Source organism: Providencia sp. PROV267, assembly GCF_028477825.1.
GTDB lineage: Bacteria > Pseudomonadota > Gammaproteobacteria > Enterobacterales > Enterobacteriaceae > Providencia > Providencia stuartii.
This window is the reverse complement of sequence record NZ_JAMPLX010000023.1, coordinates 1-57,154: the sequence shown is the minus strand read 5'-3', so window position 1 is coordinate 57,154 and position 57,154 is coordinate 1. Positions and strand designations below refer to the sequence as shown.

General features: G+C 42.8%; 62 protein-coding genes and 2 pseudogenes. 33 read left to right on the top strand and 31 right to left on the bottom strand.

From position 1 onward, the window contains the following. Positions 1–390: 390 nt before the first annotated feature. The 3 genes from rpsI to zapE form a co-directional block, all read right to left on the bottom strand. Entirely contained in the window at positions 391–783 is a 393-nt protein-coding gene (gene rpsI / locus PR709_RS15285; RefSeq protein ID WP_004258235.1) for a 30S ribosomal protein S9, read from the bottom strand. A gap of 15 nt (positions 784–798) precedes the next feature. Continuing rightward, on the bottom strand, positions 799–1,227 hold the full coding sequence (rplM, locus tag PR709_RS15280) for a 50S ribosomal protein L13 (protein ID WP_004925433.1): 429 nt from the start codon (positions 1,225–1,227) through the stop codon (positions 799–801). A gap of 276 nt (positions 1,228–1,503) precedes the next feature. Continuing rightward, positions 1,504–2,637: a cell division protein ZapE gene (zapE, locus tag PR709_RS15275; protein WP_036943068.1), complete on the bottom strand. Its 1,134-nt coding sequence runs from the start codon at positions 2,635–2,637 to the stop codon at positions 1,504–1,506. Between the two features lie 221 nt (positions 2,638–2,858). Between zapE and zapG the strand changes: the two genes are divergently transcribed. The 3 genes from zapG to degS all read left to right on the top strand — a co-directional run bounded on the left by zapG (position 2,859) and on the right by degS (position 6,346). Continuing rightward, complete coding sequence (zapG, locus tag PR709_RS15270) at positions 2,859–3,263, top strand: Z-ring associated protein ZapG (RefSeq protein WP_004925439.1); 405 nt, start codon at positions 2,859–2,861, stop codon at positions 3,261–3,263. 436 nt (positions 3,264–3,699) lie between these two features. After that, positions 3,700–5,094 (top strand): Do family serine endopeptidase, encoded by a 1,395-nt coding sequence (locus PR709_RS15265; RefSeq protein ID WP_164457004.1) that lies wholly within the window; start codon positions 3,700–3,702, stop codon positions 5,092–5,094. 187 nt (positions 5,095–5,281) lie between these two features. After that, positions 5,282–6,346: an outer membrane-stress sensor serine endopeptidase DegS gene (degS, locus tag PR709_RS15260; RefSeq protein ID WP_004925447.1), complete on the top strand. Its 1,065-nt coding sequence runs from the start codon at positions 5,282–5,284 to the stop codon at positions 6,344–6,346. Positions 6,347–6,439: 93 nt separating this feature from the next. Here degS and murA read toward each other — a convergent pair whose 3' ends face one another. The 7 genes from murA to mlaF all read right to left on the bottom strand — a co-directional run bounded on the left by murA (position 6,440) and on the right by mlaF (position 11,316). Next, the gene (gene murA / locus PR709_RS15255; RefSeq protein ID WP_004925449.1) at positions 6,440–7,702 is read right to left on the bottom strand and encodes a UDP-N-acetylglucosamine 1-carboxyvinyltransferase; all 1,263 of its coding nucleotides are present in this window, start codon (positions 7,700–7,702) and stop codon (positions 6,440–6,442) included. Positions 7,703–7,859: 157 nt separating this feature from the next. Continuing rightward, positions 7,860–8,114 carry a BolA family iron metabolism protein IbaG gene (gene ibaG, locus PR709_RS15250; protein WP_004925453.1) on the bottom strand — a complete coding sequence of 85 codons (255 nt, stop codon included), beginning with the start codon at positions 8,112–8,114 and terminating at the stop codon, positions 7,860–7,862. Between the two features lie 140 nt (positions 8,115–8,254). Beyond that, complete coding sequence (gene mlaB, locus PR709_RS15245) at positions 8,255–8,545, bottom strand: lipid asymmetry maintenance protein MlaB (protein ID WP_004925456.1); 291 nt, start codon at positions 8,543–8,545, stop codon at positions 8,255–8,257. Positions 8,546–8,549: 4 nt separating this feature from the next. Continuing rightward, positions 8,550–9,176, bottom strand: coding sequence for a phospholipid-binding protein MlaC (gene mlaC / locus PR709_RS15240; RefSeq protein ID WP_004925458.1), 627 nt, complete (start codon positions 9,174–9,176; stop codon positions 8,550–8,552). Between the two features lie 34 nt (positions 9,177–9,210). After that, positions 9,211–9,720 carry an outer membrane lipid asymmetry maintenance protein MlaD gene (mlaD, locus tag PR709_RS15235; protein WP_004925461.1) on the bottom strand — a complete coding sequence of 170 codons (510 nt, stop codon included), beginning with the start codon at positions 9,718–9,720 and terminating at the stop codon, positions 9,211–9,213. 3 nt (positions 9,721–9,723) lie between these two features. Further along, on the bottom strand, positions 9,724–10,506 hold the full coding sequence (gene mlaE / locus PR709_RS15230) for a lipid asymmetry maintenance ABC transporter permease subunit MlaE (RefSeq protein WP_004925463.1): 783 nt from the start codon (positions 10,504–10,506) through the stop codon (positions 9,724–9,726). 6 nt (positions 10,507–10,512) lie between these two features. Further along, positions 10,513–11,316: a phospholipid ABC transporter ATP-binding protein MlaF gene (gene mlaF / locus PR709_RS15225; RefSeq protein ID WP_004925466.1), complete on the bottom strand. Its 804-nt coding sequence runs from the start codon at positions 11,314–11,316 to the stop codon at positions 10,513–10,515. A 483-nt stretch (positions 11,317–11,799) separates the two neighbouring features. Between mlaF and kdsD the strand changes: the two genes are divergently transcribed. The 11 genes from kdsD to rnk all read left to right on the top strand — a co-directional run bounded on the left by kdsD (position 11,800) and on the right by rnk (position 19,633). Then, on the top strand, positions 11,800–12,768 hold the full coding sequence (gene kdsD, locus PR709_RS15220; RefSeq protein ID WP_014657575.1) for an arabinose-5-phosphate isomerase KdsD: 969 nt from the start codon (positions 11,800–11,802) through the stop codon (positions 12,766–12,768). Positions 12,769–12,780: 12 nt separating this feature from the next. After that, positions 12,781–13,341 carry a 3-deoxy-manno-octulosonate-8-phosphatase KdsC gene (gene kdsC / locus PR709_RS15215; protein WP_014657574.1) on the top strand — a complete coding sequence of 187 codons (561 nt, stop codon included), beginning with the start codon at positions 12,781–12,783 and terminating at the stop codon, positions 13,339–13,341. 15 nt (positions 13,342–13,356) lie between these two features. After that, positions 13,357–13,950 (top strand): LPS export ABC transporter periplasmic protein LptC, encoded by a 594-nt coding sequence (gene lptC / locus PR709_RS15210; protein WP_004925475.1) that lies wholly within the window; start codon positions 13,357–13,359, stop codon positions 13,948–13,950. Next, positions 13,934–14,482 carry a lipopolysaccharide ABC transporter substrate-binding protein LptA gene (gene lptA, locus PR709_RS15205; RefSeq protein WP_004925478.1) on the top strand — a complete coding sequence of 183 codons (549 nt, stop codon included), beginning with the start codon at positions 13,934–13,936 and terminating at the stop codon, positions 14,480–14,482. Before lptC ends, lptA begins: the two co-directional genes overlap by 17 nt. Positions 14,483–14,487: 5 nt before the next feature. After that, the gene (lptB, locus tag PR709_RS15200) at positions 14,488–15,213 is read left to right on the top strand and encodes an LPS export ABC transporter ATP-binding protein (protein ID WP_004925481.1); all 726 of its coding nucleotides are present in this window, start codon (positions 14,488–14,490) and stop codon (positions 15,211–15,213) included. Positions 15,214–15,258: 45 nt separating this feature from the next. After that, the gene (gene rpoN / locus PR709_RS15195) at positions 15,259–16,704 is read left to right on the top strand and encodes an RNA polymerase factor sigma-54 (RefSeq protein ID WP_272570972.1); all 1,446 of its coding nucleotides are present in this window, start codon (positions 15,259–15,261) and stop codon (positions 16,702–16,704) included. A gap of 22 nt (positions 16,705–16,726) precedes the next feature. Next, entirely contained in the window at positions 16,727–17,014 is a 288-nt protein-coding gene (gene hpf, locus PR709_RS15190; RefSeq protein WP_004925485.1) for a ribosome hibernation promoting factor, read from the top strand. 260 nt (positions 17,015–17,274) lie between these two features. Further along, complete coding sequence (gene ptsN / locus PR709_RS15185; protein ID WP_004925489.1) at positions 17,275–17,742, top strand: PTS IIA-like nitrogen regulatory protein PtsN; 468 nt, start codon at positions 17,275–17,277, stop codon at positions 17,740–17,742. Between the two features lie 168 nt (positions 17,743–17,910). After that, positions 17,911–18,762 carry an RNase adapter RapZ gene (rapZ, locus tag PR709_RS15180; RefSeq protein ID WP_004925493.1) on the top strand — a complete coding sequence of 284 codons (852 nt, stop codon included), beginning with the start codon at positions 17,911–17,913 and terminating at the stop codon, positions 18,760–18,762. Beyond that, positions 18,762–19,034 carry a PTS phosphocarrier protein NPr gene (gene npr, locus PR709_RS15175; protein WP_004925495.1) on the top strand — a complete coding sequence of 91 codons (273 nt, stop codon included), beginning with the start codon at positions 18,762–18,764 and terminating at the stop codon, positions 19,032–19,034. The genes rapZ and npr overlap by 1 nt, the downstream gene beginning before the upstream one ends. Positions 19,035–19,222: 188 nt before the next feature. Continuing rightward, on the top strand, positions 19,223–19,633 hold the full coding sequence (rnk, locus tag PR709_RS15170) for a nucleoside diphosphate kinase regulator (RefSeq protein WP_004925498.1): 411 nt from the start codon (positions 19,223–19,225) through the stop codon (positions 19,631–19,633). Positions 19,634–19,829: 196 nt separating this feature from the next. Here rnk and pmbA read toward each other — a convergent pair whose 3' ends face one another. Next, entirely contained in the window at positions 19,830–21,170 is a 1,341-nt protein-coding gene (pmbA, locus tag PR709_RS15165) for a metalloprotease PmbA (RefSeq protein WP_014657572.1), read from the bottom strand. Positions 21,171–21,343: 173 nt separating this feature from the next. Between pmbA and yjgA the strand changes: the two genes are divergently transcribed. Then, positions 21,344–21,889, top strand: coding sequence for a ribosome biogenesis factor YjgA (gene yjgA / locus PR709_RS15160; protein WP_004925504.1), 546 nt, complete (start codon positions 21,344–21,346; stop codon positions 21,887–21,889). Positions 21,890–21,945: 56 nt separating this feature from the next. On the opposite strand, the gene PR709_RS15155 is transcribed toward yjgA, so the two are convergent. Further along, the gene (locus PR709_RS15155; RefSeq protein WP_272570971.1) at positions 21,946–23,556 is read right to left on the bottom strand and encodes a leucine-rich repeat domain-containing protein; all 1,611 of its coding nucleotides are present in this window, start codon (positions 23,554–23,556) and stop codon (positions 21,946–21,948) included. Between the two features lie 437 nt (positions 23,557–23,993). On the opposite strand from PR709_RS15155, the gene PR709_RS15150 reads away from it, so the two are divergent. Together PR709_RS15150 and PR709_RS15145 are read left to right on the top strand one after the other, a co-directional pair. Beyond that, entirely contained in the window at positions 23,994–24,326 is a 333-nt protein-coding gene (locus PR709_RS15150; protein ID WP_004925512.1) for a low molecular weight protein tyrosine phosphatase family protein, read from the top strand. 173 nt (positions 24,327–24,499) lie between these two features. Then, on the top strand, positions 24,500–26,083 hold the full coding sequence (locus tag PR709_RS15145) for a hypothetical protein (RefSeq protein ID WP_225829603.1): 1,584 nt from the start codon (positions 24,500–24,502) through the stop codon (positions 26,081–26,083). A 41-nt stretch (positions 26,084–26,124) separates the two neighbouring features. Here the strand turns inward: PR709_RS15145 and PR709_RS15140 are convergent, their stop codons facing one another. From PR709_RS15140 to PR709_RS15090, 11 genes are all read right to left on the bottom strand, one after another. Continuing rightward, positions 26,125–26,721, bottom strand: a complete 597-nt coding sequence (locus PR709_RS15140) for an RBBP9/YdeN family alpha/beta hydrolase (protein ID WP_014657567.1) — start codon at positions 26,719–26,721, stop codon at positions 26,125–26,127. A 59-nt stretch (positions 26,722–26,780) separates the two neighbouring features. Then, on the bottom strand, positions 26,781–27,068 hold the full coding sequence (locus tag PR709_RS15135) for a barstar family protein (protein ID WP_004925519.1): 288 nt from the start codon (positions 27,066–27,068) through the stop codon (positions 26,781–26,783). A 12-nt stretch (positions 27,069–27,080) separates the two neighbouring features. After that, positions 27,081–27,566 (bottom strand): ribonuclease domain-containing protein, encoded by a 486-nt coding sequence (locus tag PR709_RS15130; RefSeq protein WP_004925521.1) that lies wholly within the window; start codon positions 27,564–27,566, stop codon positions 27,081–27,083. A gap of 14 nt (positions 27,567–27,580) precedes the next feature. After that, on the bottom strand, positions 27,581–29,026 hold the full coding sequence (gene tldD, locus PR709_RS15125; RefSeq protein ID WP_104873209.1) for a metalloprotease TldD: 1,446 nt from the start codon (positions 29,024–29,026) through the stop codon (positions 27,581–27,583). Positions 29,027–29,031: 5 nt separating this feature from the next. Continuing rightward, entirely contained in the window at positions 29,032–29,886 is an 855-nt protein-coding gene (nit1, locus tag PR709_RS15120; protein WP_004925524.1) for a deaminated glutathione amidase, read from the bottom strand. Then, positions 29,886–33,680, bottom strand: coding sequence for an AsmA2 domain-containing protein YhdP (yhdP, locus tag PR709_RS15115; RefSeq protein ID WP_272570970.1), 3,795 nt, complete (start codon positions 33,678–33,680; stop codon positions 29,886–29,888). The genes nit1 and yhdP overlap by 1 nt, the downstream gene beginning before the upstream one ends. A 22-nt stretch (positions 33,681–33,702) precedes the next feature. Continuing rightward, positions 33,703–35,172: a ribonuclease G gene (gene rng / locus PR709_RS15110; RefSeq protein WP_004925530.1), complete on the bottom strand. Its 1,470-nt coding sequence runs from the start codon at positions 35,170–35,172 to the stop codon at positions 33,703–33,705. Next, positions 35,169–35,756, bottom strand: a complete 588-nt coding sequence (locus PR709_RS15105) for a Maf family protein (protein WP_060561382.1) — start codon at positions 35,754–35,756, stop codon at positions 35,169–35,171. Before PR709_RS15105 ends, rng begins: the two co-directional genes overlap by 4 nt. A gap of 40 nt (positions 35,757–35,796) precedes the next feature. After that, positions 35,797–36,285 carry a rod shape-determining protein MreD gene (gene mreD, locus PR709_RS15100; RefSeq protein WP_004925536.1) on the bottom strand — a complete coding sequence of 163 codons (489 nt, stop codon included), beginning with the start codon at positions 36,283–36,285 and terminating at the stop codon, positions 35,797–35,799. A 39-nt stretch (positions 36,286–36,324) separates the two neighbouring features. Beyond that, positions 36,325–37,293 (bottom strand): rod shape-determining protein MreC, encoded by a 969-nt coding sequence (mreC, locus tag PR709_RS15095; RefSeq protein WP_004925539.1) that lies wholly within the window; start codon positions 37,291–37,293, stop codon positions 36,325–36,327. A gap of 87 nt (positions 37,294–37,380) precedes the next feature. After that, positions 37,381–38,424, bottom strand: coding sequence for a rod shape-determining protein (locus PR709_RS15090; RefSeq protein WP_014657562.1), 1,044 nt, complete (start codon positions 38,422–38,424; stop codon positions 37,381–37,383). A 632-nt stretch (positions 38,425–39,056) separates the two neighbouring features. On the opposite strand from PR709_RS15090, the gene acuI reads away from it, so the two are divergent. The 11 genes from acuI (at position 39,057) to fis (ending at position 47,740) form a co-directional block, all read left to right on the top strand. Beyond that, a complete protein-coding gene (acuI, locus tag PR709_RS15085) occupies positions 39,057–40,040 on the top strand; it encodes an acrylyl-CoA reductase (NADPH) (protein WP_004925548.1) in 984 nt (327 codons plus the stop codon). Positions 40,041–40,271: 231 nt separating this feature from the next. After that, complete coding sequence (aroQ, locus tag PR709_RS15080) at positions 40,272–40,715, top strand: type II 3-dehydroquinate dehydratase (protein ID WP_004925554.1); 444 nt, start codon at positions 40,272–40,274, stop codon at positions 40,713–40,715. 39 nt (positions 40,716–40,754) lie between these two features. Then, positions 40,755–41,231, top strand: a complete 477-nt coding sequence (accB, locus tag PR709_RS15075) for an acetyl-CoA carboxylase biotin carboxyl carrier protein (RefSeq protein WP_004925558.1) — start codon at positions 40,755–40,757, stop codon at positions 41,229–41,231. 12 nt (positions 41,232–41,243) lie between these two features. Then, positions 41,244–42,590 (top strand): acetyl-CoA carboxylase biotin carboxylase subunit, encoded by a 1,347-nt coding sequence (gene accC / locus PR709_RS15070; protein WP_004925561.1) that lies wholly within the window; start codon positions 41,244–41,246, stop codon positions 42,588–42,590. 139 nt (positions 42,591–42,729) lie between these two features. Continuing rightward, on the top strand, positions 42,730–43,086 hold the full coding sequence (locus PR709_RS15065; RefSeq protein ID WP_004925566.1) for a YidH family protein: 357 nt from the start codon (positions 42,730–42,732) through the stop codon (positions 43,084–43,086). Positions 43,087–43,094: 8 nt separating this feature from the next. Continuing rightward, positions 43,095–43,397, top strand: a complete 303-nt coding sequence (locus PR709_RS15060; RefSeq protein ID WP_004925569.1) for a DUF202 domain-containing protein — start codon at positions 43,095–43,097, stop codon at positions 43,395–43,397. Positions 43,398–43,538: 141 nt separating this feature from the next. Continuing rightward, a complete protein-coding gene (locus PR709_RS15055) occupies positions 43,539–43,781 on the top strand; it encodes a YhdT family protein (protein WP_004925572.1) in 243 nt (80 codons plus the stop codon). Further along, positions 43,771–45,234, top strand: coding sequence for a sodium/pantothenate symporter (gene panF / locus PR709_RS15050; RefSeq protein ID WP_004925575.1), 1,464 nt, complete (start codon positions 43,771–43,773; stop codon positions 45,232–45,234). The genes PR709_RS15055 and panF overlap by 11 nt, the downstream gene beginning before the upstream one ends. A gap of 17 nt (positions 45,235–45,251) precedes the next feature. Further along, positions 45,252–46,136 carry a 50S ribosomal protein L11 methyltransferase gene (gene prmA, locus PR709_RS15045; RefSeq protein ID WP_004925579.1) on the top strand — a complete coding sequence of 295 codons (885 nt, stop codon included), beginning with the start codon at positions 45,252–45,254 and terminating at the stop codon, positions 46,134–46,136. A 317-nt stretch (positions 46,137–46,453) separates the two neighbouring features. After that, the gene (dusB, locus tag PR709_RS15040) at positions 46,454–47,419 is read left to right on the top strand and encodes a tRNA dihydrouridine synthase DusB (protein WP_014657558.1); all 966 of its coding nucleotides are present in this window, start codon (positions 46,454–46,456) and stop codon (positions 47,417–47,419) included. 24 nt (positions 47,420–47,443) lie between these two features. Continuing rightward, the gene (gene fis / locus PR709_RS15035; RefSeq protein ID WP_004258438.1) at positions 47,444–47,740 is read left to right on the top strand and encodes a DNA-binding transcriptional regulator Fis; all 297 of its coding nucleotides are present in this window, start codon (positions 47,444–47,446) and stop codon (positions 47,738–47,740) included. Between the two features lie 307 nt (positions 47,741–48,047). Here fis and PR709_RS15030 read toward each other — a convergent pair whose 3' ends face one another. The 8 genes and pseudogenes from PR709_RS15030 to PR709_RS14995 all read right to left on the bottom strand — a co-directional run bounded on the left by PR709_RS15030 (position 48,048) and on the right by PR709_RS14995 (position 52,052). Next, on the bottom strand, positions 48,048–48,254 hold the full coding sequence (locus PR709_RS15030) for a hypothetical protein (RefSeq protein WP_042117240.1): 207 nt from the start codon (positions 48,252–48,254) through the stop codon (positions 48,048–48,050). A gap of 55 nt (positions 48,255–48,309) precedes the next feature. Continuing rightward, positions 48,310–48,705, bottom strand: a complete 396-nt coding sequence (locus tag PR709_RS15025) for a hypothetical protein (protein ID WP_004925592.1) — start codon at positions 48,703–48,705, stop codon at positions 48,310–48,312. A gap of 18 nt (positions 48,706–48,723) precedes the next feature. Beyond that, a complete protein-coding gene (locus PR709_RS15020) occupies positions 48,724–48,894 on the bottom strand; it encodes a hypothetical protein (protein ID WP_004925596.1) in 171 nt (56 codons plus the stop codon). Between the two features lie 4 nt (positions 48,895–48,898). After that, a complete protein-coding gene (locus tag PR709_RS15015; protein WP_227698350.1) occupies positions 48,899–49,261 on the bottom strand; it encodes a WYL domain-containing protein in 363 nt (120 codons plus the stop codon). After that, entirely contained in the window at positions 49,162–49,602 is a 441-nt protein-coding gene (locus tag PR709_RS15010) for a hypothetical protein (RefSeq protein WP_004925601.1), read from the bottom strand. The genes PR709_RS15015 and PR709_RS15010 overlap by 100 nt, the downstream gene beginning before the upstream one ends. A 212-nt stretch (positions 49,603–49,814) precedes the next feature. Further along, on the bottom strand, positions 49,815–50,651 hold the full coding sequence (locus PR709_RS15005) for a DUF932 domain-containing protein (protein ID WP_042117242.1): 837 nt from the start codon (positions 50,649–50,651) through the stop codon (positions 49,815–49,817). 13 nt (positions 50,652–50,664) lie between these two features. After that, a pseudogene (locus PR709_RS15000) lies at positions 50,665–51,088 on the bottom strand (antirestriction protein). Between the two features lie 91 nt (positions 51,089–51,179). Beyond that, entirely contained in the window at positions 51,180–52,052 is an 873-nt protein-coding gene (locus tag PR709_RS14995; protein WP_042117244.1) for a GTPase family protein, read from the bottom strand. Positions 52,053–53,042: 990 nt separating this feature from the next. On the opposite strand from PR709_RS14995, the gene PR709_RS14990 reads away from it, so the two are divergent. The 5 genes and pseudogenes from PR709_RS14990 to PR709_RS14970 form a co-directional block, all read left to right on the top strand. Further along, positions 53,043–53,561: an Hcp family type VI secretion system effector gene (locus PR709_RS14990; protein ID WP_004925618.1), complete on the top strand. Its 519-nt coding sequence runs from the start codon at positions 53,043–53,045 to the stop codon at positions 53,559–53,561. A gap of 73 nt (positions 53,562–53,634) precedes the next feature. Continuing rightward, a complete protein-coding gene (locus PR709_RS14985; protein WP_004925621.1) occupies positions 53,635–53,910 on the top strand; it encodes a PAAR domain-containing protein in 276 nt (91 codons plus the stop codon). Between the two features lie 33 nt (positions 53,911–53,943). Further along, positions 53,944–55,917 (top strand): type VI secretion system Vgr family protein, encoded by a 1,974-nt coding sequence (locus PR709_RS14980; protein ID WP_004925624.1) that lies wholly within the window; start codon positions 53,944–53,946, stop codon positions 55,915–55,917. Further along, positions 55,917–56,777 carry a DUF4123 domain-containing protein gene (locus tag PR709_RS14975; RefSeq protein ID WP_004925628.1) on the top strand — a complete coding sequence of 287 codons (861 nt, stop codon included), beginning with the start codon at positions 55,917–55,919 and terminating at the stop codon, positions 56,775–56,777. The genes PR709_RS14980 and PR709_RS14975 overlap by 1 nt, the downstream gene beginning before the upstream one ends. Continuing rightward, positions 56,761–57,154, top strand: a pseudogene (locus PR709_RS14970) (lipase family protein); the annotation flags it as partial. The gene PR709_RS14975 and the pseudogene PR709_RS14970, both read left to right, overlap by 17 nt.

Genomic DNA, 57,154 nt, shown 5'->3' with positions numbered 1-57,154 from the left:
AATAAAAACATAAAAAATAGAGCATTAACATACTTAATGAAAACTTATTAGCATATAAACCTTGAAGTTAACTCTAAAGTTATCATTTTCAGAAAGAAAATGGTTTTTCTCAAAAGTGAGTAAATTACCTAAAGATCAGTAACTGAGACTAACAATATACTGTTTGCATAATTTTTATATGCAATAGATTTATATTAGCGAATCACTTACCCTTTTTCACCACAATAAATAATATTCAATCTCTTCCAGCCTAAAAAGATAAAGCGTTACAACATATTGGATACCATTCCCCTAAAAGATCCGCTCCCCCACAACGATAAATTCAAGACAATAAAAAACCCGCCATAAAGACGGGTTTTGTCATCAATTTTATGCCCAAAGGGCAACAAATTAACGTTTGGAGAACTGTGGACGACGACGTGCTTTGCGTAGACCAACTTTTTTACGTTCAACAGAACGCGCATCACGGGTAACGAAACCAGCTTTACGCAGATCAGAACGAAGAGTCTCATCATAAGCCATCAGTGCACGAGTGATACCGTGACGGATTGCGCCTGCCTGACCTGAAATACCACCACCTTTAACAGTGATGTACAGATCCAGTTTTTCCAACATTTCAACCAACTCTAGCGGCTGACGAACGACCATGCGCGCAGTTTCGCGGCCAAAGTACTGTTCCAGTGTACGCTGATTGATTGTGATGTTACCGCTACCTGGCTTAATGAAGACACGAGCGGAAGAGCTTTTGCGGCGACCAGTGCCGTAGTATTGATTTTCAGCCATTGCCTATAATCCCGATTAAATGTCAAGAACTTGCGGTTGTTGTGCCGCGTGGTTGTGCTCGTTACCTGCGTAAACTTTCAGTTTACGGTACATTGCACGACCCAGAGGCCCTTTTGGCAACATGCCTTTAACCGCGATTTCAATCACACGCTCAGGACTGCGAGCAATCATTTCTTCGAAAGTCGCTTGCTTAATTCCACCTACATGGCCTGTGTGGCGATAGTAGATTTTGTCTTCGCGCTTATTGCCGGTAACAGCAATTTTTTCTGCATTCAGAACGATGATATAATCACCAGTATCCACGTGCGGAGTATATTCCGCTTTATGCTTACCGCGCAGACGGCGAGCCAATTCAGTTGCAAGACGACCTAAAGTTTTGCCATCTGCATCAACAACGTACCAGTCGCGTTTTACGGTCTCTGGTTTAGCTGTAAAAGTTTTCATTAAAACTTACCCAATATTGAAGTTACACGTTGGTGAACACTCATGTTCATAAGCTTTGTGAGGTTCACACGACTCTTGTCCAGCAAACCTACCCCTTCGAGCAGCCTAGCCGGCATTATGCGATATTTCTTGGGAAATAAGAAAATATCGCTGTAACGTGGGGTCGCAAGATTATAGAGAAGTCAGCAATAAAAATCGACCCCAAAACACATTTTTTTTCACCACGCGGTGAACTGCGTCTTTTTTGTGCGAATAGCATGCCGGTATTTAATCGACTTAAGCCAAATGCGGGATCTTTAAATACTCTTCGCTTTGCATTTCCTGTAAACGAGAAAGGCAGCGCTGATATTCAAAGGCTAATAAATTACCTTGGTACAGCGATTCCATCGGCACCTGTGCGTTAATGATCAATTTAACCTTACGCTCATAAAACTCATCCACTAACGCCAAAAACCGCCGTGCTGCATTTTCTTGTTTGGAATCTAACGCTGGCACATCATATAAAATGACAGTGTGATAACAATTGGCTAGATAAATATAGTCATTTTGGCTACGAGGCTCATCACACAATGCTTTAAAACCAATCGCAAGTACCCCTTCTGCGCTGCTGATAGCCTGCATTTTGCGATGATTCACTTCTAATACAGGTTGTTGTTCGCCTTGCTTACCTGCCAGCTTCACGAAAATTTCATTGAGATGCTGGCGATTTTCTTCATTTATTGGAGAGAGGAAAAGATGAGCCTGAGTTAATGTTCTTAGCCGATAATCAACCCCAGCATCAACATTCATCACTTCGCAATATTTTTTAATTTGTTCAATTGCAGGTAGAAAACGAGCGCGTTGCAGACCATTACGATACAGCTCATCAGGGATAATATTGGATGTCGCAATAAGCGTGATGCCTCGGGCAAATAGCCCCTCAAGCAATGTGCCTAAAATCATCGCATCCGTGATATCAGAGACAAAAAACTCGTCAAAACAAAGGACATCCGTCTGTTTTTTAAACTCATCAGCAATAATATCTAGCGGGTTTTCTTGACCTTGCAGAGCCATCAAGTCTTCTTGGACTTTTTTCATAAACCGATGAAAATGCAAACGAAGTTTCCGGTTTCCCGGTAAACTTTCATAAAACATATCCATAAGCCAAGTTTTACCTCGACCAACTCCCCCCCACATGTATAACCCTTGTACAGGTTCAGTCACAGCAGCATGCTTTTTGCCTAGTAGACGTTCTAAGCGCATTTTCAACCCAGAAGGCTTTTCCTTTTGTTCATTTGAAGAGGATGACGCGATCAGTTGCTGATAAATTTCATCTAAACGCTCTACAGCACGTTTTTGTACGTCATCAGGCTGGTAGTGACCTTCAGCAAGAGCCTGCTGATAACGCATAGTAGGAGACATCGGCGACATTAACTGAATAATCCTTAAAAAATTTTCGGTTTTTTTACCGTTATATGGTATACACTGCCCTTATTATAACCAGATTCATTTATTATTTAACGTCTAGTTAACGAATGCTAAATAGAGTAAGGAATTTCACCTTAGTATTCCACTCTTTAGTGATTAACAGGTATAGTTATAGGTAGCCAAGCTTAATTTCTGCGAACAGTGAAGTAAACGAAGGAGTCAGCATGACCTGGGAGTATGCACTAATTGGATTAGTTATTGGTTTCATCATCGGCGCATTAGTTGTCCGTTATGGGAACCCAAAACTTCGTCAACAAAAAACAGCACAAGCTGAATTAGACAAGAAAAACACTGAGCTAGAAGAGTACCGTAAGGAGCTAGTCGGTCATTTTGCTCGCAGTGCAGAATTACTTGATAATATGGCTCGTGATTATCGTCAGCTATATCAGCATATGGCTCAAAGCTCATCTGAGTTAATGCCAGATATGCCAGCGCAAGATAACCCGTTCAATTATCGCTTAACAGAATCAGAAGCGGATAATGACCAAGCACCCGTCAAAATGCCACCAAGAGATTATTCCGATGGGGCATCAGGGTTATTCCGTCCTATTGACGAAAAAGAGAAGTAATTATTCATTTATGCTCTAAAGTATTTGAGGGGCAGCGCGCGAACAATAGCTTCATCCAGCAAGCTGCAACTTAAAATATAACGAGTCGAACCACCAGCAAAGCAATTTGCTGGTGGATACCAAATATCATTTTCTATTTACACTAAACCAACGAGTTTGCTGCTGTAAATTAATCAGTTAACTCTATTTCACAATATATCGTTTCATATTAAATATTTCTTTTTATTTCAAAACTGTATAGAAATTAAGTCCTCATCTACAATACATGTAAATAGATGTAAAATAATGGATAACCGCTACCCGTTGTATGAACTTTTGCGCATAATCCATGGTCATAGTTATCAGTAAAATCAAATCTGATATGAGAAAAATATCCTGATTGGTGTAGCAAGGCTACAACCTGATAAATTTTATTCTTGAGAGAATCTACGGAATGATGAAAAGAAAAAATTTCTTTCTCACTGCAGTCGCAATGAGCCTAGGGTTATCCCTTTCAATTTTACCTTCAATTAGCAGTGCTGCTTTGCCTGCGACATTACCAGCAACGGCACAAAGCCAAAATATGCCAAGCTTGGCACCTATGCTTGAAAAAGTACTGCCAGCGGTGGTGAATATCCATGTTTCTGGTACGCGCGTTCAAAATCAGCAGATCCCAGAAGAATTAAAATTCTTCTTTGGCCCAAATATCCCTTCACAACAACAAAGTGTTAGGCCATTTGAGGGCTTAGGCTCTGGCGTTATTATTGACGCACAACAAGGCTACATTTTAACGAATAATCACGTGATTGATGGCGCGGATAAGATCCAAATCCAACTGAATGATGGGCGTGAAATTGATGTCAAACTCATTGGTAAAGACGCGCAAACCGATATTGCGTTACTGAAAATCACCAATGCGAAAGATATCAAAAACCTTACCGCCGTTAGCATGGCAGATTCAGATAAACTCCGTGTTGGTGACTTTGCCGTTGCCGTTGGTAACCCATTTGGTTTAGGGCAAACAGCGACTTCAGGTATCATTTCGGCACTGGGTCGTAGTGGTTTAAACCTTGAAGGGTTAGAAAACTTTATCCAAACCGATGCTTCTATCAACCGCGGTAACTCCGGTGGTGCTCTGGTTAACTTAAACGGTGAATTGATTGGTATCAATACCGCAATCTTAGCTCCAGGCGGTGGTAACATCGGTATCGGCTTCGCTATCCCAAGTAATATGGCGAAAAACCTCAGTGAGCAGTTAATTAAGCACGGTGAAGTAAGACGCGGTATTTTGGGTATTAAAGGCACCGAAATGAATTCAGATATTGCTAAAGCCTTTAATATCGATGCTCAACGCGGCGCATTCGTCAGTGAAGTTCTGCCTAAATCTTCTGCCGCAAAAGCAGGCATTAAATCAGGCGACGTCCTCGTGTCTGTTGATGGTAAACGTATCAACAGCTTTGCTGAGCTGAGAGCCAAAATTGGTACTAGCCAGATTGGTAAAGAGATCACGATTGGTTTGATCCGCTCAGGAAAACCAATGGATGTTAAAGTGGTTTTAGAAAACAATGAAGGCGAAGCCACTAAAGCGGAAAAACTGAGTGAATCATTACTTGGTGCAACATTATCTAACGCAACAGTTAATAACACCAAAGGTGTACAGATCGATAACGTAACACCTAAATCACCAGCAGCGGCTGTCGGTTTAGTGAAAGGTGACCTCATTTACGGTGTAAACGATGTTCGTGTCGAAACCATCGAACAGTTCCGTAAAGTCATTGATGCTAAACCACCAGTACTTGCTATGAAGGTTCTGCGTGGTGGTGAAACCTTATATCTGTTGATGAAAAACTAATTAGCCCTCTGTACTTCGAGTGACTGTCGGTTACATATGGCTTCCTTTAACTCGAAATATTTAGAGCGTTACACAAAATTGTTGTAAAAGATCAAAACAGGTACAGGACAAACTGCTGTGCCTGTTTTTTTATGTTATGCTCAAGTTCCCTTTATTAACATCAACAACCTGAATAATTCGATATCTTATGGTGAAAAAGCTTATCTGGGCAGCAATGCTAGGCCTATTAATCGCTATGATTATTATCGTTGCGGTTCCTTCCCTACGTCCTCAAGGCTTAGCAGATTTGCTTTATGGTAAAATAGATAGCGAACCTGTCAGTTATAATAAGGCTGTGCGTAAAGCCGCTCCAGCCGTTGTTTATGTTTATAGCAGCTCAAAAGGCAGTTTTTCTCAATCAGGCCGCGAATTGAAATCACTTGGCTCGGGTGTGATCATGAGTTCAAATGGCTATATCATCACCAATAAGCATGTGGTTGATAACCCTGATCAAATCTTAGTCGCCTTACAGGATGGCTCTATTTTTGATGCGCTATTAGTTGGCTCGGATGCTCTGACTGATTTAGCTGTACTAAAAATTGATGCAGAAAATCTTCCCGTTATCCCAATTAATAAATTCCGCGTCACCCATGTAGGCGATGTCGTGCTCGCTATCGGCAACCCATATAATATTGGTCAAACCGTCACCCAAGGGATTATCAGTGCAACAGGTCGTGTAGGGTTAAGCTCCACTCGGAGGCAAAACTTTTTACAAACCGATGCATCGATTAATTCAGGTAATTCAGGGGGAGCTTTGATTAATAGCGAAGGAGAGCTTGTCGGTATTAACACGCTTTCGTTCAGTGCAGGCCAAGGGGTTAGTTCAGAAGGCCTAAGTTTTGCTATCCCAACAGCACTGGCTACAAAAATTATGGAAAAACTGATCCGTGATGGGCGTGTGATCCGAGGTTATATTGGGATCACCGCACGTGAATTACCGCAAATTAGAACCAACAACAACAATATCGATCAGATTAAAGGTTTGCGCGTTTTCCAAGTTGCTCCCAATGGCCCAGCGGCTAAATCCGGCATTCTCCAAGGGGATATTATTTTATCCGTCGATAATAAGCCTGCAATATCAGCCGCTGAAACGATGGACTTAGTGGCAGAGATCCGCCCCGGTAGCAAAGTACCAGTAAAAATCTTACGTGATGGTGAAGTAAAAGATGTCGATGTGATCATCGAAGAGATACCTGAAGGGCAAGCGGGCTAGGCTATTTTCTGAGAGTCTCCCCACAGCAATACAAAAAAAAGTTGTTCAATTTGAACAACTTTTTATGTTTATCTTATCGCTCTCATCCACGAATTAATCGTCAGATTTGATCCGTTCGATATTCGCGCCTAAACCACGCAGCTTATCTTCAATATGCTCATATCCGCGGTCGATATGATAGATACGATCAACCGTTGTAGTACCTTCCGCGATACAACCTGCAATGACTAAGCTTGCTGATGCACGCAAATCTGTCGCCATGACTTGTGCTCCAGTTAGCTTTTCCACACCATGGCATAACACAGTATTACTTTCGATTTCAGCATGCGCGCCCATACGAATTAATTCAGGAATATGCATGAAACGATTTTCAAAAATTGTTTCTGTGATCATCCCTGCCCCCTCAGCCACTAAATTCAATAGGCTAAATTGAGCCTGCATATCTGTTGGGAAGCCAGGATGCGGTGCAGTACGCAAAGTAACCGCTTTAGGGCGTTTGCCTTGCATATCAAGACTGATCCAATCTTCGCCCACCTCAATTTTAGCACCTGCTTCGCGCAGCTTCGCCAAAACGGCATCTAGTGTATCTGGACGAGCGTTACGGCAAACCACTTTCCCTTTTGAAACTGCTGCTGCAATAAGGAAAGTACCTGTTTCAATACGATCAGGCAGTACACGATAGGTACCACCACCTAGGCGCTCAACCCCTTCAATAACAATGCGGTCAGTACCAGCACCGGTAATTTTGGCACCTAATGTATTTAAGAAATTAGCCGTATCTTCAATTTCTGGCTCGCGAGCGGCATTCTCAATAGTTGTCGTGCCCTCAGCTAATGTTGCCGCGGTCATAATAGTCACCGTAGCGCCAACACTCACTTTATCCATGACAATACAAGCGCCTTTTAAACGCCCATCAACCGTCGCTTTCACATAGCCGTCTTCTAGGATAATGTGCGCGCCGAGCTGCTCTAAGCCTGAGATATGTAGGTCAACAGGACGAGCGCCAATCGCGCAGCCTCCCGGTAAAGAAACTTCCCCGTGACCAAAACGAGCGACTAGCGGTGCGAGAGCCCAAATGGAAGCACGCATGGTTTTGACCAGATCATAAGGTGCACAGTATTCAGTGACATTTCTGGCATCAACATAAATGGAACCATTACGTTCAACTTTCGTTCCGAGTTGATTCAGCAGCTTAATCGTTGTATCGATATCCCTAAGCTTAGGTACATTTTGGATCTCTACCGGCTCTTCAGCCAACAGCGCAGCGAACAGAATTGGTAATGCGGCATTTTTCGCACCAGAAATTGTTACCTCACCTTCTAAGCGGGTAGGCCCTTTAACTAAAAATTTATCCATTCGGTTACTCTCGTATTCACACTCGCCATACTTCAAGTTGCGGATGTAATCGACTTCCTTGGTCCAGTGGCTTGCTAGAACTTCCTTTCATTGAGCGACGACAGGCAACGTGAAATATTTGGAGTATAGATTTTAAATACTGTTCGCGGATTTTTTATCAAAAACCGTTTAGCTTGCGGTCGCGAGCCCACTCTGCTGGGGTATATGCTTTTATTGAAAGCGCATGAATACGGTTATCCGCGATATACTCCATTAAAGGGGCATAAACAGCTTGTTGCTGTTTGACTCTGCTCATATTTTCAAACATGGCACCGACGGCAATAACCTGAAAGTGGCTGCCATCACCATTAACAATTACCTCATCCAGAGATAGCTTATCCATCAATACTTGTTTTATTTCGTTGGGTTCCATATATGACTCAATTTTATAATCATTGGTTACGGGTATAAATAGACGTCTATCCTAAAGGATCCGTCACAATTCTTAAACCAAAGAAAACGCCTCTGGTGCACAAAAACACGCAGAGGCGCCTTTCTTTACACAAACTGACCTTAACTTAGCAATAATGACTTAACACCATAAAGCTCCATCAAGGTTGTTAGATTATCACTCATACCGACTATCTTCAGTGAGCGTTTTTCTGTTGCCAATTCGCCTTTTAGGCGCACTAGCATTGCTAGCCCTGTTGAATCAACGTGTTCCAAGCCCGAAACATCGATTTGCTCAACCTCAGCAAGTAATGATTTTCGCTTTTCCCAGAACACCAGCAAAGAGTCTCGGCCTAATGTGCCGGACAGTAACAATGCCGATGATGACTTTTCCCACGTAAGATCATGACTCATTTGACTATTTCTCTTCCAGCGTAATAGGTGCTTTCGCACTGATTTCTAACTGTTTTGTTAAGCCATCAATGCCTTGTTTACGCAGGATATCACCCCATTCGTTTTGTTTGGTCGTGATCATACTGACGCCCTCTGCAATCATATCATAGGCCTGCCAGTTACCTGTTTTACTGTTTTTGCGCCATTGGAAATCAAGGCGTACTGGTGGACGGCCATTTGGATCTATGATGGTGACTCGAATAGCAACAATGTTTTTATTCCCAATAGGTTGCTCTGGTGCTATCTGATAAGTTTGACCATGGTACATCGCGAGTGCTTGACCATAAACTTGCTCAAGATACGCTTCGAAAGCAGTAAAGTAAGCGTCACGCTGCGCAGGCGTCGCGTTCTTGTAGTAAGTGCCTAAGACTAAAGCCCCTGCATATTTAATTTGTACATATGGCAATAATTCTTCACGAACAATAGTTCTCAGGTAGTTAGGGTCTTTACGAATTTGCGGCTGCTCATTCTTTAAACGGGTAAAGGTTTTTTCAGCCGCTTCATCCATCAGTTTATACGGGTTGGTTTGATCTATCGCCATTGCAAATGGTGCAATCGCTAACATTGCTATCATCATTAAGCGCTTAAACATAAGTTATTCCTTCTAAATTCGTCTTAACATCGAATCAATTAGCAGCAGGAGCAGGTTGAGATTCAGCGCCTTGGCTATCGCCGCTCTTATACAAGAATTGACCTATCAAATCCTCTAAAACCATCGCAGGTTTGGTATCTTCAATACGTCCACCATCTTTCAATAATTCTGCATCGAGACCTTCACCATAGGGCCCGATATTCATCGCAATATATTGCTCACCGAGTAAGCCGGAAGTACGAATAGATAATGAGCTGGTATCAGGAATATTATTATATTCACTTAGTAGGTCAATTTTAACATCAGGCACATAGGTCTCTTTGTTAAGCGTAATGCTAGCAACGCGCCCAATCACAACGCCCCCCACTTTCACTGGGGAACCTTCTTTTAAGCCACCAATATTTTCAAAAGAGGCCGAAATCTGATAAGTCGATTGGCTACCGAGCGATTTTATATCCGCCACTTTTAGGCACAGAAAAATAATTGCCGCAATCGCTAGCAATATAAAACAACCTACCCATACTTCACTTTTTTTACTTTGCATGACTTAGTTCCCAAACATCAGTGCTGTAAGTACAAAATCTAGACCAAGAACCGCTAACGATGCATGGACCACGGTTCGTGTTGTCGCTTGGCTAATCCCTTCCGATGTTGGGATAGCGTCATAGCCGTTGAACAACGCAATCCAAGTCACCGTTATGGCAAACACTAAGCTCTTGATAAAGCAATTTACAATGTCCATCCGCCAATCAACGGAGGATTGCATTGAGGCCCAAAAGAACCCTTCATCAATCCCTTTCCAATCAACGCCAACCAATGCACCACCTAGGATACCTACTGCAACAAATATCAGTGATAGCAATGGCATGCTAATAAAACCAGCCCAAAAACGCGGTGCTATCACTCGACGAAGAGGATCCACCGCCATCATTTCAAGGCTAGAAATTTGTTCTGTTGCTTTCATTAAGCCAATTTCAGCCGTCAATGCAGAGCCTGCCCGCCCTGCAAACAAAAGGGCTGTCACAACCGGACCAAGTTCACGCAACAAAGATAGTGCCACCATCATACCAAGGCTGGCTTCCGCGCTAAACGTTGTCAGAACTAAATAGCCCTGTAACCCAAGCACCATACCAATAAATAGCCCTGAGACAGCGACAATCAAGAGTGATTGCACACCAACAGCATATAACTGCTTAATTAATAATGGCCACTGCTTGGAAAACTCAGGTTTCCCAATTAATGAGCGAAATAGCATATAACCCGCTCGCCCAAAGGCCGAAAAAATTTCAATCCACCGACGTCCGAGGGCAGCAATTGCCTCTACTATCATCTTATTTTACCCTAATAAATCAGCCAGATAATCATTGGCGGGGAAACGGAACGGTACAGGCCCGTCAGCAATACCATCTAAAAACTGCCTAACACGCGGGTCTTGGTTGTTACGTAGTTCATCCCCCGTTCCTTTCGCAATCACATGCTGCTGAGCCACAATATAGGCTTTATCCGCAATGCTCAGTACTTCAGGAACATCATGAGAAACCACAACACAAGTCACGCCTAACGCCTGATTAAGCTCATCAATCAATTTGACCAAAACTCCCATCGTAATGGGGTCTTGCCCAACGAAAGGCTCATCAAACATGATCAGTTCAGGATCAAGTGCAATCGCTCGAGCTAGTGCAGCTCGTCTTGCCATCCCGCCTGATAACTCTGAAGGCATCAATTTCGCAGCACCACGCAAACCAACCGCCTCTAGTTTCATCATCACCGTTGTGTGGATCAATGACTCGGGTAAGTTGGTATGTTCACGCAGCGGAAATGCGACGTTATTGAACACATTCATATCCGTAAACAGCGCACCAGACTGGAAAAGCATGCTCATCTTTTTACGCGACTGGTACAATTTTGAACGTGATAACGCTGGAATATTATCACCATCAAACCAAATTTCACCTTGTTCTGGGCGTAGCTGACCACCAATGAGACGTAATAAGGTGGTTTTACCAATCCCTGAAGGCCCCATAATTGCCGTTATCTTACCGCGTGGTACGGTTAGGTTAATATCCTCGAATATTTTCCGACTACCACGGGTAAAAGACATGTTACGTACTTCAATTAAGTTGTCTGTCTGTGCTTGCATTTGTTTGATAGCTCATTACACCATGAATTTTGTCTTTTAGACGCACCAAGAGCACGATCTTACAGAAAGATAAACCGAAAATCGTCTAATATCGCATCTGATTGTATTTATAGTATTATAACGTTCGAAATATGTCTGTTGATGTTCAAAATGTGTATTTATATAACTAAAAGGAACATAAAACAGTTCAACGACTTATAGTTAACCAGATTTTTACGCAATTAAAGCAGATAGCTCTTAGACTTTAAAAATTTGTTATCGTTTGAGAATACTAAAGTTTATCATCTTTTATTTGGTTTATGATGCTAATAAATGCAAAGCGCTCTTTGACTTAAGTTTTTGTTAATCACAACACCGTTAGTATTCATTAAAGTACAATGAATATTCGACTAATTTGACAAAGCACTTACTGATAGTAAGTATTCGTTATACAATTCGCGCTCGCTAATCCGATTAACTGAAAAGCTACGCATGGAACAGAAAATGTCAAACATCGATTTTCAGCAAGTAGGCAAAGAAGTTCTCCATATCGAAAGTGAAGGCCTAAAAAACTTAGAACAATATATCAACGATGACTTTACTCACGCTTGCCAGCGCATTTTTGCCTGCCAAGGGAAGGTTGTTGTGATGGGCATGGGGAAATCGGGACATATTGGGCGAAAAATTGCAGCAACATTAGCCAGCACAGGTACCCCTTCTTTCTTTGTTCACCCCGGAGAAGCCAGCCATGGTGACTTAGGGATGATCACCAATAAAGATATTGTATTGGCGATTTCTAATTCAGGAGAGTCAAGTGAGATCCTTGCGCTGCTGCCTGTTTTAAAGCGAATTAAAGTTCCGCTGATCTGTATGACCAATAATCCCAATAGCAGTATGGGCAAATATGCAGATATCCATCTATGCATCAAAGTACCAAAAGAAGCTTGCCCACTGGGACTTGCACCAACCACCAGTACAACAGCAACGCTGGTAATGGGGGATGCTTTAGCTATTGCGCTACTGACGGCAAGAGGCTTTACGCCAGAAGATTTCGCCCTTTCCCACCCAGGTGGCGCACTAGGGCGCAAACTTTTACTACTAGTTCGTGATTTAATGAACGTTGGCGATGATATTCCGCATATTCCTCAAACAGCAACGTTACGTGAAGCTTTAATTGAGATTACTCGCAAAAAATTGGGGATGACGGTTATTTGTGATGACGAAATGAATATTGCTGGTATTTTTACCGACGGTGATTTGCGTCGTATTTTCGACATGGGCATCGATCTTAATAATGCCAAAATCGCCGATGTAATGACCCGTGGTGGAATTAGAGTGTCACAGAATATGCTAGCAGTAGAAGCACTCAACCTAATGCAGTCTAAACATATTACTTCGTTAATGGTTGCTGAAGGTAATAAATTAGTGGGTGTCTTGCATATGCACGACCTCTTACAAGCAGGCGTGGTATAAAAAGGAATGATTATGGATCCGCACTATCAGGATACCTGTTATGGCCCAGTCGCCGAGACAGTATTGCAGAAAGCCGCTAAAGTTAAATTATTAATCTGTGATGTCGATGGCGTTATGTCTGACGGACTGATTTATATGGGTAATAACGGCGAAGAACTCAAAGCCTTCAATGTCCGTGATGGATACGGTATTCGCTGCTTACTCACCTCTGGTATCGAAGTGGCGATTATCACCGGTCGAAAAGCCAAATTGCTTGAAGATCGCGCGAAGACATTAGGGATTACATATCTTTACCAAGGTCAAAGCGATAAGCTTTTGGCGTATCATGAACTGTTAGATACACTGAAGATAACAGAAGAAGAAGCGGCCTATATTGGGGATGACCTTATTGATTGGCCTGTTATGGCAAAAGTTGGGCTATCGGCAGCGGTTGCTGATGCACATCCATTATTACTACCAAAGGCAGATTACGTCACACGTCTTGGTGGGGGTAAAGGGGCGGTACGTGAACTTTGCGACCTCATCCTTCTAGCGCAAAATAAACTGGAAGAAGCTAAAGGCTTATCGATTTAAAGAATAAAGACACCCATGAGTAACGCTAAAAAGTGGTTAATTATCCTGTTATCATTGATAGCACTTGGTCTGATCGGCTGGAACCTTGCCGGTCTTGACACAGACACGCCCACAAACAGTGTCCTTGATAACAGCCAACCTAATTATCAAACCGATGATTCAGTGACATTTGTCTATAATCCAGCGGGTGATTTGGCCTATAAATTAGTATCAGATAAAATTGATAATTATACGGCTGAAAAAATCACTTGGTTTGCTAACCCTGTTTTAACAACATACAACGAAGTCGGTGTACCCACTTGGACTGTACGGGCGCTAAAAGCCAAGTTAACAAATGATAGAGTGCTCTATCTGTATAACGATGTACAGGCCGATAGTTTAAGCCCGGATTCCCAAATCCAACGGATTTCAACCCAAAGTGCCGTCGTTAACCTGATAACACAAGATGTTTCATCAGATGACAAAGTCACTATTATCGGGCAAGGCCTTAATTCTACCGGTCTAAAAATGCGCGGTAACCTGCGCTCAAGAACCGCAGAGTTAATTGAAGATGTAAAAACACATTACGTGCTACAAAAAGAAGAGCAAAAAAATGAATCAAGTAAATAAAAAGCGTTTTATTCAAGGAGCCGTTGCCAGCGCAATTTTTGCTCTTAGCGTACCAGCTTCTGCATTAAAAACTGACACGCAACAGCCAATGACGATTAATTCAGTCAAGCAATCCCTTGATTTAGAAAAAAATGTCACCACATTTACTGATGATGTCGTTATTAAGCAAGGCTCTATTGATATCCGAGCAAATAAGGTGGTTGTGACGCGCCCTAGCAGTAATTCAGATAAAATTACGATAGAAGCGTTTGGTAACCCAGTGACCTTCTATCAATTACAAGATGATGGTAAGCCAATTAAAGGCCGAGCGTCAAAAGCACGCTATGAGGTGGATAAAGAGCTCCTCACATTAACTGGCAATGCTTATCTTGAGCAGTTAGACAGTAATATTAAAGGTGATAAGATCACCTATATCGTGCCAACGCAGCAAATGGAAGCGTTTAGTGATAAAGGGAAACGTGTCACGACAGTATTATTGCCATCACAGCTACAAGAAAAAGGCCCAGCGGCAAACAACGGAAAGAGTAAATAATCGTTATGGCGACATTAACCGCAGAGAATCTGGCAAAAGCCTATAAAAAACGCAAGGTCGTTGAAGATGTTAGCCTTGAGGTGAAATCTGGCGAAATTGTTGGTCTTTTGGGCCCTAATGGTGCGGGAAAAACGACCACCTTTTATATGGTCGTCGGCATCGTCCAGCGGGATGCAGGCAAAATTACCATTGATGGTGAAGATATTAGTCTCCTTCCGCTTCATGAACGTGCGCGCCGTGGTATTGGCTATCTTCCTCAAGAGGCGTCGATTTTCCGTCGCTTGAGTGTTTATGATAATCTAATGGCAGTGCTAGAAATACGCCATGACCTCAACACTGAGCAACGCAAAGAGCGTGCAGAAGAGTTAATGGAAGAATTTAGCATTACCCATTTGCGTGATAGCATTGGCCAATCGTTGTCTGGTGGGGAACGTCGCCGCGTAGAGATTGCTCGTGCATTAGCAGCAAACCCGAAATTTATTCTATTAGATGAACCGTTTGCAGGTGTTGACCCGATTTCGGTATTAGATATTAAAAAAATTATCCAACATTTACGTGATTATGGCTTAGGAGTACTCATCACTGACCATAACGTACGTGAAACGCTCGATGTTTGTGAAAGAGCCTATATTGTCAGTCAAGGGCACTTAATTGCTCATGGCACACCTGAAATGATCCTAGAAAACGAACAAGTAAAACGGGTATATTTAGGGGAAGGTTTCCGGTTGTAAGTCATTGGTTAAGCATTCAATTGAGGTGGAGATAAAAGCACATTCATGAAGCAAAGTTTGCAGCTCAGAATCAGTCAACAACTTGCAATGACTCCTCAATTGCAACAGGCTATCCGTCTGTTGCAACTTTCTACGCTTGAGCTACAACAAGAGATCCAACTCGCCCTAGAAACTAACCCGCTTCTGGAACAAGAAGAAAACACCTCTGACTTAGACTCCCTTGATAGTCTCGATATTCATACTGACAGCAGTGAAATCGATACTAAAGATGCCCTTGAAAAAAGTGATATGCCAGATGAGCTTCCTTTGGATGCGAATTGGGATGAAATTTATACTGCGGGTACGCCATCGGGTACAAATAATGACTATAGCTTTGATGAGTTACCCGTCTATCAAGGGGAAACCACACAAACGCTGCAAGACTATTTGTTATGGCAATCTGAATTAACGCCTTTTACAGACACAGACAGAGCGATTGCTACCGCGATTATTGACTCAATTGATGATTCTGGCTATCTGACAACGCCAATAAAAGAGATCCACGAAGGTATCAATAACCCAGATATCACACTTGAAGAAGTGGTCGCTGTTTTAAAACGCATTCAGCATTTTGATCCGCTTGGTGTGGCAGCACAAGATCTAAAAGAGTGCTTATTTATCCAGCTATCCCTTTACCCAAAAGATACTGACGGGCTAGATGAGGCTCGGTTGATTATTAGTCAACATATTGATTTACTGGCTAATCGTGATTTTCGCCAGCTCAGTAAACTCACCCGTCTAAAAGAGGATGCTTTAAAAACCGCTATTGACCTGATATTGACGTTGAACCCTAAACCGGGCCAATCTATCAATACCGGAGAGTCGGAATATGTTATTCCCGATGTTTTGGTGAAAAAAATCAACGGGCACTGGCAAGTTGAATTAAATACAGATAGCATCCCTAAATTAGGTATCAATAATCACTATGCTTCTTTGATAAAAGATTCCGTGAACGAAAGTGATTCACAATATATTCGTAGTCACTTACAAGATGCCAAATGGCTGATAAAAAGCTTAGAAAGCCGTAATGAAACTTTGTTAAAAGTGGCGACTTGTATTGTAGAGCAACAACAAGAATTCTTTGAGTTCGGTGAAGAGTACATGAAACCCATGATATTGGCAGATATTGCTTATCAAGTGGATATGCACGAATCAACGATTTCGAGAGTGACAACTCAAAAGTTTCTCCATAGCCCGCGAGGAATTTTCGAGTTGAAGTATTTTTTCTCTAGCCACGTCAGTACCGATACAGGAGGTGAAGCCTCTTCAACGGCAATACGTGCGTTAGTGAAAAAACTGGTTGCTGCTGAAAACCCAGCAAAACCATTAAGTGACAGTAAATTGACAAGCATGCTAGCCGAACAGGGCATTCAGGTTGCACGTCGAACTGTCGCTAAGTACCGTGAATCGTTATCTATTCCGCCCTCAAACCAACGCAAACAGTTGGTTTAATTGATAAAATAAGGAAGGTTGTATGGAATTTCAGATTACTGGACACAATATTGAAGTCACCCCTGCATTACGTGAAACTGTTGAGAAAAAGATCAGAAAATTGGAACAATTGTTTGATCGCATTAACGGTATTCAAGTCATTCTGAAAGTTGAAAAAGTTCAGCAAATTGCTGAAGCAACTGTGCAGGTTAATGGTGCTGAACTCCATGCGTCAGCGGAAGAAAGTGATATGTACGCTGCAATTGACCAACTGGTAGACAAACTGTCACGCCAATTAACTAAACATAAAGAAAAACTGAGACAACACTAATACATTTATGGTGAAATCACAGGTTGATTTCAGGCCTTCACCAGACCTTCAATGTTTAGTGGCGGTCATTAGGGATTGTAAAAATAAGCGTCGAAAGCCAAACGGTTGGTTTTCAACGTATGAAACAATGCGAACAACAGTATGCGTTCCCAGTTTGTTAACAACAATCCCAAATCATACTGTGGTGTATAACTAATAAATGGCTTAAACCAGATGGTGGCATACACCATCTGGTTTTGTAGTCCTAAGTGAACAATAAAATGAACAGTGATATAGAAATCCAATTAAGCGCCGTATTATCTTCAGCTTGTACACGCAATAACCTTACTTGTACTAGTAAAAAAAGAGCACTTGAGATTATTAGTGAACTGGCTGCCGCAGAGTTGGGATTACCGGAAAACACGGTATTTGAAGCTTTACTCACCAGAGAAAAAGTAGGAACAACAGGTATTGGCGGAGGAATCGCCATCCCTCACGGCAAGCTAGCAGAAGGTGAACATACACAAGCTGTTGGTGTTTTTTTGCATCTGGAAGAGCCAATCGCCTTCGATGCCATTGATAACCAACCTGTTGATCTGCTTTTTGCGCTATTAGTGCCCGCAGATCAGTGTAAAACGCATCTACACACTTTATCATTAATCGCGAAAAAATTAGCCGACAAATCTCTTTGTAAGCGTCTGAGATCGGCACAAAGCGATGCAGAGTTATATAGTATTATTACTGAGTAGCCTATAATTAAATAACTTCGTCATCACAGGGTTACATGTCTATGAAATTTTGATATTTTCTATATAGCTGTACTGACATAGACTGTGATGTTCTGATAAGTAAGCAAACGATCTATTCAACTATCGGGGTCCTATGATCACCGAAAAGAAACAAAAGGGAGTTAGCTCATGGTGCTGATGATTGTCAGCGGCCGTTCCGGTTCGGGAAAATCCGTTGCCTTACGTGCGCTGGAAGATATGGGTTTCTATTGTGTGGATAACCTGCCGGTTGTGCTGCTTCCAGAACTGGCCAATTCACTCGCAGATCGTAATATTTCAGCTGCTGTGAGCATTGATGTGCGTAATATGCCTGACAACCCAGAAATCTTTGAAGAGGCTTTAGGTAGATTACCTTCTAGCTTTTCGCCGCAATTGCTATTTCTGGATGCCGATCGCAACACATTAATTCGCCGCTATAGTGATACTCGTAGATTACATCCACTTTCGAGCAAAAACTTGTCACTTGAAAGTGCTATCGATGAAGAAAATGAGCTTTTAGAGCCTTTACGGTCACGCGCTGATTTAGTGATTGATACCTCAGAAATGTCAGTCCATGAATTAGCCGAGATGCTCAGAACGCGTTTGATGGGTAAACGTGAACGAGAGCTAACCATGGTATTCGAATCTTTTGGTTTCAAACATGGTATTCCTATCGATGCAGACTATGTTTTCGATGTGCGCTTTTTACCGAACCCACATTGGGATCCGAAATTGCGCCCAATGACAGGCCTCGATCGCCCTGTTGCCGCATTCCTCGATAGGCACACAGAGGTACACAACTTTATTTATCAAACACGTAGCTACCTTGAATTATGGCTGCCTATGCTTGAGACCAATAACCGTAGTTACCTCACGGTGGCAATCGGCTGTACCGGAGGGAAACACCGTTCGGTCTATGTCGCTGAGCAATTAGCTGATTACTTCCGTTCTCGTGGTAAGAATGTGCAATCTCGCCACAGAACCCTAGAAAAACGCAAGTAATGACCTTAAAAGCGACAATCACATTAAAAAACCGGCTTGGTATGCATGCTAGGCCGGCAATGTTACTTTATGAATTAGTTAAAAAATTTAACTCTAAGGTTATTTTACGCAATAATAATCAGATTGAGGCTGAGGCCGATAGCGTTATTGCGATGTTGATGTTAGACTCAGAGCAAGGAAGTACCATTGATATTGAGGTTAGCGGCCCTGATGAGGATCAGGCTTTATCCGCGATTATTAACCTGTTCGAAAGTGGATTTGATGAAAGCTAGTATAATCCACCATTTATTTATGAACTAAATATCAATAATTTTACAAGTATTGGCTCAAAGATCGTGATCATGATCTCTTCCTTTTGGAGCTTGAAGAGCCTAATATTTTATACAATTTTATCACAGCGACACCCCCTACCTTATTGGGTGGGGGGTGTTTGCTTTGTACGTCTCTATTGGAGTGTGGTATGACAAAGCCAACAATTATTATCAATGATTTAGATGCAGAACGCCTAGATGCACTGTTGGAACAAGCAGCTTATGCGGGTACCCCAGTTGCTGACGCACTGAATGATGAACTTGATCGTGCAGACATCCTGTCACCACAGGAAATTCCTGCCGACGTCGTCACAATGAACAGTACGGTGCGTTTTCTTGATTTGATTAGCAATGAAGAACGCACACGCACTTTAGTTTACCCAGCCTCTTTAAAAGATAGTGCTGAGCAGCTCTCTGTTATGGCGCCAATCGGTGCGGCTTTGCTTGGTCTGCATGTTAATGATGAGATCAGTTGGGCATTGCCTAATGGTGTTGAAACACGCGTAAGAGTACTCGAAATTATTTATCAGCCAGAAGCCGCGGGTGAATACCATCGTTAATGGTATAAAATCGCCTAACTTAGCAATAACATCAATGTATTAAATAAGCAGGCTGACGTTAACAGAATAAAAAATGGGTTTCCCACGATAGGCTTTGCAGGCAAAGCGCTTGAAGCCACTTTATCAGGCAAAAAATAAATCTATTCTGTTTATTGATAAGGCACTTCAAAAGGAGTGCCTTATTCATTTGAGCAAATTACTCTCCCGCAATACTCATTTCAGGTAACAATACAGAGCCACACTGAATATTACTGCGAGTTTCAATATCATCGGCAATCGTGACGATATTTGCCCACATATCTTTTAAATTACCTGCTATTGTGATCTCGCTGACAGGATATTGGATCTCACCATTTTCCACCCAAAAACCGGAAGCACCACGTGAATAATCTCCGGTGATCCCACTGACCCCTTGCCCCATCAGTTCAGTAACAACCAGTCCTGTTCCCATTTGTTTTAGCAATGCTTCGAATGACAGCCCCTGACCAGCAATACGCCAGTTATGGATCCCTCCAGCATGCCCTGTACTTTGTAAGCCTAACTTTCTGGCTGAATAAGAGGTCATTAGCCACGTTTGCAACACACCATTTTCAATAATATTGCGCTCAGTGGTGCGAACCCCTTCACTGTCGAATGGCGATGACGCTAATCCACCGATTAAATGCGGCTGTTCAGTGATGGTTAACCAATCAGGTAAAATTTGCTTACCTAAGCTATCGAGTAGAAAAGAAGATTTGCGGTAAATACTACTTCCACTAATTGCCCCAACAAGATGACCAAACAACCCTGTCGCCACTTCAGCAGCAAAAATAACAGGTGCCTTCATCGTTGGCAGCTTTCTCGGTGAGAGGCGTGCCAATGTACGACGAGCGCACTCTTGCCCCACCCATTCAGGCGATTTCAAAGCACTTAAGCTGCGCCCGATGGTATAAGCATAATCACGTTCCATTTCACCATTTTGCTCTGCGATCACACAACTTGACATCGAATAACGGCTTGAGCAATAGCTTTGTAGCATACCGTGAGAGTTACCAAAAACCCGCACGCCATAATGACCATTAAAGCTTCCCCCTTCCGTATTCACAATACGCGGGTCAACCTTAAGTGCCGACATTTCCGCTTGTGACGCCAATTTAATTGCTTCTTCAGGAGTGATATTACTGGCTTGGAATAGTTGTAAATCAGGGGCATCAAAGGCTAATAGTGACTTCTCAGCAGGGCCTGCACATGGGTCTTCCGATGTGTAACGGGCAATGTCTACCGCAGCTTGCACTGTACGCTCAATCGCTTCGGGGCTTAAATCTGTTGAAGAGGCGCTCCCTTTACGTTGGTTGTGATAAACGGTGATCCCAAGTGCGCCATCACTATTGAATTCAACATTTTCGACTTCTCCTTGACGGGTACTGACACTAATTCCAGTGCTTTTGTTCACAGCAACTTCAGCGGCATCACAACGACTTTTTGCAAAATGAAGCGCCCGTGCAACCGCCTCTTCTAAATTTTTACGTTGTTCGCTGACTTGTTCAGTTAAATTCATCGATTCAATCCACATAAAATGGGGGAAACCCGGCTTTTTTTACACCAACTCACAAATGTCGGGTGTCATCAGGGCTTTTTCCCAGTTACAATACATAATATATGAATGTTAACATCCACAACGCGGCAGGTCATGCAATTACACGCTGCGTTCTGTAAAAAGGAAATCGATATATGGCCAAACAGCCTGAAGACTGGCTGGATGATGTCCCAGCGCCGCAAGATGAAGACGATGATGAGATCATTTGGGTCAGTAAAAGCGAAATTAAACGCGATGCTGAAGTTCTCAAAAAACTGGGGGCCGAACTTGTTGAATTAAGCAAAAATGAACTTGAGCGCATTCCACTTGATGCTCAGTTACTCGATGCCATTGAACTGGCACAAAAAATCAAGCGTGAAGGTCGTCGTCGCCAACTACAATATATTGGTAAGTTGCTACGCTCTCGAGACGTTGACCCCATCACAGAGGCTTTAGATAAACTGAAAAATCGCCATAATCAGCAAGTTGTCATTCTGCATAAGCTTGAAGACCTGCGTACACGCCTTATTGAAAATGGTGATGATGTTATCGAAGAAGTCGTTGCTCTGTTTCCCCATACAGATAGACAACAACTTAGGGCATTGGTACGTAACGCTAAAAAAGAGCGTGAAGGCAATAAGCCACCAAAAGCCTTCCGCCAAGTTTTTCAATATTTAAAAGAGCTGTCCGAAAGCGCTTAAATCACCATCCCCTATACCACTCACAATATGCTATAGGGGATGATGTCAAAAATAGATTAAAAACTAACCCCTAAACATTGCCTTGCTTCTTTTATATCAACTTCATATTCACCCATAATGAATTTTTTAAGGTTCTCTCTGAGTACGATTGCATCAATAATTGTTTGATCTTCTAAGACACTATCAATAACCAATGTATTCCAATTTTTGACGGCTAATAGTGCTTGAGCCACCTGATTACCATAGAACGGATTATCACTCTTTAGAAAATTAGCGATATATTGTAGCTTAGGAAGTTTTTGTAAAATATTGATATGACTTTCTTCCATATAGAGAATTGAAAAAGAGAGTTTTTTTAATTTTTTTAACTCAGAAAACTCATCAGGTAGCCATCTCATTTTATAATTATAACTCATATCCAAGTGTGTAAGATGTGTTGACTTGGTTAATGCAATTGGAAAAGTATCCATTAGACAATGGCTGATATTCAGTTCATATAATTTGGGTTGTGGTGCAGTAATATTGATATTTGCATTACCCGATAGCAGTAACACCTTTAAACTTTGAAGTGCTTTGTCGATAAGAAATAAGGTTTCTTCATCTTGAAAACCAAGATCTAAATATTCTAAATTGACTACCTGATATAAAATACAAGGGAACTCGGTAAAATTACAATGGCTTAACAATAGTTTTTTCAATTGATTGAGTACAGGTAGTTCTTCGGGTAAACTTGAAATAGTGTTAAAACTTAAATCAATGGATTCTATCTGATTGATATTTAATATATCTATTGGAAATTCAGTCAACGAGCAGTACGCTAAATTAATGGATTTTAAATGGTCAGTCTGCATTCCCTTCAACGATAATTCTTTTAGCGGATTATTTGATAAATCTAGCTCTTTAATATTTTCAAGCTGAAATATTTCTTCGGGTATTTCTGTAAGATTTAGGTTAGACAAATTAAGTTTAGCATTTTTTGATGCTTTAAACTTATCTATTGCCTTCTGAACTTGACTTACTATATTACCATTTTTCTTAATCGAATTACCTTTTTTTATCGCCTCAATGATTTTATCTATTTTGATATTTTCTTCGGCGTCATCATAATACTTTCCAGATAATACGTCTTTTGCATGATACCTTAAATCTTGGAAACCTAAAAAGATACCTTTACTCCCCTTATCATAGATTGAAAAACAGTGGTCATCCGAAATAATATATTCCGCTGTGACTTTACCTGTTATATTTATCACTCCATGATTATAAATTCCTATCATGGTTTGCTCAACGGTCACATCCCCCTTGATGATAATACAAGCTCCCCCAAATGCTATGTTCTTAGCTGATACATTCCCTTTTACAATAACGGTTGGACCATAATCTACATTACTTTGAGTTAACGCATTTTCGATAATAAGGTCTTTTTCAAAAAGAATAATAGTCCCTCCCATCTCGTCTATATCATCAATTTCTAAAGAGTCCAATGTGACACTTTCTTTGACCCGTAAAAGTCGACCGTTATAATAATCCTCAAGATAACTAGGTAGAAACTCGAGATGGTATTTTTTAACACAATCGGAAAAACTGATGTTTATTCTTTCAAAAAAATTCATTTCCCTTACCTTATTTAGCATTATTTTATTATAAATAAATCTAGCTTTAGTCATAAATATTCAATTATCATTAACCTTGAGATAAATGTAAAATGATTAAACCCAATAACAGTAGAATAATCATTATTAGGATATAAATAACGTAATAATCCTAAAAAACGTTAGCTATCTTGAATTTGCTTGATAGTCATACAATGTCTCCGTATGATACTGACGTTAATCATATTCTTACCCGTATTATCGCGGCTGCTATCCCCGATAACCTTATGTGGAAGATATGGATAATTCAAGAAATCGAGCATGGCGTAGAGCCAAAAATAGAATCCACTCGCCGCGAAAAAAACGAGATCGCTTTCCCGCTGAGAAAAACTGGAAACAGATGTATGGGCGTAGGAAAAAATTATTCGCGCGACACAGCTAGGTATGGCATACCCCCAAATCAGTAACAGACAGCTTGCTCTGAAAGGTTTGGAGGAAATACATAACAGTAAATGAATATTTTATTTATTTGTAGTCGTAACCAATGGCGTAGCCCAACCGCAGAGCAAATTTGGCGCCACCATCCAAGCTGGTCGGTACGCTCTGCTGGCACCAGTAGCAATGCAAGACGCCGAATTACCGCAGATTTGCTCCGTTGGGCTGATGTTATTTTTGTCATGGAACAAAAACATAAAGATCGGCTAAAAGCCAATTTTACTCGCCTACTCGAACACAAATCACTTTATGTACTCGATATTCCTGATGAGTATCAATACATGGACCCGCAATTAATTGAGATACTTAAAGATATTGTTCCAAGTTATCTCAGCGAGTTTATCCCGTAAGAAATGACGATAAGTGAAACCTTTTTTAATTACCCTTAAAGAAGGTTTTATCACAAAATTGATTGAGCCAACATCGAACCTACCGTGTTATCTATTTTATGATTAAAAAAACATTTTATTGGCTTATTCAATATAAAAACCCATAATTCAAACACAATAGGATGTTATCAAAAATGAAAAAATGGTTAGCCTCTCTTTTTAAAAAAGGACAAGAAAATTATCCTGTCGTTTGGAATACGAATATCACGCCAATCTATCAGCATTTATTGCCTTGGATAAACGAATTATCCCCACTCCCTGAATCACTGTCTGAGCTCCCAGATACAACTGAAGTCGATGAAAATACAATTCGTTGGGCTAATGGCGCTGAAGATGGTGTATTCAGCCACCACGGAATGGGGGCTTCTGAAATCACTGCTAGCGAAATTTACACTTCACTAAAAAGAGCGCTGGAGAAAAACGACAAAGAATCGGTTTATCATTTCTATCAGCAAGTCGCCGAACAAAGCCCGTTATCTTATATCGACGATCTAATCCATTTAATCGTCGATAAACAAGAGATCCATGCGCCAAAATTGGAAGCCTTTACCGACTGGTTACTCCACAATAGCCCCGATACTAATGTGGTTAAATTGGCCATTTCCTTTACTGTGTTTTTTCCAAGTGATGAACGCCTTAAGACACTTTATTGTCTTGCTTGCCATGATGAATTCACGCTTTACACTATTATCCCAATCCATGCGATGCTCACATCCACATCTGACTATGATGCAATGTGGCTAAAGTTAGCAAAACGTGTTGAAGGCTGGGGGCGCGTACATCTTATTGAACATCTACCCGATGAAATAAGTGAGGAAACCAAGCAATGGATACTGACTACAGGCTATCAAAATAGTGTTATGGTTGAATATACCGCTTGGCACTGTGCAACCTATTGCCACTTGGCAGATGCATTAGAAACACAAAATGATAGCCAATTATTAGTAGCCTCATCCGATATTATTCAAGCGTTGCTAGGCGGTGGACCGGCACGTGATATCAATGACTATGATGATGCTTTTCGTTGTTGCTTCAATTACTTGAGCCGCATTTTAGAACAAGATTATTTATTAGACTATTATTTTACTGTACTCGGCATTAATGATTATTTTCAAGAAAATAGCGAGAAATTTGAAAATAGCACAGCCATCACTTCATTAGCACAAACTATATTGGATAACCCTATATGGGATAAATTAATCGCTCAAGGTTTAAATAGTGATGATGATATCTTATTCCGTAATAGCACCAGTATAGCCAGAGCCCGTGGTCAAGATATCTTCCCTTATCTATACGAAAAACAGTTAAATCATCCTGAGAATGATTTGTGGTTTGAGTTAATGAAAACGAACGATATAGACCAAGTCAAACAAGTGATAGCCTTAGCAGAGCAGCAGCTCCCATTAGAAGCAATATCGACAGGGCCGAGTGATAGCCTTGGTCTTGGTGCTGGCTATGCACAACATGGAAAACTTGATTTTATTTTACAAGAATTACCGCGTTTTCCTGGTGTCGGTTTATCTATGATCCTCTGTGGGTTGCAAAGCCCTGTAGTGCGTAACCGTAATATGGCTCTTAGGGCATTAGCGAATTGGAAAAGAGAAGATTGGCCTCAAGACTTAGAGCCATTGCTGACTCAATGTCATGCCATTGAGCCGGATAACGAAGCCAAGGCAAGATTTGCAGCCCTCTTACGGGGCGAGCCACTTGAAGATTAATAAAATCAGGCTGGTTGACTTCAATCAGCCTGATTTTATATTCAGTTAAATTGAGTTTTTATTGAGTGAAGTAATGTTGGGAATTCTGTATACCCTTCTCTATCAAGGAAATGCCCAGCTTCTTCCTCAATAATCACTTCGGTTTGTAATGCCTTGGCGAGTGTTTGTGATGATTGTGGTGAAACGACCCAATCATTGGTAGAGATAATTGAAATCCTTTTATCTGCTATATCAATTAAATATGGGTAATCTAATCGGCTCAACGTGTGAGGCTTTAATTCAGGTAGTGTGCTTTGCTCCTGATCAAAACCCGCTACTAAAATATAGCCACCGACTTTATTGCCTTTTGCAACCTGCTGCTCTAAAAAGCGCAATACGGTCACACACCCTAGGCTATGCCCAATAAATAGGGTATTTTCATCAATCTCAATTGCTAAGTTTTTGAGATGTTGTTGCCACTTTAATGGCTCGGGTGATAGCGGTTCAGGCATTTCAGGTACATACACTAACGCGCCTAACGACGCTAACTCAGCCTTTAACCATGGAAACCAGTTTTTTTCTGGTGAAGCGGTATAACCATGCACAATGACAAACTTCTTACCTTTCAATGACTCATTTTGAGAAACGTCATTTGCCATTTTTATTTCTCCATAACCCTAATCAGTTGGCATATACTATACCATGCATAGTTTAATGGTTATTTAGAATTTTTCGTTATATCTAGGGCGAAAATAAACTCATCTTCCCACATATCTTGTGCATCATTCATTACATCAATAATATCCGAGAATTCTATCCGCTGAGTTGATGTCATGTGGCTAAAAACAATGGTAATAGGCAGCTCTAGCCCCGCAGAGACCATATCCCAAAGGGCATCAAGATTGTGACCAAACCAATTTGGCAGCGAGAACCGTTGTGAAAATTGCAAATAAAAGTCTTCAACTGTTTTGATCTGCCGAAAGTCAAAAACTATTTTTTGGTTCATCGCTGCTATCTCTTAGTTTACCTGCTGGAAGCTTTTATAGTGATCTGTAGTGACATAAATCATGCCATCGGAGGAGTATAGCAAACGGTCTGCACCGCGGTGCCCACAGTTGTAATTGATATCAGCCTCATACCATTGGCGATTCGGAGCGATGGGTAACCGCTTCTCTCGATTAGAGAACCTATCTCCCCCAATCGCTTTCCCAGGTAGCACATCACACAGGTTCCCCTGTTTCGGCTCCCAACCAGCCTGACGAGCCGCTTTTTTCGTGATGTAAAAACTCGGCAATTGCTGATGTTTTTGCATATAGCTCACCACATTTGCCTGTTTGGTTAGTTCATCAATTTTCTGGGGATGCGGCTGTTGTTCTGTTGTTTGCGCTGGCACTGAAACAGGCCTTTCGGCCTGTTTTTTGTCTTGTTGTTCACCCGCATTAAAATATAAGCTAAGCGCGATCAAGACCGCCATCAACAGCATTGAAATAATCCGTTTATTCATTGCTTAATTCCAATTTATGCGGTGCCGCCAACAGTCATTTTATCCAATTTCAGTGTCGGTTGCCCAACACCAACAGGCACACTTTGCCCTTCTTTTCCGCACACACCCACTCCCTTGTCGAGCGCAAGATCGTTACCTACCATGGAGATTTGCTGCATTGCTTCAACGCCAGAACCAATGAGCGTTGCGCCTTTAACCGGAGAGGTAATTTTGCCATTTTCAATTAGATAAGCTTCAGAAGTTGAAAAAACAAACTTACCGGAAGTAATATCAACCTGACCACCACCAAAATTAGGTGCGTAGATGCCTTTATCCACGCTAGAGATAATCTCTTCAGGCGTTGACGTACCTGACAACATATAGGTATTGGTCATACGAGGCATTGGTAGGTGCGCATAAGATTCACGACGCGCATTTCCGGTTGGTGCGACCCCCATTAAACGTGCATTCAATTTATCCTGCATGTAATTTTTCAAAATACCATTTTCAATCAAGATATTATACTGACCCGGTACACCTTCATCATCGATGGCTAAAGAGCCTCGACGGCCTGCAATTGTGCCATCATCAACGACAGTACAAAGAGGAGATGCAACCAGCTCACCAATTTGCCCTGAGAAAACAGACGTGCCTCGACGGTTAAAATCACCTTCTAAGCCATGTCCTACCGCTTCGTGAAGCAATACGCCCGGCCAGCCTGCCCCCAATACAACAGGCATCATACCAGCTGGCGCTGCAATCGCTGACAGATTAACCAGTGCCATACGTACCGCTTCTTTCGCATACTGCTCTGCAAGCACTTGTCCTTGATGAATTTCAAGAAAATATTCGTAGCCATAGCGCCCGCCGCCGCCGCTAGCACCGCGCTCACGCTTACCTTCATGCTCCACCAGCACACTGACAGATAAACGAACTAATGGGCGAATATCGGCCGCTAACGTACCGTCCGTTGCTGCTACTAATACTTGCTCATAAACACCCGTTAGGCTTGCATTGACTTCGATCACTCGCGGATCTTCTGCTCTTGCAACCTGATCAATACGGTGCAATAACGCAATTTTGTCCTCTCGTGACAAGCTTTGCAGTGGATCCGTTTCTGAGTATAGCTTCTTGTAGCCCACTTCAGTCAAAATTTGTGATTTACCGTTACCTTGCTCGCTGACGATGCTACGTGCCGCAGTCGCGCTTTGCTGTAACGCCATCAACGAAACCTGATCGGCATAGGCAAATCCCGTTTTTTCGCCACTTATCGCTCTAACACCGACGCCTTGGTCAATGTTATAAGAGCCGTCCTTGATGATGCGATCTTCTAATACCCACGCTTCGTGGTAGCTTGATTGAAAATAGAGATCCGCATAATCAATTTTACGCTCAGATAACAAGCCTAGTGTGTCGTACAGTTTTTGATGGTCAAGACCATTGGCGGCCAGCAAATGTTCGCTGACAGAAGCTAAACTCATATTGGTTACTCTTTTATTGTGTCTTTTTTAATCAATGAAGTCAGTTGCGGCCTAAAGCGGTTATGTTTCACCACTCGGATTTGTTCCCGCATCCCACTTAAATTTTCAGTTTGAATATTTAAAACCGTCGATGCTACAGCATCAACGTTCTTTTTCATAACTTTACCCCAACCATCGACGGCTAAGGTGTGGCCCCACGTTCTGCGCGTACCATGTACACCAACTTGAGCGGGCGCTAATATAAAACATTGGTTCTCTATCGCCCTTGCACGCAGCAGTGGCTCCCAATGTGCTTTACCGGTATAACGCGTGAAAGCGGCAGGTACAGAGATAATCTCAGCCCCCTGCTCACGCAAGGCTTGGAATAAACCAGGGAAGCGGAGATCATAACAGATTGTCATACCTAATCGGCCTACAGGCGTATCAACCACCGTGATATGTTCACCACGCTGATAAATAACCGATTCATTATAGGTTCCCTGCTCATCTTCAATATTCACATCAAACATGTGGATCTTGTCATAGCGTGCCTGAATCTGCCCTTGGGAATCAATTAAAATACTGCTGCTCGTAATGCGTTCAGGATCCTCACGGCTGATCAATGGCATTGAGCCAATTAAAATCCAGACATTGTAGCGCTTCGCCATATTGGCAATAGCTTCTTGTAAAGGGCCTTGCCCTTCTTTTTCGGCCTGTTTACGGTAAGTCGCCGCATCTGCGAACAACAAGGCATTTTCAGGTGTCAATACTAGCTCAACAGTCTCTGGCAACTGCTTAATTTGCTGCTCAATCTGTGCCAAATTATGTTTCGTATTTTTACCGCTGCATAACTGCAAAAGTGCAACATTGCCATTTTTCATTACTCTTGAGTCTCCTTTAGCTGACGCAATACTTCATCAATTTTGGGTTCATCCAAGCTTCCTGTCACACGGTAACGTATCACAGAAATTTTGCTCCATAGCGGACCTAATACTTTTGATGCAGCAAAAACCGCTGCACCCGCAATCGGGTTAACTGCAAATGCCGTTGCTACTCCTACTGTAGCAGATATTTCGGGCGTCACGACCGCTTCACCGTTAATTTGGCGTTTCACCAAATCAATTTCCCCACTTAACGTAATATCGGCAACTAACCCATCAATGTACACATCTTTTGCTAATAGAATACCATTACGGATCTTGGCATTACCTTTAATTGAGTCAAAGTCAAAGTCATTACTAAAGGTATCGCGAAAATCAAATTGAAGTTTGCGTAATAGTGCATCAAAACTCACTAGCCGTAACAGTTGGCCCGCTCGCCCTCCGCCCATTTTAGCGATCGCGCCTTTACCAAGCTTACTTGATAACGCGCCATTAAGGGTTGCAATATCTGGCGACCAAGGTACATCTTGCCAATTGAGTTCGAAATCAAGCGTATAAGGTGAACCGATAATAGGAACTAAAATACCATAGTAAGCGGCTGTTTCATCAAATTGCTCCCCACTTAAGGAGCCTGCAATTTGTGTACGGTTTTGTTTACCGCTTTGCCATAAAGCATCTAATTTTAATTGAGTGGCGCTATTACTTAATGTTCCACCACTTAGTTGCAATGTATTTCCTTGCGGCTTCAAGTGGGCACTCAATTTCCCTAATTTTTGTCCACCTGCCCAGCAATCTTGGCAATTAACCGTCATTTCAGGCCAATGGCTAAAGTTGAATGAGGAAGAGTCATTGCTACTGGTTGTTTGTTCCCCAGGGAATGCCATTGGGTTGTAATACAGGTAATCGATATTCAGCACCCAAGGCTGTTGAGCAAAAATCTGTAATTCCCCTTTAAGATTTTCGCTTGATACCTTAATTTGCTGCTCTTTAGCCAACAAGTTAAATGAGAGGTCTAAATTTTGCCATGCTTGTCCACCTAAAGACAGGGATGGTGTCTTCACTCTCACTGTTTCAGGTAAGCCAATATTTATCGATTTACCACCTTGATCTGCTGAAAAAAATGTATCGACTGTTTTTACCCATTGTGGGTTAGTAATCACTGGCAAATCAGCAAGTAGCATTGATGACTGCGGTAACTCTGGTGGCTTGCCATTCCATTTTGCCAGAGTGCCTTTTTCTAAACGTAATTGTGGTGCTCTCAGATCCCAACGCGTGTTGAAACCAATACGCCGACCAATATCACCGCCTATATTTAAATGCGTCGATGAGCCTTTAGCTGTTGCATTGACCGTCCCTAACTCTTTAAGTAAGCGATCGTCCAATGCAGGGAGGCGGCTTTTCAGTTTTTTTAAACCAGCAGAGAATTCCACGGCAAGAGCCATATCATCGGACGGCGAATGTGGAAGTGTAATTTCAATATGACTGTTCCAATCGCTGGTTCCCGCCACTTTTTGCTTTAATGAATCAGGCAATTGAGCAATTTTTGCTATATCCCAATTTCCCCCTAGATCCACCTTCACTTGGTAATCTTTAGGGTTATCAACCGTTGAAAAATTGACGTCGACAGGTTGCCCCAGCCATTGTGCTTTTAATTTATCACCGACCAAATCGCCGTTGTTAAATTTAAACTGCCCCGTCAACTCCGTGAGCTTACTGTCGATAGGCTTAATCAATAAATCATTTTTATTCAGATTGATATTCCCTTTCGCGTTAACTTCCTTGCCGTGTGCTAACGGAATAGATAAAGCGAGATCACCTGTTACCATGCCTCCAATTTGCAACTCATCTAACGTATTCCCAATCGAGCTTTTCAGTGGTGTCATACTAAAATACTGCTGTATTTGTGAGCCTGTACCCGCTAAATCAGCCTTAATAAATAGCATTTCATTTTGATAATTCGGGATATCAGCGGTTAGCTGTGTGGCTGTTGCTTCACCTAATTTGACACTGTCTGCACGCATTGCCAGACCTGAACGTTTAAAATCAAGGTTAATGTCTAAATTAGATAAAGCAGGCCAACCTTTATCATACTCAAAGGTCGCTTTGCGTAAGGGCACAAAGACTTGGAACTGGCCATCGTTCTGATTAAATGGGAAATGTTTAGGGTCACCCTTGAAGACGACTGTCGCATCTTTCGCTTGCCCTGCGATGATAGCGTTTGATAGGTAGTCCGCTAGGCTTTCCCCCATCAACTGTTGCGGGAAATAGCGCCACGCTTCTCCCGCATTATCAATATTGACGCCCGCTAAGATGCTCAGGTCAGTATCATCACTTTTTTTCGACTGATAAAAACTAAACTGCCCATTCGCCCATAATGAAGAGGCCTGTATATCCAGTTGGTCGCTCCACAACTTGAATTGATTGTCATCATTTTGCCAATACAGTTGTCCGCGTGCTTTATCAATTTGAAAAGGGGCTTTAAATTGAGGCTCATAGTCAACATAACTCTTATCTAATGTCGCAGAGAGAACCCCTCGCTGCGCATTCCCGACCAAGACCCCCGTGAAGTGATCAACCGAAGGGAGTTGTTTCCATTTTTTCCAACTGACATCCTGCCAGTCCATATCAATTTGCGTGTGCTCAAGTTGATCGGGAGTAATATCTAGAGCAAAAACGGATAATAAACCTTTCGGTTGGCGATGCTGCCATTCTTGCACCGTTTCTGGCGTCACAAATGAAAAAGTAGGTAAGATTTCACTAAGGCGCTCTAACTCAATATTTTTAGCTCGGATCCGCCAGTGATCTTTTTGGTGGTATTTCATCGATGAAGGCAGATAAAGTACCGAAACACTCCCATTCGGCCAAATATATTCATTGGTTTTTAATGTATCTAACTCAGGAATATTAAATAACCAGCCTTCCCCTTGCCTTCTCATGCGGATGAGTAAATCATTAACTTGTAGGTTTTGCGCTAAAGGGGCTTCCCCCCAATTCGCTTCGCCTTGTCGTAACTGCAAGAGGCCGCTATCAATACGATTATTTTTGATGGTAACCCAAGAGGATAAGCTAAAATTGGCATCGCGCAGCCCAGTATTTTCACGTAACCAGCGACTTAACCATGGCTGCATATCTATATTGTCAGCTTGTAGATAAATGGTGCCGTCGCTCAAGATGCCGTTTTTATCTTTAATATCAATTTTGACTTGCAAAAAACCATGCTGTTTGTTGATCGTTTCTAAGCTAACAAACCCTTGGGCACGGTGGCGGCGTTGCTCATTCAACCAAGTTAATTCAGGTAAAATCAGGGTTGTTTTTTGCTCTGATGGCGTCAGAAAGGTCAGTTGGCTATTTTTGAGAGTAAAATGGTTAAATTGCTTTAGAAATAGCCCTTCAATACTATCACTATCAATCGGTTGTGCGCGGCCTTCAAAACTAAAAGGCACTTTATAATCGACATTGAGCTGGTAGAAAGTGATGTCACGAAAACGCCATGTTAAAGAAAGTAACGAGCTCCAAATATCGAGTTCAACGGCGATTTTGCTGGCTTTTGCATCGACTTCTTCATTGCGAACAACCACATCGGTTAAGGTCAGAACCGGCCCAAACGATTGCCATGCCCCCTCAATTTCACCTATTTGTAAGGTGATATCCGTGTTTTTTTCAATATAGCCAATGATATCTTGCCGGTAATAGTTGATATTCGGTAAGAAGAAACGTAGCCCAGTGAGCAGCAATGCACCAAGCAGCAGCACGATAGCCGTCGTCATCCATACTACCCGTGGCAGTCGTTTCACCCGTTTCTCCTTCACGTAAAAACTACATCATGATGACATCAAACTGTTCCTGACTGTATAACGATTCAGTCTGAACTTTAACCTGCTTACCGACAAAAATTTCCACTTCCGCAAGGGCATGAGACTCGTCACCAGTCAGTGCATCAACCACTGATTGGGAAGCATAAACTAAGAACCTATCTGCATCGATTGTGCGATGAACACGAACAATTTCTCGTAAAATTTCATAACACACGGTTTCAACCGATTTTACTGTGCCACGCCCTTGGCAAGTTGGGCACACATCACACAAAACATGCTCAAGGCTCTCCCGGGTACGCTTACGCGTCATTTCCACTAGCCCTAGCTGAGAAAAGCCATTGATCGTGGTTTTTACTTTATCTTTACTAAGCGCCTGCTCCAAAGAGGCTAAAACACGGCGACGGTGCTCGATATCACTCATATCAATAAAATCGATAATAATAATACCGCCCAAATTTCTCAGCCGTAACTGACGAGCAATCGCTTGGGTCGCCTCTATATTGGTGTTAAAGATGGTCTCCTCAAGATTGCGATGCCCTACAAACGCCCCTGTATTGATATCGATTGTCGTCATCGCTTCAGTTTGATCGATAATCAAATAACCACCTGATTTCAATTCGACTTTCCGATCCATCGCGCGTTGGATCTCGTTCTCTACGTCAAACAAATCAAAAATCGGCTGGTTACCTTGATACAATTCAAGCTTAGCTGTCATTTCAGGAACATATTCTTCAATAAACTCCTGTAACTCCTTATAGGTTAGACGAGAATCCACACGAATTCTATCTAATGAAGCCCCCGCAAAATCACGAATTATCCGGTAAGCGAGTGATAATTCGCCATAAATTTTGGTGCGAGTGACATTACGTTTCTTCCGTTCAATGACTTTAGCCCACAAACGTTTGAGAAATGCCGCATCTTGCTTCACTTCATCTTCACCCACCCCTTCAGCAGCGGTGCGTATGATAAAGCCACCATTTTCATCGCAATATTGAGACACGCACTCTTTTAAACGCTCGCGTTCACTTTCACTTTCAATGCGCTGTGACACACCAACATGTGAAGCTCCCGGCATAAATACCAGATAGCGAGAAGGCAATGTAATATCTGTCGTGAGCCTTGCACCTTTCGTGCCTAAGGGATCCTTCACGACTTGAACAATCAAGTCTTGCCCTTGTTTAACAAGTTCAGCGATATCTCTAACATGGAAATTCTTTTGCTCATCCCCAGCAATGCACTCGGTATGAGGCATAATATCGGAGGCATGTAAGAAGGCAGCTTTATCCAGACCAATATCAACAAAGGCCGCCTGCATACCGGGCAACACACGGCTCACACGACCTTTGTAGATATTCCCTACAATTCCTCTTTTTGCTTCTCGCTCTACGTGGATTTCTTGCAAAATCCCACCATCAATATAAGCAACGCGCGTTTCAGATGGTGTAACATTTACTAGTAACTCAGCCGTCATGACATCCCCTTACCATCACTTAACGCTAAAAATCGTTGTATTAATTCATCTGTTTCTACTAACGGTAAACCAACAACTGCATGATAGCTGCCATTTATACGCCTTACATAACAGCCACCCTTACCTTGGATCCCATAGGCTCCAGCTTTATCCATAGGCTCCCCTGACTTTATATAATCCTGTATTTCAGTTAAAGATAACTCGCGGAACGTCACATCTGTCACAATCAATGCGCTGAGTGTGCGATCCATATCCGAGATTGCGACAGCCGTCATCACTTGGTGCGTATTTCCCGAAAGGGCTGACAGCATTTCTTGAGCATGCTGTTCATGGCGAGGTTTCTCTAGGATTTGATTATTAAGAACAACAATGGTGTCTGCCCCAATTACCGGGCATTTTTTAGGCGCTATTTTAACCCCCGCCTGTGATTTCTCCCGCGCCAAACGTTGAACATACGCTTCAGGAGTTTCACCCGGTTGCCATTGTTCCTCAACGTTGGGAAGCAAGATATCAAAATGATATCCTAATAGTTGCACAAGCTCTCTTCTTCTCGGCGAACCAGAAGCCAAATAAATATAACTCATAAAACGATATTCCAGAGATAATTGCCAGCCGGTAAAAATCTTAACACACTGAAAACTGACGACGAATTTTCCGTAATAGCAAAAACAGCCATGGCCACAGAATACCATTTACGAGACTATTCCAGAATACTTGAGGGTGGAATAATACCTGAGAAGAGACAAATTCAGCCCAAAAAACAGTCATATCCAGTATGATTGTCAGCAACACAATGATTAAGGCTTGCTGCCACAGCGCCATATTTCTCAGTAATTGGTATTTATAGGAGACAAGATAACAAATAATACTGTATGAAAGGGCGTGAACCCCCAATGCCGAACCTTGAATAGAGTCAACAATAATGCCAAGAATAAAGCTCGTTCCCACACTTACACGGTGCGGTAACGCCATAACCCAGTAGATAAGGATCAAAAGTAACCATGATGGCCGATAAAACGTAAATTGTTCCGGCCATGGGACCAATTGCAAAATCAATGCAATGAAAAAAGAAATCCAAATAATACTGCGACCATTACCGCGATATTCATCCATTTAACTAACCCTCTTTACCCATAGCCATTATACCTTCCTTTATGGTTGGGCTTCTTGAGACATTGATGGAGGTAACGGTGGCCCCTGAATTTCACTCGGGTTTGGTAATACTTGTGGGAGCACCTTCATCAGACGCTCATTGGCAGCGCGATAGACCTCTGAAGGCTGTAATGGTGTAACGGCATCGTTATCATTACCCCATAATAGTAACAAATAGCGTAAGCGCTGCAACTCAGCACTTGGCCTTGCGCTAATAATCGTATAAGCCCGCTGAGTATCGTGCTTAACATTAGAGACAACGGCCACAGGGTAGCCTTCAGGGAAACGACCACCTAAACCGGATGTGACCAAAACATCCCCAACGCGAATATCCGTATTTTCAGGCAGTGGCTCTAACTGTAAGTCATCGGCACACCCCGACCCCGCGGCGATCACTCGGATATCATTACGTAATACCTGTACCGGTAGCGCATGGGTCGTGTCACAAATCAGCAAGACGCGACTATTAAATTGGCTAACACCAACGACTTGCCCTACAACCCCTTTATCACTAATGACGGGCTGCCCTTCGTACACATTATCATTTTCACCTTTATCGATAACGACTTGGTCTCGATAAGGCGTGTTCGCTCCCGAGATCACTTGTGTGACCATCATGTGTTCATCTTGACGGAGCGGTGAGCCAAGTAATTCTCTCAGGCGAGCATTCTCTTGCTTTAATTGTTCGAGCAAAAGACTATCTGCTTTTTTCAACAACAATTCCTGACGCAATGCCTTATTTTCAAACTGGAGTTGTTCACGCGAGGAGAAATTTTCCGAAATATTATCAAGAAATTGACGTGGGCCATTAGCCAAAAAGTAAAATGGGCTAACCGCCGTGTCTAGATAGTTACGGATTTTATTGAAAGGCTCAAAGCGGTGATCGATCACGACCAGTGCGATTGCGGCAATAACAGCAATAAAAATACGCAGCTGGAGCGATGGACCTCGCCTAAAAATCGGCTTCATGTATGGCTGTGTTTCACTAAGTTCGGAGGAACAAAAATAGGCAAATCAGCAGCCGGGGCCAAAACCCCAGCTTGCCTATAGCGTTATTTAGTCATCGCTAAACAGATCGCCACCGTGCATATCAATCATCTCTAGTGCTTTACCGCCACCACGAGCAACACAGGTCAAAGGATCTTCAGCAACGATAACAGGTATACCTGTCTCTTCCATTAGTAAGCGATCGAGGTTACGTAGCAGAGCACCGCCGCCAGTTAATACCATACCGCGTTCTGAAATATCAGAAGCTAATTCAGGAGGGCACTGTTCTAATGCTAACATGACAGCACTAACAATACCGGTTAGTGGCTCTTGCAATGCCTCTAAAATTTCATTTGAATTCATTTTGAAGCCGCGCGGCACACCTTCAGCGAGGTTACGACCACGAACTTCTATTTCATAAACTTCATCAGTTGGGTAAGCAGAACCGATACCATGCTTAATACGCTCAGCGGTTGCTTCACCAATTAAAGAGCCATAGTTGCGACGAACATAGTTAATGATCGCCTCATCAAAACGGTCACCCCCAATGCGAACAGAAGAAGAATAGACAACACCATTCAACGAAATAACCGCTACCTCGGTAGTACCACCACCGATATCAACAACCATTGAACCTGTCGCTTCAGAAACCGGCAACCCAGCACCAATTGCCGCAGCCATAGGTTCTTCAATTAAAAAGACTTCACGTGCACCCGCACTTAACGCAGATTCACGAATTGCTTTACGTTCAACTTGAGTTGCGCCAACAGGAACGCAGACCAGCACGCGAGGGCTTGGGCGAAGGAAACTATTGCTATGAACCTGTTTGATAAAATGCTGAAGCATTTTTTCAGTTAAGAAAAAGTCTGCAATAACACCATCTTTCATTGGTCTTATCGCTGAAATGTTACCTGGTGTACGCCCCAGCATTTGCTTAGCTTCACCACCAACAGCCGCGACGCTTTTTGGCGTACCTGAGCGGTCTTGGCGAATAGCGACAACAGAAGGTTCATTTAATTTTACGCCTTGTCCTTTGACATAAATAAGGGTATTGGCCGTACCCAAGTCAATTGACAAGTCATTAGAAAACATGCCACGAAATTTTTTAAACATAACGAAAGGGTTATCCTGCAAGCTGGGGACGAATAAAAACCCGTCTACTCTACCAACCACTTGAAGCTGTCTCAAGGCGTTAATGAGCCGCTTCGAAAAATATGGTTAATCCATCTGTTGTTACAGCACAAATGACTGTACATGCCTCTTTAGAAAACGAAGCAGATAACAACCTTTAAAAAGAGCCATTTATTGGTGAGTAAATTTAACTTATTTATGCATAAATTTATCAACAGACAATAGCACTTTGGTTGTTATATACGCCGTCTTCTCTTCCACCCTGTGTTGACAAGTTTTTATAGCTACAAGTTCAAATAATATTTTGTTATTTTTTTTATTGTTGTACATCGACTAGCTTCACAGCTAAACACGTGCATTTTCTGTATGTTAGTTCCATTACTCACTAAAGAAACTAGGTAATGGTACTTATTCACAAACAGAAATCTTCGTAACGTGATATTTTGCACGATAAAACAGTGTTTATGCCAGAAAAAATTACATTTTTACAAATTAATTACAATAGTAATGATACGAGCGTCACAACTCACTCGGTTGCGATAAAGTTGCCATGATAGATATCATTCATTATTCTTAAATTGACTAAAAAATCCCCTCAAAATTAGGAGCGAAGTATGAAAGCCCTCGTCCTACAGAAACACGATGACCAACTCACATCCGATATCCAATCCATTCCCACTGAACAACTTCCTGCTGGCGATGTTATCGTGGATATTTATTGGTCCACATTAAATTATAAAGATGCCCTCGCTATCAGTGGTAAGGCAGGGATTGTACGTCAATACCCCATGGTGCCTGGCATTGATTTCTCGGGTGTCGTACACCACAGCGAAGATCCTCGCTTTAGTGTCGGCCAACATGTTTTACTCACAGGCTGGGGTGTAGGCGAAACGCACTGGGGTGGACTGGCGACACAAGCTCGTGTTCCCGCAGATTACCTCACCCCGCTTCCTGAAGATTTATCATTACGCCAAGCGATGATTATCGGTACGGCAGGCTTCACCGCTATGCTCTGTGTCAACGCATTAGAAGATGCTGGGATCACGCCAGAGAGAGGGGAAATTATTGTCAGTGGCGCTAGCGGCGGTGTCGGCTCTACCGCAATACAGCTTTTATCATCGTTAGGCTATGATGTCGTTGCCATCTCAGGACGCGCCGAAAACAGTGACTATTTGCAGCAAATAGGGGCGAAAAGAGTGCTACCACGAAGCCAATTTACCTCCCCGGCCAAACCACTTGATAAGCAATATTGGGCTGGTGCAATTGATACGGTAGGCGCAGAGGTACTCGCGAATATATTAGCCCAAACACAATATAATGGCGCTGTCGCGGCTTGTGGCCTAGCCGGAGGATTTTCATTACCGACGACTGTCATGCCATTTATTTTGCGCAATATTCGCCTGCAAGGCGTCGATTCTGTTTACTACCCTGCCGCGAAGCGCTCCGCCGTTTGGCAACGCCTCACGCAATTACTTCCTGAGTCATTTTATACACAGGTTACCTCAGAAATTACCTTAACGCAGTCCATTGAGTACGCACAAAAGATCTTAAAAAATCAGATAACAGGGCGTACACTGGTGAACATTTCGCGTTCATAATTTGAATTTGTGCGGAGATATTCAGAAATTTGGATTACCGCACAATTCAAAAAATAAATTCGGGTAATTTCTCTGATAAGACCAGTATTTTGCTGTCATATGCCACGAAATAATTATAATAGCGTTTTTTATCGATAAAGATTTCATTTATTTTTATGATAAAAGATGACAAACCGCCAACATCAGGTTATGTTGTCAGGTTATTGACATATCGTCGGAGTTAGCACCACAATGACAGAAGATATTCACATTTTACTCCTCAATGGACCGAATCTAAACCTACTTGGCACAAGGGAGCCAGAGAAATATGGTAATCAAACTCTGGTAGATATTGTCTCCAAGTTAACCGCAGAAGCGGAACAGCTAGGTGTAAAATTGAGTCATTTTCAGTCTAATGCAGAACATGAGTTGATTGAAAAGATTCATGCTGCAAAAGATAACGTAGATTTTATTCTGATTAACCCGGCGGCATTCACACATACAAGTGTTGCCCTACGTGATGCATTATTAGCAGTTGCACTCCCGTTTATCGAGATCCATCTGTCTAATGTGCATGCCAGAGAACCGTTTCGCCATCACTCCTATCTTTCCGATAAAGCTGTCGGTGTGATTTGTGGTCTTGGTGCTGACGGTTACAGTTTCGCGTTACAGGCAGCGGTTAACCGTCTGTCATAAATCAATTAAATCCAAATATAAGAGTACGGAATCATATCCATGGATATTCGTAAAATTAAAAAGCTGATCGAACTGGTCGAAGAGTCTGGTATTTCTGAACTGGAAATTTCTGAAGGTGAAGAATCAGTACGCATCAGTCGCGTTTCAGCTACTTCTCAGGTCATGACGGCTCCTCAACAATTTTATTCAGCGCCAGCAGCTCAGCCAGCATTAGCTACCGCTGTTGCACCTGCTCAAGAAGCGGCGGCGGCAGCCCCAGCTCCAGCAGCGGCTGCTGTTGCGGGCCACCAAGTTCGCTCACCTATGGTGGGAACTTTCTACCGTTCACCAAGCCCTGAAGCAAAACCATTTATTGAAGTTGGCCAAACTGTCAACGTCGGTGATCCACTTTTCATCATCGAAGCAATGAAAATGATGAACCAAATCGAAGCAGAAAAAGCAGGTGTTGTGAAAGCAATCCTGGCAGAGAACGGCGAGCCAATTGAATATGACCAGCCGTTGGTGGTTATCGAATAACGAGGCGTTTCCATGCTGGAAAAAATTGTCATTGCTAACCGTGGCGAAATCGCACTGCGTATTCTTCGTGCCTGTAAAGAGTTAGGCATTAAGACCGTAGCTGTGCACTCCGCGGCAGATAGTGATTTAAAACATGTGCTGTTGGCAGACGAGACTATTTGTATCGGCCCAGCAGCCTCCGCAAAAAGCTACTTGAACATTCCCGCTATCATTTCAGCGGCAGAGATTTCAGGGGCTCAAGCTATTCACCCAGGATATGGTTTCCTGTCTGAAAATGCTGATTTTGCTGAACAAGTTGAACGCTCAGGCTTTATTTTTATCGGACCAAAAGCTGAAACCATCCGCCTAATGGGCGATAAAGTTTCCGCTATCGAAGCGATGAAAATTGCCGGTGTTCCTTGTGTACCAGGTTCTGATGGTCCACTAGGCAGCGATACTGATAAAAACAAAGCTATCGCACAACGTATCGGCTATCCTGTTATCATCAAAGCCTCTGGCGGCGGCGGTGGTCGTGGTATGCGTGTTGTGCGTAACGAAAAAGATTTGGAATCTTCCATCAATCTGACGCGTGCAGAAGCTAAAGCGGCCTTCAATAATGATATGGTTTACATGGAAAAATACCTTGAAAACCCTCGTCATGTTGAAATCCAAGTTATGGCTGATGGTCAAGGCAATGCCATTTACTTGGCAGAGCGTGACTGCTCAATGCAACGTCGCCACCAAAAAGTCGTTGAAGAAGCCCCAGCACCAGGTATTACTCCTGAAGTTCGCCGCAATATCGGTGAGCGTTGTGCTAATGCTTGTATAGAAATTGGCTATCGTGGTGCAGGTACTTTCGAATTCCTCTATGAGAATGGTGAATTCTACTTTATTGAGATGAACACCCGTATTCAGGTTGAGCATCCAGTAACAGAGATGGTCACTGGCGTTGACTTGATCAAAGAACAGTTACGCATCGCATCTGGTTTACCATTATCAGTAAAACAGGAAGATGTTATCGTTCGTGGTCATGCGATTGAATGTCGTATCAATGCTGAAGATCCGAATACCTTTATGCCTAGCCCAGGTAAGATCACCCGTTTCCATTCGCCAGGTGGCTTTGGTGTTCGTTGGGAATCTCACATTTATGCAGGCTATAGCGTACCGCCATACTATGACTCAATGATTGGTAAATTGATCACCTACGGTGAAACACGTGAAATCGCCATTATGCGTATGAAGAATGCGCTTAATGAGCTGATCATCGATGGCATCAAAACCAATATTGAACTGCACCAAATGATCATGAATGATGAAAACTTCCAAAAAGGTGGCACTAACATCCACTATCTGGAGAAAAAACTCGGTATTCAGGAGTAATGACTGAAACACTGAGATTCACCTCTCATTCATCAAATACCGGAAAGTCACCTTTCCGGTATTTTTTTATCTCATAATCAAGCTATCATGAGTCACATACCCCAAACACCACCACGACAATCAACATAGTGAAAAAACCATGTCTTTTAAACGTAATAAGTGGAAAAACATTGGAAAAACGCCAGACTATCGATTCTCATTGGCGAATGAAAGAACATTTCTAGCATGGATCAGAACCGCGTTAGCACTATTAGCGGGTGCTATTGCCATTGAACAGCTCCTACATGAGGCTGCCGCCCCTTGGCTAAGAACCTTATTAGCGGTTTTTCTTGCATCTGCGGGGGGGATTACCGCCATTATGGCTCTTTATCGCTGGCGACAAAACGAAATCGCTATGCGCAAAGAGGAGCCGTTACAATACACCTCCTTTCTTACTATGATGACGCTATTCATTACCGTCATTGCCGTCATTTCACTCTTCTACGTTCTGCTATAGGCACTATCATGCGTGATCCTGGTTTACAGCCGGAAAGAACACAACAAGCCTGGAGCCGTACTTTGCTCCTGTTAGCAATCAATGGGTTATTGTTCTTACGACTAGGGCTAATACAGTCATCATGGCTAGCATTATTAGGAGCTGTCATTGCGATCGCCCTACTGTGCTTAATTAGCTTCAAAAGGAGTATTTCAACAGCGTATCAAAATAGTGGACTTAAGATAGATAGCTCACTTTTTCTTTATATTACGGCTTTTGCTATTTTTACTATGTCCATCCTATTGATTGTGCACCTGCTGGTAGATAAATAATACTTACTATCCTACATACTCAAAATTATCTTTGGTTGTAAACTAAGCACCTTGGCTTTCCTTGGTCTGTTTTTTTACACACATTCCTAGGTTTATCGTACAATCCCTGATTATTTTTATTTCTATGAGGGGGAAATACGTATGGATAAACGTTTTCTTCAATCAAACAGGGAAGCTCGCTGGTCACTCTATCTGACGCTCGCCTATTTAGTTGGTTGGGTTATTTGTGCCTATCTTCCGAGTAATGCGATTGGCTTGACAGGTTTACCTTTATGGTTTGAATGGTCATGTCTCATCCTACCGGTCATTTTCATTTTACTGTGTATTATGATGGTCAAAATTATTTTTAAAGATATTCCGCTGGAGGATAGGGATGCAGACTGAAGTTCTACTACCTCTAATTGGTTATCTTGCACTCGTATTCTTGCTATCTGTGTACGCTTATCGCAAACGCACAAAGGGAGAATTCCTCAATGAGTATTTTTTAGGGAATCGCTCTATGGGGGGTTTTGTGCTCGCCATGACGATCACAGCAACCTATGTCAGCGCCAGTTCATTTATCGGTGGACCAGGAGCAGCCTATAAATATGGGCTAGGTTGGGTACTACTTGCCATGATCCAGCTTCCTGCTATCTGGCTATCACTGGGTGTACTAGGGAAAAAATTTGCCATCTTAGCTCGCCGATACAATGCAGTAACACTCAATGATATGCTTTATGCACGTTACCAAAGCCGCTTTTTAGTTGGGTTTGCAAGTATCAGTTTGCTCGTCGCCTTTTTCGGCGCAATGACCGTGCAATTTATTGGCGGTGCACGACTACTCGAAACCGCTGCGGGTATCCCTTATACCTATGGCTTAATGATTTTTGGTATCTCTATCGCACTCTATACCGCTATCGGTGGTTTTCGAGCTAGTGTGCTCAATGATGCCTTACAAGGCCTCGTTATGTTGTTAGGTACGGTTATTTTGCTTGTTGCGATCATTTACCATGCAGGTGGGCTTGGCGCGGCAGTCGAAAAAATTCAGGCCATTGACCCTAAACTGGTTTCCGTAGAAGGTGCCGATGATATTCTTAGTGGCCCTTTCCTTGCCTCTTTTTGGATTTTAGTCTGTTTTGGGGTGATTGGTTTGCCACACACGGCTGTACGCTGTATTTCCTACAAAGACAGTAAAGCCGTTCACCGTGGTATCGTAATAGGCACAATCGTGATGGCAATACTCATGTTTGGTATGCACTTTGCCGGAGCCTTAGGCCGCGCCGTCTTACCTGATCTCACTATTCCAGATCAGGTTATTCCAACATTGATGGTGCAAGTGCTACCACCTTTTGCGGCGGGTATTTTCTTAGCCGCACCAATGGCAGCAATCATGTCAACCATCAACGCACAGCTATTGCAGTCATCAGCTACGATTGTAAAAGATATCTATTTAAGCGCCGCCCCCGAACAAATTAAGAATGAGAAAAAGCTCTCCCGCATTTCGAGTTTTTCAACCTTAATACTCGGTATCTTGCTGCTGTTCGCGGCATGGGATCCCCCCAAAATGATCATTTGGCTCAACTTGCTGGCCTTTGGTGGACTGGAGGCAGTGTTTTTATGGCCACTGGTTTTAGGCCTATATTGGCAAAAAGCCAACAGCAAGGGAGCGATTAGCGGTATGATTGTAGGCGGCGTCTCTTATGCTCTACTGGCATCATTTAAAATCGAAATCATGGGGTTCCACGCCATCGTGCCTTCACTACTATTTAGCTTGATTGCTTTTATAATTGGTAATCTTTTCGGTAAAAATCCAGTACAATCGGCGCCCAATGAGCAGGCTACGCCTGCAAAAAATTAAGTTAAAAGAGAATAACTATGCCTTGGATACAACTCAGACTCAACTCAACAGGCCAACAAGCCGAAGCTCTCGGCGATGAACTTATTGAAAGTGGCGCAGTGTCAGTCACCTTTCAAGATAGTCATGATACCCCTGTTTTCGAACCGTTACCGGGAGAAACACGACTATGGGGCGATACGGATGTTATCGGCCTTTATGATGCTGAAACTGACATGAACATGGTTGTGGCACAACTTGAAAACAGCCCTCTGCTCGAAAAAGGTTTTGTTCACAAAATCGAGCAACTGGAAGATAAAGACTGGGAAAGAGAGTGGATGGACAATTTTCATCCTATGCGCTTTGGGCAACGCCTGTGGATCTGCCCAAGCTGGCGTGATGTTCCAGATCCTAACGCAGTCAATGTCATGTTAGACCCTGGCCTTGCCTTTGGTACAGGTACTCATCCAACAACGTCGTTATGTCTAGAGTGGCTGGATGGACTTGATCTTGAAGGTAAAACCGTCATCGATTTTGGTTGTGGATCCGGTATTCTTGCGATCGCCGCATTAAAATTAGGTGCAGCACAAGCTATCGGGATCGACATTGATCCACAGGCGATTATCGCAAGTCGTGATAATGCGGAGCGCAACGGTGTCTCAGAACGCCTATCGCTCTACTTGCCTAAAGACCAGCCAAAAGAGCTACAAGCCGATGTCGTGGTCGCCAATATCTTAGCTGGCCCATTACGTGAGTTAGCGCCTATGATAAGCGTATTGCCTCGTACAGGAGGTTTATTAGGGCTTTCAGGTGTCCTTGCTACCCAAGCAGAAGGGGTGGCCGATGCTTATCGTCAACTGTTTGAGATAGACCCTATCGCTGAAAAAGATGAATGGTGTCGTATCACTGGTGTCAAGCGTTTTTGACAAATTTATAATAAAAATCAGTGAATAATTTCTTTGAAATTAGGGCAGGAATAGATTATCTTATAGCTCAAATATTGTTCAACTGCTGGTGATATTCTATCCTGCTTGAGATTTGAACGGACTAACAGCGGTTTTCGTGTGCTTTTTTACAAACATACTTAACCCATTGTTATAAAAGACTAATAGTTGTATTTTGAAAAAATCAAGATAAAAAAGTTAGTGATAAATAACGGTTTGCTCAAAGTTTGTCCTTTCATATCTCGAAAAAAATGCGTAATATACGCGCCCTTGCAGTCACAGTATGGCCCCCTTTAGTTATGCGAATCGGACAATATCAGTTGAGAAACTGTCTTATTGCTGCCCCCATGGCAGGCATTACGGATAGACCATTTAGGTCACTCTGTTATGACATGGGTGCGGGGATGACGGTATCAGAAATGCTTTCTTCTAACCCACAGGTTTGGAAGACTGACAAATCGAGACTAAGAATGATCCATCGCGATGAACCGGGGGTGCGTTCCGTTCAAATAGCTGGCAATGATCCCGATGAAATGGCTGCCGCGGCTCAGATTAATGTTGAGAGTGGTGCCCAGATCATTGATATCAATATGGGCTGTCCAGCTAAGAAAGTGAATCGTAAGTTGGCAGGCTCTGCACTCTTGCGCTATCCCGATTTGGTGAAGTCTATCCTGTCGGCAGTCGTAAAAGCAGTAGATGTGCCTGTTACACTGAAGATCCGCACAGGTTGGTCACCTGAAGAACGAAACTGCATAGAAATTGCCAAATTGGCCGAAGATTGTGGTATTCAAGCGCTGACCATTCACGGCAGGACCCGTGCCTGTTTGTTTAATGGTGAAGCTGAGTACGACAACATACGGGCAGTTAAGCAGACTGTTGCCATACCGGTTATCGCCAATGGTGACATTACTGACCCGCTTAAAGCCAGAGCTGTCTTAGATTACACGGGGGCTGATGCCCTAATGGTAGGACGAGCAGCTCAGGGAAGACCCTGGATCTTTCGGGAAATCCAGCATTATCTGGACACAGGTGAAATGTTGCCCCCCATGCCTATGGCAGAGGTGAAGCGCATTATGATTGCGCACGTACAGGAGTTGCACGACTTTTATGGTCAAGGCAAAGGAGCCCGTATAGCGCGCAAACATGTCTCTTGGTATTTAAAAGAGCATGCACCTGATGACCAGTTCCGGCGCTCATTCAACGCCATTGAGGACGCCAGCGAACAGCTGGAGGTGTTGGAAGCATTTTTTGAATATTTTGCGTAAATAAAGATAAGAGCTGACAGAACTATGTTCGAACAACGCGTAAATTCTGACGTACTAACCGTTGCTACTGTAAATTCACAAGATCAAGTAACTCAAAAACCATTGCGTGATTCAGTTAAGCAAGCACTGAAGAACTATTTTGCTCAATTAAACAATCAAGATGTTAATGATTTATATGAGCTGGTATTGGCTGAGGTAGAGCAGCCTTTGTTGGACATGGTTATGCAATATACCCGTGGAAACCAGACCCGTGCAGCCCTGATGATGGGTATCAACCGCGGTACTCTGCGTAAGAAGCTGAAAAAATACGGCATGAACTAATCCTAGTCGGTTAATGCTTTGTTTTTAAAGGCGCAATAGTGAACAACTATTGCGCCTACCCCTTAAAACGACTACACAATTGACTGCACAGAGAAAACATAGTCTATAATGTTATTTTCATTTTATTCAAAATGACATACCTAGCCTATACCTTTAGGAAAACAGTGAAATTGTTCTTGCCATTCAATCTGTTCTGCTTTTATCCAGCCTATTTTATCCGACTCTACTAAATTGCCATACGGAGTGGCAGCCTGATAAAGCTGCACCCATGTGTTATCGGCAGTACGTTTAGCGACCCAAAAATACTTCAGTGATACAGGCTTTGGGTAGGAAGTAAAGAAGTAAAGGAAGGGCTATTTGGATACTCATAAACGATGATCGGGTTTTTAGGCTCGTTGAGAAAAGAAACACATTCACGATCACTGAATACAGAAGAAATCTTAAGGTCAATGCTGATGATCCCTAACAGTGAGAGCCCAATCGGCAGCATTTTATCGATATTGCGTGGAAACATTAGACAATGATCTCAATATGTTTAGCCAATATTTTTTGACGAATGGCAACGTTTCTCATGGCTGCTCACCTTGAGTCGTTAAAAAGTAATGGTGAATTTTTTTGTGGCTAAAAAATCCACAGCCAATCGCAATTAATAGCGCACAGACGATAATTAGGCCGATAATAACTGAGAGTGTTGTGCTGACTAGGTTAGGGCTAAGGCGAAAGGTGTAGTGGATACTGCGAAATGCACATATCACCCACAGCAGCAATTGGGCGAGACATTGAGGGATAATCAGTGCAAGTACATAAAGTATGAGGTAGAACAGCGGAATGGCAAAGGGGCTTAGGACTAGCCCCTCGAGGCTGAAATGTGTGACGAGTATTATGGTGAGTATGAAACACAGAATGAGGGTGATAATGAATGCGATGCGTTCAAGACCTAGGCGAATGTGTGCAAGGGTATTCATTAGATATCTCCTATTAATTTAAGCTTGCTGAAATGCTTGAGTTTGCTCTTGTGACGGAATGTGCCAATCATGACCGCAATCACGGCACATCCAGCCAGTTCCCCACAGAATAATGTCTTTATCAGAATGGCAATGTGGGCAATCGGTCGGGAGTGACGGAGGAGTAGACAAAATTGAATGATGTAGCATGGGATTATCCTTCTGTTGTTGAAATGAGGGGCATCAGCAATTGCGATATCAATCGAAAATGCGGTAACGCAGCGATAAAACTGTTTTGTTGCGAAAGTTGGTTGATATTTTTTTGGGGAATAAATGTACTGGATAGTGGTTTAACGGACTGAATATCTTCCAAAAGAAACACATGGACTTTCTGGTGGTATTCCGCCAATAAATACCATTGCCCTTCTCGATAAATTAATTGATAAGGGCATAACGGATGAAAACGGCGTTCCGCGGTCAGTAAGGTAAGGTAATGTGTTGATAGCCTATGATGGCATAGACTAATTGATAAAAATGCTCGGCATGCTCCGCTGAAGTTCGGTGGGCGTGATGCCAAATCAAATAAGGTGCATGTTGGCGTTGGGATAACAGCAAATTGAGTAAACGACTGTCTAGCCCCGGGAAAAGCCGTGTCATGCCCATTTGCTTGACGAACGTGAGAACATCTTTATCGCGATACGCTTTTAGCGTATTGAGTGGCAGGCGGTAAACCCTTTTTCGATATTCCACACCTAAATAGGCAAGGCGCTCTCGCAAATCACGCTGTAAGGTACGAGCAGGCACATTGAACTCGCAGGCAAGGTCGGTAAGGACAAGGTTTTCACCTGCCACCAATCGTGTAATCAGTGCCGATAAGCGCATAGCCATACGGTCATATTTTCGATTTGTTGGAAGCATAAACGCGTGCTCTTGTGTACAAACATCATGTTGTTATAAAAAGGAAAAGTGTAACGGAGGGAGAGGACAGGTTATGTCTGTTGGGAAAAATTCTCATTGAGCTATTTAGTGATAAAAAGTGAATTCTAATGAATTGATAAATAAGGTTATGTTGTTTATTTAGACAATGAGAAAAATGAGGGATGACGACACAACCTGTCAGGGAGGGAAAATTAGTTGGGTTGGCGAGAAGCGAGTTGGTTAAATAAGGTATCCGCCATCACCCACAGGGCTTTATTAAGTTTGATATCGCCATCAATCCCATTCACTGAACGAGTGCGAGCGCGCTTACCTTTTGCGGTACGACCTGATAATCCCCCTTTAATCAGATTTTCTTGTAGGCGTTGGTACACTGTCCATAAGTCTTCTTTTTTATCTTCAAAACGGCGAGGCTGTAGAACTTGTTCTCGTGTGACAGGCTGGAATTCTTCACCAAAGCGGTAGGTCAAAGCCGCTTCAGCAAAGGCTTGCTGGGCGGGTGGCGGTAACAATAGCGACTGCATACTTTCGCATTTTTCAGTGACCTGTTCGAACGTATCGAGTACCTCATAAGCGCCTTCAATTACTTTGCCCACCACATCCCCTTTATGAGGCACACGCACTTCCCCCAATACATCGCCGTAAATCAGCCCATTCGCACAGACTTGGCGAAATAATCCCGGCAACATTTGGTAGCTGCTGGTGCCATCATGGCTATTGAGCAAGATAAATTCAGGGACTTGGCTCCCCGTAATTTGGTCATGGCGACGTAATCGAAGCATATGCTTGGTGTATTCTCGGCGGCTGACATCACGCACGCGAGTTTGACAGGCAAAGAACGGGTAAAAACCTTCTTTTTGTAGACTGTCTAACAAGGTGATGGTGGGAATGTAAGTATAGCGTTCACTACGTGACCCATGCTTATCTTCGGAGAAAACGCTCGGTACAGTACGGAATAATTCTTCAATGGTGAGTGGACGGTCACGACGAATACTGTTAGCAGAACCAAAACGCGGAGCTAATAAACTCATGATAGACTCCTGATCAATCAATTAAGTGGAAAATGGCAGCTGATTCGGAATGTTGTGAAGCGTAGTCACGCAACTGATAAAAGCGGTCGCACATCACTTCGCTTTCTGTTTGGAATGACCAGATGCTATACAGGATAAGGCATACCGCAATGCCTGCCGCCTCTTGGCGCACGGTGGCTTCATTGCCGTTGTGCATGTTGAATAGGGTTAAGGTGTCCGCGTTGATATCGGGGTAGAAAAACACCACCATTACTGAGCGTGCCGTACTCCCAATAACCGCCACGGTATTCATCGCAGAATTGTCCCATTGTGGTGAAGATCACCACTTCAAATGTGGCCCAACCTTTTACTGCACCAAAATGGTTGAACCAAAAATCAAGGCGTTGTTCATCGGGAACGAGTGTCATTGCAATAGCAGATTCAGTTTTATTATTCATCAGTTGATACTCCAGGAAAAAGAAATAAAAAAGCGCCAATCCCGTTAAGGACTGGCGCTGAGAGTGATAAGTAATGAGTTAAGTTAAGAAGCTAAAAGAACAGGCTCCACAAGGATTTAGCGACGGATACGATACTGTTTTTAACGGTGCTAACCGTACTTCTTATCAATGGTGGCAAGGGAATGATATCGATTAAGGTATCCACAATATCACTGACACATTGACCAAAATCGTTACGTGCGGCGTTCTCCACCGATTGCGTCCGGTAAGCGCTGTTCAATTGCCTAGCGACACCGCTGCTGGCTTGTGCTGGTAACGTCTGTATTAATTGCTCTGCTAATTCAGTCAGTTGATAGTTTTCGATTGCAGATACAATCATCACAGGGTTATGTGGCTTAAAGGCGGTTACTACGGCTTTTTGCTTCAATTCTAAGTTAGCCGATTGCTCAGGGGATGGCTGGTGGTACAGCTCATTCCACTGGCGACAGGGCTCTATTTTGTCGGCTTGGTTCAGTACGAATAGAAAGCGGTTTGGATGATAACCACATTGTTCAGTCAGAAAGTGGTAGCACTGTTCATCCGATGACCATGCTCTGTCATCGGCTTTGAGTACCCAGATGATAAAATCCAGTTCTGGCAATAAGTTACGGTATAGCGAGTGGCACTCTTTATCTCGCTCAAGGCTTTCTCCTACGCCGGGTAAATCCACAAAGGTGAGTGTGTGGTTGTTCATCGTCATACTGAAGCGCTGAACCTGTCGTGTGCAGCCAGAGACATTACTGACATGGGATAGAGAGGACTGAAATAGCGCGTTGATAAGGCTGGATTTTCCTGCACCTGTCTTACCCATGATTCCAATGGTGGGTGAGTAATTGATTAAGTGGTTGAGTTGGGTGGAAAAGAGCGTTTGAAATGAATGCGGTAAGGCGGATAGTGCTGTTTTAAATGGATTCCTTTGGGACATATTGCTCCTTGAAATAAAAGAAAATAACAATTATTCAAAGAGATAATATATATCTGAGATTATTTGTAATGATACGAATGGTGGCACGGTTTTCAAAGAACACTCACCGAGCTTTAACGACAACCAATTGTGCATATAAGGTGAATAAACATAAAATGAGTTGATGAATGACAGGGCTTTAGTAAAGTAAAAAAGCGCCTCTGTAAGCCGAGGCAAATACTTGGAATATTGATTACTTATTCTATGAATACCCAAATTTCAAATGGGTAGACGAATGATATCAACAAAAGTTATTTAATCCAGAAATAAATTATAACAAATTACAAGGGTGATGATTTGTAAACGATTGGCTTACGATGAATATCTATATTCAATAAGTTAGATTAATTGAAGCTGACGTCTTTTTCTCAATAGGAAAGGATAGAGAGTGTACGATGTAATATCGTGACAAATATTCTGAAAAAATGGAAAATGGACATAAAAAAATGTTTTTTTATATGTTAATTCGATAAATCACTAAGTGTTGGAATAAAATACATTTTAAGCGTGGATTTTAAGAGCATTACACTATGCTGTTAAGACGGTTAATCCCTGTGGAATTAAATGTTAATCTAAGAGTGTGTTTTTATTTTTATTAATCAATGAGTTATCTCATTTTTCTGTATGAAATATTTAGTTACATAGTTTATTTCTATGTACATTAGAACTTACAGGGTTCATCTTGTATTAGTGCGTTTTTTGCTCGATGATTATTCTGGTATGGTTTGTTTTTATCGTTTTTATTGGAATTATATAGCGAAATTTCAACTAGTTTACGCTAAGTCACTTATCCTAGAGAGATACAAAAAGGTCGACAGGTTTACAGTCCATTCATAAGATTTTATTATCCTTAATGTAAATCTTACCGTGCGCACTGGCTGAGATGACGGAAATTAATAGGTAATTACATTTACCTAACTCAACTTGTCATTTTGGATAAAGGATATCGCTATGCCAACTCCATGTTATATCTCTATCGAAGGTAAAACGCAGGGCAACATCACTGCGGGAGCATTTACCCCTGAATCCGTCGGTAACATCTATGTACAAGGTCATGAAGACCAGATGCTGGTACAAGAGTTTTCCCACATTGTGACCGTACCGACTGACCCTCAATCCGGTCAGCCTTCAGGCCAACGTGCTCACAAGCCATTCCGTTTTACGGTGGCATTAAACAAAGCGGTACCACTGCTGTATAACGCACTGGCGTCCGGCGAAATGCTGCCAAAAGTGGAACTGAAATGGTATCGCACGTCTGTTGAAGGGAAACAAGAGCATTTCTTCACCACCACACTGACGGATGCGACTATCGTTAACATCGATTGCCAGATGCCGCATTGCCAAGACCCAGCGAAAGCCGATTTCACGCAGCTTATCGAAGTGTCTCTGTCTTACCGTAAAGTGGACTGGGAACACACGGTTGCAGGCACATCAGGTGCCGATGACTGGCGCGCACCGCTCGAAGCGTAATTTATAAGATACGGTTCCAATGCGTGAGCGATTATTTTTGTGTAGTTCGCGCATTTTACGTGGGAGGCATTGCATGGCAAGAACCACAGTGCAAGGGAAAAAAGTCGGATTACATCAAGACAAAACTACCACAGGGGCAACTTGCCTAGCCAGTATTTCAACAGTCACCAATGACGGCACTCGTGTATTACGGGTCGGTGACAAAGCCACACGTTGCCCACAATGTAAAAAAGAGGGCACGCTGGTGACAGGAGAGGAAGGCATGATATTGCACGGACGCTACGTTGCCGTTGAAGGTTCGGTTGTGCAATGTGGGTGTGTCTACGGGGTAAATCGCTTGGTGTGTTGAGCTTTTCTTTTGAATTTATAAGGGTATATCGGTATGGATGGATTGGTTTTTACCTGTCAATTTAAAGGTGTACCACCAGATACGTTTGCGGTGACTGAATTTCAACTGACAGAGCACTTGTCTGAGTTGTTTACCTTATCGCTAACGGTCGTCAGCGCGCTTCCTTCCATTCCATTTGATGACATGTTGGGATTCGCCTGCTCATTAACCGTGATGCGGAATGGTAAACCGATACGTACTGTACGCGGGTTATTAGCCAGCGCAGAGCAACAAAATACAGACGGTAACCGAACGTGGTATCATTTTATTATTCGCCCTGAAATCTGGGTAATGTCATTAGGGCAAAATAGCCGTATTTTTCGTCAGATGACTGTGCCTGATTTACTTGAACAGCTGTTGTCAGAATCCCACATTAAAGCGGATTGCAAGTTTTACGCAAAAGCACCTTACCCGAAACGCGATTACATCACGCAGAAACGCGAATCCAATTACCAATTTTTTTGTCGTTTAGCTGCTGAAGAAGGCATTAGCTTTTGGTTTGAAGATGCAGGGCAAGAACCTCGGCTGTTTTATAGCGATGCTCATTTGGGAATGACGGCGGGAATTGATTTGGTGTATAACCCCCAATACGATACCGATACCCAAGACCATACTGCGTATCACTGGCGCTATCGCGAGTCGTTGCTATCTGGCAAAACCCTCTATAAGGATTACAATCCTGAGCGCCCCTCTTACCCATTAGAACATGAAATAAAAGGGGATGTGCATGGTCAGCACCCCTTTTACGAAAGTTATGGACGTTTTCAAACCCAAGAGGATGCAGACCGCTTTACAGCGCTTCGCCATGAAGGGAGTCAGCAATACCGTTGTGTCGGTAGTGCGACCACTAACTGCTTTGCTTTGATGCCGGGTAAAATTTTCTCATTGTCATCCCACCCGAATCTTGACATGAACCGCCATTGGCAAGTGGTGTCGGTTTCTCATCACGGAGTTCAGCCTTTAGCAGATAATAGTGGTGGCGAAGGTACGACTTTATCCAATCAACTGACTTTTATTCCGAGTGAACTAGATTGGCGCCCGCCGTTTATTCATAAACCCACCGCCGATGGGGATGAATTGGCGACTGTGGTTGGGCCGGATGGGGAAGAAATCTACACGAACAAAGACGGGGCAGTGAAAATCTATTTTCACTGGGACCGATATCGTGAACCTGATTTAAGCAGCTCTTGTTGGGTACGTGTCGCACAAGGTTGGAATGGGGATGGATATGGATTTATGGCGATACCCAGAATCGGTCAGGAAGTGCTTGTCAGCTATCTGAATGGGGATATTGATAGGCCAATTATCACGGGATGTACTTATAATGGGCGCAATGCACCGCCGTTAAATCTCCCCAATGAGATGACCCGCACTACGTTTAAAACCCAAACCCACAAAGGGGACGGTTTTAACGAATTGCGTTTTGAAGACAGAGCAGGCCAAGAGGAAATTTATTTCCATGCCCAACGCGACATGAATGTGCACATTGAACACGATACGCATTGGCATATTCAGCATGACGCTAAACATCGTATAGATAACGACCGTTTTACAGAAATTGCAGGCAATGAGCATTTCATCCTCAAAGGCAGCCAAAAGGAAAATATTACAGGCAACGCCTCTTTGCATATCGAAGGTGACCAACAGACACAAGTTGACGGGAAAACGGTGCATGAAAGCAGCCAGCAAACCCATTTAGTCAGCGGCGGGAAAATCGTTCTGGAAGCGAATACGGAAATCACGTTGAAAGTGGGGGGCAGTTTTATTCGTATTACGCCCGGCACGATATTTACCTCTAGCGATATGGTGGTCGGTGGTGGCAGTGCCGGCAGTGGCGCCTCAGTTGCTTTGGAATTGCCAGAAGGCGTCGCGCCGTTTGAACAGCCACCGTACCCCGTCAAAAAATACTGTGCCTTGGCCGCGCAGCAAGCGGGGGGATTAACCGTGAAGCCGAATGAGGACGAGTAATGCCACAGACAGTGATACAACAGCAGATGCTCACACAAACATCAATTTCGACCCCAGGTTCAACCTGGTTATCCTGGTTAACGGCTACCCCACAAAATGATGTGTATTTTTTGATTAATACCCTATCAGACCCCAATCCGGTTAAACGGTTTTATGCTCATGATTGGATTGAGGAAGCCTTCCCGATATACCACGGAACGGCATTAGCACATTTAGCGGAAGTGAGCCCGTGGCTCGTGAAAGTCAAACGGTCACAATTATTTCACCTCGGTAAAATGTTAGACAGTGAGCCGTTTAGCGACCCCAGTTGGGGCTGGGCATATCAAAGTCAATTGGATTGGCGTACCCAAATCACCCACTGGCAAAAATACCAATTTGCTTGGATGGGGGAGGAGAAAATCATTTTTCGCTTCTTTGATGCTCGCATTGCGCGTACGTTGTTACCTAAATTAGGCCGAGGCGACTGGGCATTACTGATGATGCCCGTTGAGGACTGCTTTATTGAAGAGAGTGAAACGAAGGTGATTTATTCACGCCCTCCATATGCAGAGCCGTTCATTAGCCCTGCTGATTATATTCTCAGTGAAGCGTTGATTAAGGTCTGGCGAAATTCAGAACAAGCCTATCTGAATGTGATTGATAATTTTTATATTCAATTTTGGGAAAACCATCCGACCTTAGCTGACTCGTTAGATGAGCCAGAAGGGCGTTTAATTGCGCTTATCCGTGAATGGATGGACGAGTGTCAACAAAAGCGCTTAGACACCGCGTATCTCTTTGATGATTTATTTTTGCGTTACCTTGATGAAAAAGGCTATTTACCCGACATGACAAGGAGTGCCAATGCCGTATCAGTATAATGACCCTTATTGTGCAGATTGTTCTAAGCGCAAGGCATGGATAGAATGTGTGCTGGTTGATGAACAGAATCAGCCCTTGGCAGGTTTGTCTTACACCTTAAAAGTCCGCAACGGGGTTATTAGAAAAGGTGTTACTGATGCACAAGGGTATTTGAGGCAAGAAGACTTACCTCGTACAGTGGCAACATTGACCATTGAGGCTCAAAAACTCACCGATGAAATGGAAAAACGCCCACTGAGAACCCTTCGAGGGGAGGCTCACTCGACCGTCAAACCGGATGCACTATTACAAGGCTATTCCTATCGGTATGCAGTTATCGGGGAATTATGCGATAAAGCCCCGGATATCGATAAATGGGAATCCGCTCGTTTTGGAC

What these genes read in the sequence shown, in the direction of transcription:
- degS (WP_004925447.1), top strand. Translation starts at nt 5,282, where the DNA reads ATGGTGAAAAAGCTTATCTGGGCAGCAATGCTAGGCCTATTAATCGCT.
- dusB (WP_014657558.1), top strand. Translation starts at nt 46,454, where the DNA reads ATGCGAATCGGACAATATCAGTTGAGAAACTGTCTTATTGCTGCCCCC.
- PR709_RS15130 (WP_004925521.1), bottom strand. Translation starts at nt 27,566, where the DNA reads ATGAATAAACGGATTATTTCAATGCTGTTGATGGCGGTCTTGATCGCG.
- PR709_RS15140 (WP_014657567.1), bottom strand. Translation starts at nt 26,721, where the DNA reads ATGGCAAATGACGTTTCTCAAAATGAGTCATTGAAAGGTAAGAAGTTT.
- mreC (WP_004925539.1), bottom strand. Translation starts at nt 37,293, where the DNA reads ATGAAGCCGATTTTTAGGCGAGGTCCATCGCTCCAGCTGCGTATTTTT.
- mlaE (WP_004925463.1), bottom strand. Translation starts at nt 10,506, where the DNA reads ATGATAGTAGAGGCAATTGCTGCCCTCGGACGTCGGTGGATTGAAATT.
- PR709_RS15020 (WP_004925596.1), bottom strand. Translation starts at nt 48,894, where the DNA reads ATGCTACATCATTCAATTTTGTCTACTCCTCCGTCACTCCCGACCGAT.
- kdsC (WP_014657574.1), top strand. Translation starts at nt 12,781, where the DNA reads ATGGATCCGCACTATCAGGATACCTGTTATGGCCCAGTCGCCGAGACA.
- PR709_RS15135 (WP_004925519.1), bottom strand. Translation starts at nt 27,068, where the DNA reads ATGAACCAAAAAATAGTTTTTGACTTTCGGCAGATCAAAACAGTTGAA.
- fis (WP_004258438.1), top strand. Translation starts at nt 47,444, where the DNA reads ATGTTCGAACAACGCGTAAATTCTGACGTACTAACCGTTGCTACTGTA.
- PR709_RS14990 (WP_004925618.1), top strand. Translation starts at nt 53,043, where the DNA reads ATGCCAACTCCATGTTATATCTCTATCGAAGGTAAAACGCAGGGCAAC.
- accC (WP_004925561.1), top strand. Translation starts at nt 41,244, where the DNA reads ATGCTGGAAAAAATTGTCATTGCTAACCGTGGCGAAATCGCACTGCGT.
- rng (WP_004925530.1), bottom strand. Translation starts at nt 35,172, where the DNA reads ATGACGGCTGAGTTACTAGTAAATGTTACACCATCTGAAACGCGCGTT.
- lptC (WP_004925475.1), top strand. Translation starts at nt 13,357, where the DNA reads ATGAGTAACGCTAAAAAGTGGTTAATTATCCTGTTATCATTGATAGCA.
- PR709_RS15025 (WP_004925592.1), bottom strand. Translation starts at nt 48,705, where the DNA reads ATGAATACCCTTGCACACATTCGCCTAGGTCTTGAACGCATCGCATTC.
- acuI (WP_004925548.1), top strand. Translation starts at nt 39,057, where the DNA reads ATGAAAGCCCTCGTCCTACAGAAACACGATGACCAACTCACATCCGAT.
- PR709_RS14975 (WP_004925628.1), top strand. Translation starts at nt 55,917, where the DNA reads ATGCCACAGACAGTGATACAACAGCAGATGCTCACACAAACATCAATT.
- panF (WP_004925575.1), top strand. Translation starts at nt 43,771, where the DNA reads ATGCAGACTGAAGTTCTACTACCTCTAATTGGTTATCTTGCACTCGTA.
- zapE (WP_036943068.1), bottom strand. Translation starts at nt 2,637, where the DNA reads ATGTCGCCGATGTCTCCTACTATGCGTTATCAGCAGGCTCTTGCTGAA.
- PR709_RS15145 (WP_225829603.1), top strand. Translation starts at nt 24,500, where the DNA reads ATGAAAAAATGGTTAGCCTCTCTTTTTAAAAAAGGACAAGAAAATTAT.
- tldD (WP_104873209.1), bottom strand. Translation starts at nt 29,026, where the DNA reads ATGAGTTTAGCTTCTGTCAGCGAACATTTGCTGGCCGCCAATGGTCTT.
- mlaC (WP_004925458.1), bottom strand. Translation starts at nt 9,176, where the DNA reads ATGTTTAAGCGCTTAATGATGATAGCAATGTTAGCGATTGCACCATTT.
- kdsD (WP_014657575.1), top strand. Translation starts at nt 11,800, where the DNA reads ATGTCAAACATCGATTTTCAGCAAGTAGGCAAAGAAGTTCTCCATATC.
- nit1 (WP_004925524.1), bottom strand. Translation starts at nt 29,886, where the DNA reads ATGAAAAATGGCAATGTTGCACTTTTGCAGTTATGCAGCGGTAAAAAT.
- pmbA (WP_014657572.1), bottom strand. Translation starts at nt 21,170, where the DNA reads ATGAATTTAACTGAACAAGTCAGCGAACAACGTAAAAATTTAGAAGAG.
- rpoN (WP_272570972.1), top strand. Translation starts at nt 15,259, where the DNA reads ATGAAGCAAAGTTTGCAGCTCAGAATCAGTCAACAACTTGCAATGACT.
- mlaD (WP_004925461.1), bottom strand. Translation starts at nt 9,720, where the DNA reads ATGCAAAGTAAAAAAAGTGAAGTATGGGTAGGTTGTTTTATATTGCTA.
- PR709_RS14985 (WP_004925621.1), top strand. Translation starts at nt 53,635, where the DNA reads ATGGCAAGAACCACAGTGCAAGGGAAAAAAGTCGGATTACATCAAGAC.
- rpsI (WP_004258235.1), bottom strand. Translation starts at nt 783, where the DNA reads ATGGCTGAAAATCAATACTACGGCACTGGTCGCCGCAAAAGCTCTTCC.
- PR709_RS15060 (WP_004925569.1), top strand. Translation starts at nt 43,095, where the DNA reads ATGCGTGATCCTGGTTTACAGCCGGAAAGAACACAACAAGCCTGGAGC.
- aroQ (WP_004925554.1), top strand. Translation starts at nt 40,272, where the DNA reads ATGACAGAAGATATTCACATTTTACTCCTCAATGGACCGAATCTAAAC.
- PR709_RS15105 (WP_060561382.1), bottom strand. Translation starts at nt 35,756, where the DNA reads ATGAGTTATATTTATTTGGCTTCTGGTTCGCCGAGAAGAAGAGAGCTT.
- ibaG (WP_004925453.1), bottom strand. Translation starts at nt 8,114, where the DNA reads ATGGAACCCAACGAAATAAAACAAGTATTGATGGATAAGCTATCTCTG.
- rapZ (WP_004925493.1), top strand. Translation starts at nt 17,911, where the DNA reads ATGGTGCTGATGATTGTCAGCGGCCGTTCCGGTTCGGGAAAATCCGTT.
- PR709_RS15065 (WP_004925566.1), top strand. Translation starts at nt 42,730, where the DNA reads ATGTCTTTTAAACGTAATAAGTGGAAAAACATTGGAAAAACGCCAGAC.
- PR709_RS15005 (WP_042117242.1), bottom strand. Translation starts at nt 50,651, where the DNA reads ATGAGTTTATTAGCTCCGCGTTTTGGTTCTGCTAACAGTATTCGTCGT.
- PR709_RS15155 (WP_272570971.1), bottom strand. Translation starts at nt 23,556, where the DNA reads ATGACTAAAGCTAGATTTATTTATAATAAAATAATGCTAAATAAGGTA.
- zapG (WP_004925439.1), top strand. Translation starts at nt 2,859, where the DNA reads ATGACCTGGGAGTATGCACTAATTGGATTAGTTATTGGTTTCATCATC.
- PR709_RS14995 (WP_042117244.1), bottom strand. Translation starts at nt 52,052, where the DNA reads ATGTCCCAAAGGAATCCATTTAAAACAGCACTATCCGCCTTACCGCAT.
- PR709_RS15010 (WP_004925601.1), bottom strand. Translation starts at nt 49,602, where the DNA reads ATGCTTCCAACAAATCGAAAATATGACCGTATGGCTATGCGCTTATCG.
- PR709_RS15090 (WP_014657562.1), bottom strand. Translation starts at nt 38,424, where the DNA reads ATGTTTAAAAAATTTCGTGGCATGTTTTCTAATGACTTGTCAATTGAC.
- rnk (WP_004925498.1), top strand. Translation starts at nt 19,223, where the DNA reads ATGACAAAGCCAACAATTATTATCAATGATTTAGATGCAGAACGCCTA.
- npr (WP_004925495.1), top strand. Translation starts at nt 18,762, where the DNA reads ATGACCTTAAAAGCGACAATCACATTAAAAAACCGGCTTGGTATGCAT.
- murA (WP_004925449.1), bottom strand. Translation starts at nt 7,702, where the DNA reads ATGGATAAATTTTTAGTTAAAGGGCCTACCCGCTTAGAAGGTGAGGTA.
- lptA (WP_004925478.1), top strand. Translation starts at nt 13,934, where the DNA reads ATGAATCAAGTAAATAAAAAGCGTTTTATTCAAGGAGCCGTTGCCAGC.
- accB (WP_004925558.1), top strand. Translation starts at nt 40,755, where the DNA reads ATGGATATTCGTAAAATTAAAAAGCTGATCGAACTGGTCGAAGAGTCT.
- mreD (WP_004925536.1), bottom strand. Translation starts at nt 36,285, where the DNA reads ATGGATGAATATCGCGGTAATGGTCGCAGTATTATTTGGATTTCTTTT.
- lptB (WP_004925481.1), top strand. Translation starts at nt 14,488, where the DNA reads ATGGCGACATTAACCGCAGAGAATCTGGCAAAAGCCTATAAAAAACGC.
- mlaB (WP_004925456.1), bottom strand. Translation starts at nt 8,545, where the DNA reads ATGAGTCATGATCTTACGTGGGAAAAGTCATCATCGGCATTGTTACTG.
- PR709_RS15055 (WP_004925572.1), top strand. Translation starts at nt 43,539, where the DNA reads ATGGATAAACGTTTTCTTCAATCAAACAGGGAAGCTCGCTGGTCACTC.
- PR709_RS15150 (WP_004925512.1), top strand. Translation starts at nt 23,994, where the DNA reads ATGAATATTTTATTTATTTGTAGTCGTAACCAATGGCGTAGCCCAACC.
- hpf (WP_004925485.1), top strand. Translation starts at nt 16,727, where the DNA reads ATGGAATTTCAGATTACTGGACACAATATTGAAGTCACCCCTGCATTA.
- PR709_RS14980 (WP_004925624.1), top strand. Translation starts at nt 53,944, where the DNA reads ATGGATGGATTGGTTTTTACCTGTCAATTTAAAGGTGTACCACCAGAT.
- prmA (WP_004925579.1), top strand. Translation starts at nt 45,252, where the DNA reads ATGCCTTGGATACAACTCAGACTCAACTCAACAGGCCAACAAGCCGAA.
- PR709_RS15030 (WP_042117240.1), bottom strand. Translation starts at nt 48,254, where the DNA reads ATGTTTCCACGCAATATCGATAAAATGCTGCCGATTGGGCTCTCACTG.
- ptsN (WP_004925489.1), top strand. Translation starts at nt 17,275, where the DNA reads ATGAACAGTGATATAGAAATCCAATTAAGCGCCGTATTATCTTCAGCT.
- rplM (WP_004925433.1), bottom strand. Translation starts at nt 1,227, where the DNA reads ATGAAAACTTTTACAGCTAAACCAGAGACCGTAAAACGCGACTGGTAC.
- mlaF (WP_004925466.1), bottom strand. Translation starts at nt 11,316, where the DNA reads ATGCAAGCACAGACAGACAACTTAATTGAAGTACGTAACATGTCTTTT.
- yjgA (WP_004925504.1), top strand. Translation starts at nt 21,344, where the DNA reads ATGGCCAAACAGCCTGAAGACTGGCTGGATGATGTCCCAGCGCCGCAA.
- PR709_RS15265 (WP_164457004.1), top strand. Translation starts at nt 3,700, where the DNA reads ATGAAAAGAAAAAATTTCTTTCTCACTGCAGTCGCAATGAGCCTAGGG.